The sequence below is a fragment of the Streptomyces sp. JHA26 genome (genome assembly GCF_002005565.1).
GTDB lineage: Bacteria > Actinomycetota > Actinomycetes > Streptomycetales > Streptomycetaceae > Streptomyces.
The window spans coordinates 57,672-114,795 of sequence record NZ_BDJC01000015.1; the positions used below are offsets into that span (position 1 = coordinate 57,672).

The following is a 57,124-nucleotide window of genomic DNA, read 5'->3' on the forward strand; positions in this document are numbered from 1 at the left end:
TCAGCTTCCTGCTGTTGAACTTCTTCATCCTGCCCGCCATCCTTCAGGGCTCGAACCCCCTGCTCGTGGCGGTGATCGGCTCCAGCGCGATCATGCTGATCGCGCTGTACCTGTGCCACGGACTGTCTGCGCGGACCTCCGTCGCGGTGCTCGGAACCCTGGTCTCGCTGCTGCTGATCGGCGTCCTGGGATCGCTGTTCATCGGCTGGGCCGCGCTCACCGGCAACACCGACGACAACACCGGCCTGATCCACGGGCTGTATCCGTCGATCGACATGAGCGGTCTGCTGCTCGCCGGGGTCATCATCGGTTCGCTCGGTGTCCTCGACGACGTGACGGTCACCCAGACCTCCGCGGTGTGGGAGTTGCACGAGGCCAATCCGGCGATGGGCTGGCGCGGCCTGTACCGCGCGGGCATCCGTATCGGGCGCGACCACATCGCCTCCGTCGTCAACACGCTCGTCCTCGCGTACGCGGGCGCCGCGCTGCCGCTGCTGCTGCTGTTCTCGATCGCGCAGAGCAGCGTGGGGACGGTCGCCAACAGCGAGCTGGTCGCGGAGGAGATCGTGCGCACGCTGGTGGGCTCGATCGGCCTGGTGGCGTCCGTGCCGGTCACCACCGCTCTCGCGGCCCTGGTCGTCTCGGCCGACCGGCCGGCAGGGCGCACGGCCGCGCAGGGTGCCGTGGCGGCGCCGGGTTCCGGACCGGCGCCGGGGCGTGGCGGACGCGGCCGCCGCCGCAAGCGCTGACTCATCCCAGGGGGTGCTTTCGGCACCGCGTTCTCTGAAGAAGCGTTCCTGCAAAGTGGGCGAACCGGTGACGGCATCGCGCCACCGCCCGCGGCCGTCGCAACGGTTCAGCCCGCGCTCTGCTCCTCCGCCAGGATGCGGTCCAGTGCCTCGTCTAGGTGCGCGTCGAAGTCCGCGAGGGCCCCCTCCTGCCCCAGGGGCACCAGCTTGTCGGTCCGGTCGAGGAACGCCACGAGCGGCGCGGCCGAAGAACGGAACAGCGCCTGGTCGCTGCCGACCTGAAGCCGGATCAGCACCTCGGTCGGCGGCCCGGGATCAACGGGCGCGATGCGCACGTCACCGTCACCGCACGGCGTGCCCACCCCGTCGACCAGCAGCTCCCGGCCGAAGGCCCAGGTCACCGGGGCATCGCCAGGCAGGTGGAAGGTCAGCCGCACCGCATACGGATCACACGTCTGGTAACGCAGCTCCACCGGGATGCGGAAAGAGAGCTCCTCGGACACGAGAAAGCTCATCATGACCTCTGCCTGTACGGACTCACCCATCGCCTACCCCGTCATTCGCCGTCGACTGGCCGGGAATCAAACCTCTTACACTGGTGGCATCTTGCTCAACGTACACACCAGATCACAAGGAGTAAGTTTTCAGATACTGATAGAGATCGCGAGTGACCCCAGGAGCCGTCCCATTTCGTGCTGCAGTCGCTGTGCGGCGGGCAGGAGCCGATCGGCCTGCTGGGCGGGCAGAGAGAGGGCCGCCGTCGCGACCGTGGTGCCGACGGTGATCGGAATCGCCGCGCAGACCGTTCCCAGGGCGTACTCCTGGCGCTCGGTCACCGGCGCCGTCCGCTGTGTGCGTTCCAGCCGTCTCATCAGACTGTCCTCGTCACGCACCGTGTACGGCGTCACGGGGCTCACCGGATACCGGTCGAGGTGATCACGGCGGGCGTCCGCGTCCAGCTGCGACAGCAGGCACTGTCCGACGGCGTGCGCGTGCCCGGTCTCGCGGAAGTCCGCCGATTCCTCCACCGCGGGATTGCCCGGGGTGTCGGAGACGCACATGATCTCGATCTCGCCGTCGCGGTACATGGCGTAGTAGACGGGAGCGCCGATCGCATCGCGCCAGCGCGCCAGCACGTCGACGACCGTGCTGCGACGTTTCTGCTCGGCCCCGCTGCTGCTCAGCCGCTCGGCCGCCTCCCCCAGGAAGAACAGGCCCTTGTCGCGGCGCAGGTATCCCTCGTGCACGAGGGTGCGCAGCAGGTGGTACGCCGTGGGCAGCGCCAGCCTCGCCTCACGGGCCAGCTGCTTGGCGGGAGCTCCGTACTGGTGCCGCGCGACGCACTCCAGGAGGCGCATCGCACGCTGCACCGAGCCGATGAGGGTCACCGCGGGCGGGTCGGCGGGCGACGGCCCGACGGGGGTGGGGGGTGTCCGGGGTGTCGAACGAGGCTGCACGGGCAGTGCGTGCGGCGGTCCGAATGCGGTGTCAGCCGTGGCCAAGGGTCACTCCCGGAACGCGAGGGGGGCAGCCCGTGCGGGGAAACACGGACGGGGTGTACGCCGCCCGCGGGGTCGCCCCCGCGTGGAGTTCCGGACTCTAACCGCCGGTCACCGCGTGCCGGCGGTCCGTCCGGGAAACTTCCCTCGCGCGAGGGAACCGGTGATTCCCGTCACCGCCACCGGCGCCCCGCGGCTCTCACCAGTCGCTGCGTGACGAGGAGCTCGACATGAACTTGCGGACGACGTAGATCAACCCGCCGATGAGGGCCACGAAGACCAGCAACTTGAACAGCAGCCCGATCACGAAGCCGACCACACTGGCGATCAGCCCGCCGAACACGACCAGGGCGATGACCGGCACCGCGATCCACTTCACCCACCACGGCAGTCCCGTGAAGATCTCTCGCATCGCCCTCGTCCTTACCTTTCCGCCCGCCCGAGCGCCGGTTCCCCGGGTGGCCCGGGATCCCGCTGGGAATCTCCTGACGTCCTGCACTCGATGCTAGGGCCGCGAGGGCCCCGGCAGGGCCCTCACACCCCTTGTCTCCCCCTGACCGATCCCCTAGGGAACCCGGGGATCGCGGCTCAGCTCTCGGGCGGAGAGAACACCACGAGCACCCTCAGGTCCTCGCTGATGTGGTGGAACTTGTGGGCGACCCCGGCCGGCACGTAGACCACGCTGCCGCGGGCGACCTGGGTGGTCTCCAGGCCCACGGTGATCGAGGCGCGGCCACTGACCACGAAGTACACCTCGTCCTGCTCGTGCGGCTTCTGCGGATCAGCCGTGCCCGCGTCGAGCGCGTACAGACCGACCGACATGTTCCGCTCGCGCAGGAACTGCAGGTAGGCACCGTCATTGGCGGCGCGCTCCGCCTCCAGTTCGTCCAGCCGGAATGCCTTCATCGCCTCGTCCGCCCCTGTCTCGCCGTTCGCTCCCGATCGCGTCTGCCACGATCAGACACATGAAGAATTTCCTAGTCAAGACGGTCGCCAACGCGGGTGCCCTGGCGGTCGCCGTGTGGCTGCTCGACAAGATCACCCTGACCGGGGGCAGCACCGGCGAGAAGGCCGCCACGCTGATCGTGGTCGCCCTGGTGTTCGGCCTGGTGAACATGCTGGTGAAGCCGATCGTGCAGGTGCTGACCTTTCCGCTGTTCATCCTCACGCTCGGCCTGTTCACGCTGGTGGTCAACGCGCTCATGCTGTTGCTCACGTCGTGGCTGGCCGACAAGCTCGACCTGAGCTTCCACGTCGAAGGCTTCTGGACCGCGGTCCTGGGCGGCCTGATCGTCTCGGTCGTGTCCTGGGCCCTCAACGCCTTCCTGCCCGACAAGGACTGAGCCCCATGACCTACCGCGTCTGTTTCGTGTGCACGGGGAACATCTGCCGTTCCCCGATGGCCGAGGCCGTCTTCCGCGCGCGCGTGGCCGAGGCCGGCCTCGAGGGCCTCGTCGAGGCCGACAGCGCCGGCACCGACGGATGGCACGAGGGCGAGGGCGCCGACCCGCGCACCCTCGCCGTCCTGGAGGAGAACGGCTACGTCCTCGATCACGTGGCCCGCCGGTTCCAGCCGTCCTGGTTCGCACGCCTCGACCTCGTCCTCGCCCTCGACGCGGGCCACCTCAGGACACTGCGGCGGCTCGCACCCACGGAGCAGGACGCGGCCAAGGTGCGGCTGCTGCGGTCGTACGACTCCGGTGCCGACAGCGGGGACCTCGACGTACCGGACCCCTACTACGGGGGCGTGGACGGCTTCGAGGAATGCCTTGAGATGGTGGAGGCGGCGAGCGACGGACTGCTCGCCGCGGTACGCGAACACATGGAGGGACGGGCGGCATGAACGATTCCGCTGACAACGGGGAATCTCCGGACACGGGCGGCTCCGCCGGTGACGGCACGCGCGCGGTGCGGGCCGGACTGCCCGAACCGGTCAAGCACGAGCCGACCCTGCCCGGCCCCGTGTTCGCCGCGCACTTCCACCTGCCGGGCGATCCCACCGGCCCGTACACCTACGGCCGCGACGAGAATCCCACCTGGACCCACCTCGAGCGCGCCATCGGCGAGCTGGAGGCTCCCGGGCGGGACGACGCCGAGACGCTCGTGTTCGCCTCGGGCATGGCCGCGATCTCCTCGGTGCTCTTCTCCCAGCTGCGCGCCGGGGACGTGGCCGTGCTGCCCGACGACGGCTACCAGGCACTGCCGCTGGTCCGCGCCCAGCTGGAGACGTACGGCATCGAGGTGCGCACCGCGCCGACCGGCGGGGACGCCCAGCTCGGCCTCCTGGACGGGGCGAAGCTGCTGTGGATCGAGACGCCCTCGAACCCGGGCCTCGACGTGTGCGACGTCCGGCGGCTCGTCGAGGCGGCACACGCGCGCGGCGCCCTGGTCGCCGTCGACAACACGCTCGCCACACCGCTCGGGCAGCGCCCGCTGGAGCTCGGCGCCGACTTCTCCGTGGCCAGTGGGACCAAGCAGCTGACCGGCCACGGTGACATCCTGCTGGGGTACGTCACCGGTCGCGACGCCGAGGCCATGGCCGCCGTACGGCGCTGGCGCAAGATCGTCGGTGCCGTTCCCGGTCCCATGGAGGCCTGGCTCGCGCACCGTTCGATCGCCACCCTCCAGCTGCGCGTCGACCGGCAGAACGCCACCGCGCTGAAGGTGGCCGAAGCCCTGCGGGAGCGGCCCGAGGTGACGGACCTGCGGTATCCGGGCCTGCGCGACGACCCCTCGCACCAGGTCGCCTCTCGACAGATGCGGCGCTACGGGTGCGTCGTCTCCTTCACGCTGCCCTCGCGCGCGCGTGCCGATCGTTTCCTCGAGGCCCTGCGGCTCGTGGACGACGCGACGAGCTTCGGCGGGGTGCGGTCCACGGCCGAGCGGCGCGGGCGCTGGGGCGGTGACGCGGTACCGGAGGGCTTCATCCGCCTCTCGGTCGGTGCGGAGGATCCCGAGGACCTGGTGGCGGACCTGCTGCGCGCGCTGGAGCGGTCGGCGGACTGAGCTCCTCCGTACGACCGTTCGCCGTGTCCGGCCGGACACGGCGAACGGTCCGAGCCTCCCCCCTCGTGGCTCGGACCGTTCTTTCGGTTCTGCGCGCGAAGAACCGCGCGACCAAGGCTAGTTGACTCTGTGTCAGTGTCCAATCACAGTAGCGACAGCGACCTATCGACATATTTATAGTTGAGCGCGGCCGGGGCCGGGAACGGCACCGGGAATGGCGGAGAAGGGGGGAGGCCTTCCGTGGATCTGGCCTTACTGCGCACGTTCGTGACCGTGCACCGGGCCGGTTCCTTCACCCGCGCCGCCGCCCTGCTCGGCCTCTCCCAGCCTGCCGTCACCTCGCAGATCCGCACCCTGGAGAGGCAGCTCGGCCGTCCCCTGTTCCTGCGGCAGGCCCGTGGCGTGACCCCGACGACCATCGGCGACGAACTCGCCCACAAGGCCGCCCCGCATCTCGACGCCCTGGTGGAGATCGCCGAGACCGGGACCGACGACGGCTCCTCGGCACGCACCCTGCATCTCGCCGGGCCACCCGAGTTCACCACCGAGCGGGCGCTGCCCGCGCTCGTGGAGCTCACCGACAAGGACGGGCAGGGCTTCGCGCTGCGCGCCACCTTCGGGAACGCCGAGGAGGTGCTGGAGGGGCTGGCCGCCGGACATCACGATCTGGCCATCGGCACCGCCCGGCCGCGTGGCGCCCTGCTCACGGCGACTCCGCTCTGCGACGAGGAGCACGTCCTGGTCGCCGCGCCCCGATGGGCCGCGCAGACCGGCGCCGAGGAGCCCCGCAGCACTTCGGCTGCGGACCTGGTGCACGTGCCCGTGGTCGAGGTGCACGAGTCACTGCCCTTCGTCACCCGGTACTGGGCATCCGTCTTCGACACCTGCCCCACCGCCCCGGGAACCGTCGTCGTCCCCGACCTGCGCGCGGTGCTCACCTGCGTGATCGCGGGCGCCGGACTGGCCGTGCTGCCCCGCTACCTGTGCGCCGACGCTCTGTCACACGGGGACGTCGTCGCCCTGCACGATCCTGCGGTGCCACCGCTGCGGACGTACTTCCTGATGGTGCGCGCCGGCACACTGGCGATGCCGCACATCGCCAGGGCCCACGAATGGCTGCTGCACGCGGCGGGGGACTGGAACTGAGGCGGGCCCGATGCGATGTTTCACGTGGAACCAGCCGGGCCACATTTCTCCCATGACCGTCCGACCCGTGGTCAAGCGCACCGCCCGCGCCGTCCTCCTGGACGGCGACGATCTGATCCTGATCAAGCGCACCAAGCCCGGTGTCGATCCCTACTGGGTCACCCCCGGCGGCGGGGTCGAACCGGAGGACACGACTGTCGTCGACGCCCTGCACCGCGAGGTCTACGAGGAGCTGGGCGCCAAGATCACCGATGTGGTTCCCTGCTTCGTGGACACCGTGGAGCACATCGGCGAGGACGGTGGCGCGACCGGTGTGAAGGTGCAGCACTTCTTCGTCTGCCGTCTGGAATCCATGGACCCGGCGCTGCGGCACGGCCCCGAGATCGACGAGCCCACAGGCGAGTACGAGATCGTCCGGGTGCCGTTCACCCGGGTCGGAATCGCCTCCGTCCACCTCGTGCCGCTGTCGTTGCGGCACTATCTGGACGGCAACATCGAGGGTGTGCGCGCGATGCACGCCCCCGACCTCGGCTGACACCCACGGATCCGGCCCGCCGGAGCGGGACGCCCACCAGGTGCCGGGGCACTGCACGCACTGCCATGACATGGCCAAAAGATCACACGTCCCCTCGCAAAGAGGTGGACGCGGACGGTTCCCGTCGGCCAGCCTGACCTGCGTGGTGACTCCTTCCCTTCTCTCTCTGCCGATCCGCCGTCTGACGCTCCGCGATCTCACCGCCTGCGCCGACTTGTCCGAGGATCGGGGGTGGTCGCGTGAGGAACACAAATGGGGCTTCCTCCTCACCGCCGGGAAGGGCTACGGCACCGACGACCCCGGGGGCGGCCTCGTCAGTGCCTGCACCGTCACCACGTACGGCCCCGTCGAGCGGCCGTCCCTCGCGGCCATCGGCATGGTGCTGGTCGCCGAGCGGTACGCCCGCCAGGGCGTGGGACGCCGGCTGATGCGCCACGTCCTCTCGGCTCAAGGCACCACCCCGCTGACGCTGCACGCGACCTCGAACGGCCGCCCGCTCTACGAGGAGCTCGGCTTCAAGTGCACCGGCGGGGCGGAGATGGTGCGGGGGCGCTTCATCCCGGGTGGGCCCGAGCCGCGGATCGCCACCCGGGCGGCCACCGCGGAGGACCTCACCGCCATCCTCCGGCTCGACGAGGAGGTCTTCGGCGCCGACCGCACCCACATCATCACGCGCCTGCCCGCCTTCGCCGACCAGCTGCGCGTGGCCGAGGAGGCGGGCCGGCTCATCGGTTACGCCGCCGCCTGGCCCAACATGGACACCCATGTCGTGGGCCCGCTGATCGCCCGCGACACCGAGACGGCCAAGGCGCTCATCGCCTCTCTCGCCGCCCGGACCGACCGGCCGCTGCGCACCGACATCGACGTACGGCACGAGGAACTGCTGGCGTGGGTGAAGGAGCGCGGCCTCGCTACGCTCTCCACGAGCGCGGTCATGACGTACGGGATCACGGAGCTGCCCGGGGACTGGACCCGGCGGTTCGCTCCCCTGACCGTGGCGGCGGGCTGACGTCTGCGCCGAACGGCGGTGCGCGCCGTCAGGCGAGGGTGTCCACTGCGGCCGTGGCGAAGGCGTGGTCCTGCTCCGGTGCTCCGCCGCCGACCCCGATCGCCCCGATCAGACGGCCGCCCCGGCGCACCGGCACGCCGCCCGCGATGAACAGCAGCGGTCGGTCGAGTGCGGTGGGCAGGGTGTGGAACAGACCCCCGGGCTGTACGGCGTCGACGAGGTCGGCGGTGGGGGCGTCCAGCTGGAGCGCCGTGTAGGCCTTGCGTGTGCTGGTCTCCCCGGAGATCAGCACGGCGCGGTCGTCCCGCCGGAAGGCGAGCAGGTGACCACCGGCGTCGAGGACGGTGACGCTGACGGTGACCCCGGCGGCCTCGGCGGCGCGGTGGGCCGCTGCGACGAGGCTCTCGGCGTCCTGGATGGACAGCGGGGCGACGGCGGTGCTGGTGGTCGTGGTCATGGGGGTTCTCCTTGGTTGTCACTGGTGGCGCTGCACCTCGTTCGGAACGAGGTGGTGTGAGGCCGCTGATCGCGGGGACGGCCCTGGCCCCGCGTCGCGGCGTCCCGGTCGCCCGGGTGGTTCAGTGGGTCACGGCGGTCCGCTGTTCGTCGGCCACGGAGCCCGCGACGACGGCGCTGGGCGTGTCGTCGTGCCGCTCGAGCACGGCCGAGACGACGGCGAGGGCCAGGGCCGCGGCGGCGAGGCCGGCGCCGACCCAGTTGGGCGCGGTGTAGCCGAAGCCCGCGGCGATGACGACACCGCCGAGCCAGGCGGACAGCGCGTTGCCGAGGTTGAAGGCGCCGATGTTCACGGCCGAGGCCAGCGTCGGGGCGCCGTGCGCGTGGTCGAGGACGCGCTTCTGCAGCGGCGGCACGGTGGCGAAGCCCAGGGCACCGATCAGGACGATCGTCACCGCCGCCGTGACCTTGTTGTGCGCGGTGAGCGTGAAGAGGGCGAGAACGACGGCCAGGGCGCCCAGCGAGACGTACAGCATGGGCATCAGGGCGCGGTCGGCGAACCGGCCTCCGACGAGGTTGCCACCGACCATGCCCAGTCCGAAGAGGACCAGCAGCCAGGTGACCGAACCGTCGGCGAAGCCCGTGACGTGCGTCATCATCGGCGCGATGTACGTGATGGCCGCGAAGACGCCACCGAAACCGAGGACGGTCATCGCCATCGCGAGGAGGACCTGGACGTTCTTGAAGGCGGCGAGCTCGTGCCGCAGCCGCACGCCCTCCGGCTTGGGCATGTCGGGGACCAGTTTGGCGACACCGGCCAGGCCGATGACACCGAGCGCGGCGACGAGGGCGAAGGTGACGCGCCAACCGACCGACTGCCCGACCAGCGTGCCCAGGGGAACTCCCACGACGTTGGCGACGGTCAGCCCGGTGAACATCATCGCGATCGCCCCGGCCTTCTTGTGCGGGGCGACCAGATCGGCCGCGACGACCGAGCCGATGCCGAAGAAGGCGCCGTGGGCGAGGGAGGCGACCACGCGCCCGATCAGCATGACGGAGAACGCGGGAGCCAGGGCGGAGAGCAGGTTGCCGACGATGAACAGACCCATCAGCAGCATCAGCATCCGCTTGCGCGGAACCCTGGTGCCGAGCACGGTCATCAGCGGGGCGCCGAACATCACGCCGAGCGCGTAGCCGGTCACCAGGAAGCCGGCGGTGGGGATGGAGACCCCGTAGTCGCTCGCGACCTCGGGCAACAAACCCATGATCACGAACTCGGTCGTTCCGATCCCGAAGGCCCCGATCGCGAGGGCCAGAAGCGCGAGAGGCATGGGGTGAACCTTCCCAGGAGATTGCAGGAGCGCTTTGCGTGCGTTCACAATAGTTGCACACGCGGGTTATGTGCAACCGCCGTAAATTGCGGCTCTGGTCTACCCTTGTCTCAGCCGCTCCGGGACGGAGGAACCACATGACAGCGACGGACCCCGCGCTCACCGCCCTCTCCCAGGGCTGGTGCGCCCTCTCCCTGCTGCACGGGAGGATCGAGGCCCACATCGAGCGCGCCCTGCAGGCCGGACACGACCTGAGCGTGCGTGAGTACTCCCTGCTCGACGTGCTCAGCCGGCAGCACGACGGTGACGGAGGCCATCTGCAGATGAAGCAGGTCGCCGACGCCGTCGTCCTCAGCCAGAGCGCCACCACCCGTCTGGTCACCCGACTCGAGGACCGCGGGCTGCTCGAGCGCTACCTGTGCCCCACCGACCGTCGCGGCATCTACACCAACGTCACCGCCGAGGGTCTGGAGCTGCTGGACGCGGCACGGCCCACCAATGACGCCGCCCTGCGCGAGGCTCTCGACGAGGCGGCCAAGAACCCCGACCTGGCTCCGCTGGTCCGGGCGGTGGAGACGCTCAAGGCACCGGTGCCCGCATGACCGAAGCGGCGCGGACCGTGTCCGCGCCGCTTCTGCCCGCATAGGGTGCGGTCATGGGAGATCTTGAAATACGGCGCATCGCCGAGGACGACATCCCCGCGGTCGTCGCGATGCTCGCCGACGACCCGCTGGGCGCCCGGCGCGAGTCACCGGATGACCTGAGTCCCTACTTCGCCGCCTTCGAACGGCTCAGTACCGACCCTCACCAGCACCTGGTCGTCGCCGTCCGCGAGGGCCGCGTCGTCGGCACGCTCCAGCTGACCGTCGTGCCCGGCCTCTCCCGGCGCGGTGCGACACGAGCGATCATCGAAGGCGTGCGCATCCACGCCGACGAACGGGGCGGCGGCCTGGGGACCCGGCTCATCGAGTGGGCCGTCGCCGAGTCGCGTCGACAGGGATGCCACCTGGTCCAGCTCACCTCCGACAAGACCCGTACGGACGCCCACCGCTTCTACGAACGCCTCGGTTTCTCGGCCTCGCACACGGGCTTCAAGCTCGAGCTCTGACGGGTGCCCCGGGGCCCGTGCGCTGTTTCACGTGAAACAGCGCACATCCCGATCACCGACGACGCCTATCCGACGCCTCGCCACCCCTCCGGGTCCACCCCTCCCGGCACACAGGCCCCTTCGTCATAGGGCCGGCGGGTGAAGACGAACGACCCGAGGTCCAGGTGGCTCACCGCCCCGTCCGGACGCCGCACGGCCCGCAGCAGCTCACCGGCGTAGTAACCCTCCAGCCCCGTCCAGGTACCGTCACCGTTGCCCCGGAAGCGCGAGCGGCGGCCCTGACCCGACAGCGGCTCCAGCGAGACTCCCCCCTCGGGTGTCAGCCGCAGCACGAAGGCATGCGTTCCCCAGTACCACTGCCCGGTCAGCTCCAGCACGGAGGCGTCGACGTCCGGCAGCGGTCGCCACGGCTCCGGGATCCGCGGTTCGGCCTCGGCGACGATCCGTACGAGATCGGCTCCCACCCCGGCCGTCAGCGGGCCGGAGGTGCAGTTGGTCAGGACGACCGCCGCCACGTCGTCCTCGACGCCGATGGTGAGGTTGGCCAGGAACCCCGGCAGGGAGCCGGAGTGACCCACCAGCAGCCGCCCGTTCCGGTGCTGGATCTGCAGACCCAGCCCGTACGTCACACCGTCCGCCACATCCGCGGCCTCGGCCGGTGCCGCGGGCGTCCGCATCTCCCGCACCGTCTCGGCGCTCAGCACCTTGTCGTCGCCCCGCGTCAGGAAGGCGGCGAACCGTGCCAGGTCTCCGGTGGTGGACCAGAGCTGCCCGGCCGGAGCCATCCGCCCGAGGTCCTCGACAGGTTCCGCCAGCATCACGTCGGCCCACGGATGGACCGCCCAACCTCCGGCGTGGGGTGCCTGCGGACGCGTGGTCGTACGGTCCAGGCCCAGCGGCTCCAGCACCTCCCGCCGCAGCACCTCCTCCCACGGAGCGCCACGCAGTCGCTCGACCAGCGCGCCGAGCAGGGTGTAACCGGGGTTCGAGTAGTGGTGCCGACGGCCCACCGGGTGCAGAAGGGGCCGTTCACCCAGCACATCGGCCAGCTCGGGGCGCAGAGAGCCGGGGGTCCGTTCCCACCACGGCCCGGGAGATTCGGCGGCCAGGCCCCCGGTGTGGGCGAGGAGTCCGGCGATCGTCGCCTCCCCCGCTCCCGTGCCCGGCAGGTGCTTCTCCAGCCGGTCCCCGAGGTCGAGCATGCCCTCGTCGCGCAGCCGCAGGACGAGAACGGCGGTGAAGGTCTTGGTGATCGAGCCGATCCTGTACTGCACGTTCTCGTCCGGTCCGTGCCCGTCCACCGACGTCCGCGCCCCGTGCCACACGGTCCGCCCGTCCCGCACCACCGCGGCGACGAGCGACGGCGCGCGTCCTTCGGCCTGGGCGACGGCGATCCTGTGCAACAGCGCCCGGCGGGTGGCGGGGAGCAGCTCTTCCTGAGGTGTCGTCATGCCCCCAGTCCACCGGGCCATACATCGTGCGTCGAACTGTTTTCCCCTGACCGGCCGCAGGATCTCGCATCGCGCGACGTGCTGGTCTCAGCCGACGGACGGTACCGACCCGGCTCTTCGAGCTCGCGTCACCTGGTGATGCGGGCTTCGATGCCGTCGAGCAGGAAGTCGAGGCCCGTCCGGAAGGTCTGGTCGGCGTCCAGGTGAGTGGCGTCGCGCACCACCGTGGCCAGCGCCGGGAACCGGCCGGTGGCCAGGGTCCGCGTCAGATAGGGCCCGAGTGAGGCCTGCCAGCGTTTCTCGTCCATTCCGGTGGCCCGCTCGGCGCGACGCTCGGCGATCTCCCGGCGCACCGCGCCGATCACGTACGCGTTGACCGCGGCGACCACCGGCATGACGGCGTCCACGTCGACGCCGTCCAGTGCGGCCATCACGGTCTCCCCGGTGGCCAGCGCGTGCGGCCCGAGCTGGGGCCGGCCCCCCAGGAGGTCGGCGAGCCATTCGTGCTCGTGAACGGCGTGCCGCGTGGCTTCGGCGAGCGAGCGGAGCACCTGCCGCCAGCCGTCGCCGACCGGCCGGATCTCGGCGTGGACGGCGTCGACCATCAGGTCGAGCAGCTCCTGCTTGCCGGTGATGTAGCTGTAGAGCCGCATCGGCCCGACATCCAGCGCGGAGGCGACCTTGCGCAGCGACACCGCGTCCAGGCCGCCCGCGTCGGCGAGCCGGATCGCCGCTCGTACGATCCGCTCCCGGCTCAACGGGGCCGGAACCGGTCGGTCCGGCGGCTCCGGTCGCTCCCACACCAACATGCCGATCACCCTACACAGCATCTACCTATACGCTGTATCGGCACGTACACTGTATCGAAAGGGAGGAAGGCCATCATGACGATCGCCATCGTCGGCGCCGGTCTCGGCGGTCTGGCCCTCGCCCGCGTCCTGCACGTGAAAGGCATCGACGCGGTCGTGTACGAACGGGAACCGTCACGCGCCTCGCGCGGGCAGGGCGGCATGCTCGACATCCACTCCGGGCAGCGTGCGCTGCGTGAGGCCGGCCTGATCGACCGGTTCGCCACTATCGCCCGTGCCGAGGGTCAGGACATGCGTCTCCTCGAGCCGGACGGCACCCTCCTGTTCCAGGAGGACGCGCCCGACGACGCCCCGCTCGACCGGCCCGAGGTCGACCGTGCCGATCTGCGCGACCTGCTGCTGGATTCCCTCCCCGAGGACACGGTGCGCTGGGGGCACGCGGTCGCATCCGCCGGCGACGGCGTGCTGCGCTTCGCCGACGGCAGCAGTGCGGCGTACGGCCTGCTGGTCGGCGCCGACGGCGCGAACTCCCGGGTCCGCGCGCTGCTCACCGACGCCCGCCCGGCGCACATAGGCCAGAACGTCGTCGAACTCGGCATCCCCGACGTCGACCGCACCCACCCCGACCTCGCGGCGATGCTCGGACGGGGCAACTACTGGGTGCTCGGCAACGGCGTGTCCCTGGCGGCGCAGCGCAACGGCGACGGACGTGTCCGCATCGGCATCAGCTTCTACGACACCGCGGAGGGCTGGTTCGCCACCAGCGGGATCCCGTTCGACGACCCCGCCGCCGCCCGGAAGCGGCTGATCGACCTGCTCCCCGGCTGGCACCCACGGTTCACCGCACTGATCGCCGCCTGCGACGACACGATCGTGCCGCGGTCGATCACCGCTCTCCCGGTCGGCCTGACCTGGCCGCCGACGCCGGGCGTCACACTGCTCGGCGATGCCGCGCACCTGATGCCTCCGGTGGGACAGGGCGCCAACATGGCACTGCTCGACGGCGCACTGCTCGGCCTCGCGCTCGCCGCGCACCCGGACGACTTTCCCACCGCCGTCGACGCATACGAACGCGAGATGTTCGACCGCGCCGGCGCCGCCGCCCGGATGTCCGCGGACATGCAGGAACTGCTGTCGTCGCCGGACGCCGCCCAGAAGATGCTCGCCTTCTTCCAGCCCGGCTGAACGCGGCACCACGCCTGCCCGCCCTGGCCGGAAGGTCAGATCTGCGCCATGTCCACGAACCGCGAGTAGTGGCCCTGGAAGGCGACCGTGATGGTCGCCGTCGGACCGTTTCGGTGCTTGGCCACGATCAGGTCGGCCTCGCCCGCGCGCGGCGACTCCTTCTCGTAGGCGTCCTCACGGTGCAGCAGGATCACCATGTCGGCGTCCTGCTCGATGGAGCCGGACTCACGCAGGTCGGACACCATCGGCTTCTTGTCGGTGCGCTGCTCGGGACCACGGTTCAGCTGGGAGAGCGCGATGACGGGGATCTCCAGCTCCTTGGCGAGGAGCTTGAGGTTACGGGACATGTCCGAGACCTCCTGCTGACGGCTCTCGGCGCGCTTGGACCCGCCGGACTGCATCAGCTGGAGATAGTCGATGACCACCAGCTTGAGATCGTTGCGCTGCTTGAGCCGGCGGCACTTGGCGCGGATCTCCATCATCGACAGATTCGGGGAGTCGTCGATGTAGAGCGGCGCGGCCGAGACGTCCGGCATCCGGCGGGCCAGACGCGTCCAGTCGTCGTCCGTCATCGTGCCCGACCGCATGTGGTGCAGCGCGACACGGGCCTCGGCGGACAGCAGGCGCATCGCGATCTCGTTGCGCCCCATTTCGAGCGAGAAGATGACGCTCGGCAGATTGTTCTTGATCGAGGCCGCCCGCGCGAAGTCCAGCGCAAGCGTCGACTTTCCCATGGCGGGACGCGCGGCGATGACGATCATCTGGCCCGGGTGCAGACCGTTGGTGAGCGAGTCGAAGTCGGTGAATCCGGTGGGCACGCCGGTCATCTCGCCGCTGCGCGACCCGATCGCCTCGATCTCGTCGAGCGCGCCCTCCATGATGTCGCCGAGCGGCAGGTAGTCCTCGCTGGTGCGCTGCTCGGTGACGGCGTAGATCTCGGCCTGGGCACGGTTGACGATCTCGTCCACGTCGTCGTCGGCCGCGTATCCCATCTGCGTGATCCGCGTGCCGGCCTCCACCAGGCGGCGCAGGACGGCACGCTCGTGCACGATCTCCGCGTAGTAGGCGGCGTTCGCGGCCGTGGGCACGGTCTGGACGAGCGTGTGCAGATACGAGGCGCCGCCGACCTTGTTGATCTCACCGCGCTTGGTGAGCTCGGCGGCGATCGTGATGGGGTCGGCCGGCTCCCCCTTGGCGTAGATGTCGAGGATCGCCTGGTAGATCGTCTCGTGGGCCGGCTTGTAGAAGTCGTGGCCCTTGAGGATCTCGACGACGTCCGCGATGGCGTCCTTGGACAGCAGCATGCCGCCGAGGACGGACTGCTCGGCCTCCAGGTCCTGCGGCGGTACCCGCTCGAACGCGGACGGTCCGGCGCCGTCCCACGCGCCGCTGTCCCGGCCGCGCTCGTGCTGGTCGTCACGGCTTCCGGCGCTGTCACCACGACGCCGGGAAGCGGGCAGACGATCACTGGGACCGCTGTCGGCCCACGGGTCGTCCAAGGGCTCGGAAATGCTCACCGAGCCACCTCCTCCCGTCCGCCGCGCGGACCTCGCCGTGCTCCACATTCCTACGGCACGGCACTGACACATAAGACGCCCGACTCCGGTTCTGACGCGTCGGTTTTGTGAGGGTTCACCGACCGTCGGACGGAGCAGGCGCCGGACCACCGTAGGCCCGCGGACACCGACAGCCAATCTGGTTATCCACAGGCCGTGTGGACGACTGGCCAGATGCTGTGGACAACTCCTCGAAAGCTGTGCACGACTCGGTGGACAGCCCTGTGAACAAGCCCTCTCTGCAGTCATGAGCACGCACGTGACCTGCGATTTCGCCATCCACGGGCTGTGCAGAAGAAAAACTTTCCCCATCGAGTCAAGATCACTTCGAACCGTGCACAAGAGCACACCGGACGCGAGGACGAGTAAGGGTTTCTCACGCATTGCATCCCTTACCTGTGGACGATTAGATTGGTGCTCATGACACAGGCCCCCGCGCGCTCCCGCACCGTCCGACGCCGGCACGACCGAGAGATCGTCGCGCTGGCCGTCCCAGCCTTCGGGGCGCTCGTCGCCGAACCCCTCTTCGTCATGGCCGACAGCGCCATCGTCGGCCATCTCGGTACCGCACAACTCGCCGGACTCGGCATCGCCTCGGCCCTGCTGACCACAGCCGTCAGCGTCTTCGTCTTCCTCGCCTACGCCACCACGGCGGCCGTCGCCCGGCGCGTCGGGGCGGGCGATCTGCAGTCCGCCATCCGACAGGGCATGGACGGCATCTGGCTGGCACTGCTGCTCGGCGCCGCTGTCATAGCCGTCGTCCTGCCCACGGCTCCGTCACTGGTGGACCTCTTCGGCGCCTCCGACACCGCCGCCCCGTACGCCGTCACCTATCTGCGGATCTCCTCGCTCGGCATTCCGGCCATGCTCGTCGTGCTCGCCTCGACCGGTGTCCTGCGAGGCCTGCAGGACACCCGGACCCCGCTCTACGTGGCCGTCGCGGGATTCGTCGCCAACGGCGTTCTCAACCTCGGGCTCGTCTACGGCGCCGGCCTCGGCATCGCGGGCTCCGCCTGGGGAACCGTCGTCGCCCAGCTCGGCATGGCCGCGGTGTACCTCGGGGTGGTCGTCCGCGGGGCACGCAGACACGGCGCGTCCCTGCGTCCGGACGCCGTCGGCATCAGGGCCTCCGCCCAGGCCGGCGTGCCGTTGCTCGTACGCACTCTCTCTCTGCGGGCGATCCTCATGATCGCCACGGCCGTGGCGGCTCGGCTCGGGGACGCCGACATCGCGGCCCACCAGATCATCCTGTCCTTGTGGAGCCTGCTCGCCTTCGCCCTCGACGCGATCGCCATCGCCGGGCAGGCCATCATCGGGCGCTACCTGGGAGCCGGTGACACCCAGGGCGCCCGGGACGCCTGTCGCAGGATGGTCGAGTGGGGCATCGCGGTCGGGATCCTCCTGGGTCTGCTCGTGGTGCTGACCCGGCCGGCGTTCTTGCCCTTGTTCACCGGTGACTCCTCCGTCAAGGACGCCGCACTGCCCGCTCTGGTGATCGTGGCCCTCTCCCAGCCGATCTGCGGTGTGGTCTTCGTCCTGGACGGCGTTCTGATGGGCGCGGGAGACGGTCCGTACCTCGCCTGGGCGATGCTGCTCACCCTGGCGGTCTTCACTCCCGCCGCGCTTCTCGTCCCGACGCTCGGCGGTGGGCTCACCGCACTGTGGGGGGCCATGACGTTGATGATGACGATGCGCATGCTGACGCTGTGGTGGCGCACGCGCTCGGGCCACTGGATCGTCACCGGCGCGACACGTTGACCGTTCCACGTGAAACACGCTGGTCCACGGCAATCCCCGGCCTCGACCAGCCCGGCGCCCCGCCCCACACGACAATGGGGCCGCACCCCCGACCGGGAGTGCGGCCCCATCTCATCGCTTCAGCGAGAGCCAGGCTCAGGCGGAAACAACCTCGATGTTGACCGTGGCGGCAACCTCGGGGTGCAGACGCACGGACGTCTCGTGGGCGCCCAGGGTCTTGATCGGCGAGCCCAGTTCGATGCGGCGCTTGTCGACCTCGGGGCCACCGGCAGCCTTGATCGCCGAGGCGACGTCGGCCGGGGTGACGGAACCGAAGAGACGACCAGCGTCGCCGGAGCGGACGGCCAGACGGACCTTCACACCTTCCAGCTGGGCCTTCACCTGGTTGGCCTGCTCGATGGTCTGGATCTCGTGGATCTTGCGAGCACGACGGATCTGCTCGACGTCCTTCTCGCCACCCTTGGTCCAGCGGATAGCGAACTTCCGCGGGATCAGGTAGTTGCGAGCGTAGCCGTCCTTGACGTCGACGACGTCGCCCGCGGCGCCGAGGCCGGAGACCTCGTGGGTGAGGATGATCTTCATGAGTCGGTCACCCTTCCCTTATCGCGCGGTGGACGTGTAGGGCAGCAGCGCCATCTCACGGCTGTTCTTGACGGCCGTGGCGACGTCACGCTGGTGCTGCGTGCAGTTGCCGGTCACGCGACGGGCACGGATCTTGCCGCGGTCGGAAATGAACTTCCGCAGCATGTTCGTGTCCTTGTAGTCCACGTACGTGACCTTGTCCTTGCAGAATGCGCAGACCTTCTTCTTCGGCTTGCGCACAGGCGGCTTAGCATGATGTTTCTCCTGTGTGATCAAGAAGTGTGGGTGGAGCCCGCCTAGAAGGGGGGCTCGTCCGAGTAGCCGCCGCCGCTGCCGGAGCCACCGCCCCAGCCACCGCCGCCGCCCTGGTTGCCACCGGCGGGAGCGCCCGTGGCCCACGGGTCGTCGGCGGGAGCGCCGCCGCCCTGCTGGCCGCCGCCGGGGCCGCCGCCCCAGCCGCCGCCACCCTGGCCGCCACCGCCGCCGTAACCGCCCTGACCGCCGCGGCCCTGGCCGGAGGTCTTGGTGACCTTGGCCGTGGCGTTGCGCAGGCTGGCACCGACCTCGTCGACGTCCAGCTCGTAGACCGTGCGCTTGACGCCCTCACGGTCCTCGTAGGACCGCTGCTTCAGCCGGCCCTGCACGATGACGCGCATGCCTCGCTGGAGCGACTCGGCGACGTTCTCCGCCGCCTGACGCCAGACCGAGCAGGTCAGGAAGAGGCTCTCGCCGTCCTTCCACTCGTTCGTCTGGCGGTCGAAGGTGCGGGGGGTCGACGCGACACGGAACTTCGCGACGGCCGCACCGGACGGGGTGAAGCGCAGCTCGGGGTCGTCGACAAGATTGCCGACGACCGTGATGACGGTCTCGCCTGCCATGGGGGAACCTCTCGGCGGGTTTGCTGCTGGCTGCTTGTGCTGCTACTCGAATCCCGGGATTCGACTGAGCGAAATCGCTCAGTGCATCTCGGGACGGAGGACCTTGGTCCGGAGGACCGACTCGTTCAGGTTCATCTGGCGGTCGAGCTCCTTGACGACCGCAGGCTCGGCCTGCAGGTCGATGACCGAGTAGATGCCCTCGGGCTTCTTCTTGATCTCGTACGAGAGACGACGACGGCCCCAGGTGTCGACCTTCTCGACCTTTCCGCCGCCGTCACGGACGACAGAGAGGAAGTTCTCGATCAGCGGGGAGACAGCGCGCTCCTCGAGATCGGGGTCGAGGATGACCATCACCTCGTAGTGACGCATGTGGAACCCACCTCCTTTGGACTCAGCGGCCACGGTCGTTCCGTGGCAGGAGGGTTGCGATGCGTTGTGCACCGGCATCAGCGAGTAAAGCAGGACCCACTGACAATCGGGCCTCCTCCGAGGAGGTGACCCGGCCGGGCCGACAGCAGACACCAGTGCAGAAGGTACAGAGTACCCGGCCGTCGGCTTGCGGTTGAAATCAGGCCGCAGGGGGACGCAATCTGTACACAACGGACGCGCAGGGCGAAGACAGACTGCCTTCGGCTGGAGGTTTCCCCATGGCACAGATCATGCGACCCGCCAAACCCAGGACCGGCCTGCTGGCCACCGATGGCAAACCGCACCCGCTCCAGGACACGCTGATGGCCGTGACCCTGGTGCTCGGAGTGATCTCCCTCGTGACCGCGGGCTTTCCAGGACTCCACCTCCTGGCGTCCTGGGCCGGACTGATCGGTGTCCTGATCGGTGGATACGGCCAGTTCATCTCCGAGACGACGCGTGAGCGCTTCGGCCTGGTGCTGGGTATAGGAGCCTCCGCGATCGGCCTCTACTTCGGCATGGCCCACGGCGGGCTGTTCAGCACCTTCGGTGGATTCGTCGGCGGCTGACCCACGGACCGCGCCGGCCCTCGGGACGGCGCGGTCCCCCGTACGCCGGACGGGGCGCTCACGGGGCGCAGTAGGCTTCGCGCGAGAGCCGGAGCCCCTGAACCCATGGGGACACACCAGCCCGAGGAGCGCCCCGAATGAGCCTGACCCTGAGGACCATCAGCCGCGAGCAGCATCTGGCATTCATCCAGAGCCTGCCGGCGGCGAGTCACATGCAGGTGCCGGCCTGGGCGGACGTCAAAGCGGAATGGCGCTCGGAGAACCTCGGATGGTTCGACGACCGGACCGGTCACCTGGTCGGTGTGGGCCTCGTGCTGTACCGGCAGCTGCCCAAGATCAAGCGTTACCTCGCCTACCTCCCCGAGGGCCCGGTCATCAACTGGTTCGCGCCGAACCTCCAGGACTGGATCGAGCCCATGCTGGCGCACCTGAAGCAGCAGGGCGCCTTCTCGGTGAAGATGGGCCCGCCGGTGATCATCCGGCGCTGGGACGCCGCGTCGATCAAGAAGGGCATCCAGGACCCCGACGTCAAGCGGCTGCGCGACATAGAGGCCGACCACATCGAGCCGCGCGCCTTCGAGGTGGCCGACAAGCTGCGCCGCATGGGCTGGCAGCAGGGCGAGGACGGCGGCGCCGGCTTCGGTGACGTGCAGCCCCGCTACGTCTTCCAGGTACCGCTGGCCAACCGGTCCCTGGAGGAGGTCCACAAGAACTTCAACCAGCTGTGGCGCCGCAACATCAAGAAGGCCGAGAAGGCCGGCGTCGAGGTCGTCCAGGGCGGCTACCACGACCTCGAGGAGTGGCAGCGCCTGTACGAGATCACCGCCGTGCGCGACCACTTCCGGCCGCGGCCGCTGTCGTACTTCCAGCGCATGTGGGCGGCCCTCAACAACGAGGACCCCAACCGCATGCGCCTGTACTTCGCCCGGCACAACGGGGTGAACCTGTCGGCGGCGACGATGCTGGTCGTCGGCGGGCACGTCTGGTACTCCTACGGCGCCTCCGACAACATCGGCCGCGAGGTCCGGCCCTCGAACGCGATGCAGTGGGCGATGCTGCGCGACGCCTACGCCCTCGGGGCCACCGTCTACGACCTGCGCGGCATCTCCGACTCCCTGGACGAGAGCGACCACCTCTTCGGTCTGATCCAGTTCAAGGTCGGCACGGGCGGGCAGGCGGCCGAGTACCTCGGGGAGTGGGACTTCCCGCTGAACAAACTGCTGCACAAGGCGCTCGACATCTACATGTCGCGCCGCTGACCCACGTCCCCCGCTCCAGTAGCGTCGGGGAGGGCTTCCCCGGCTCCGACGAGTTTCCCCACCTCTGACACACCGCAGCCACGAGAAAGGTTCCAGGTCCGGCCATGGCGCTCACGCTCTACGTCGACACCGCGCGCTGGCGGGCGCACCACAAGCACGTGCAGGAGCAGTTCCCCGGGCTGGTCCCGGTCTGCAAGGGCAACGGCTACGGCTTCGGACACGAGCGGCTGGCGGAGGAGGCCACGCGCCTGGGTTCCGACATCCTCGCCGTGGGCACGACGTACGAGGCCGCTCGGATCAAGGACTTCTTCGGCGGTGACCTGCTGGTGTTGACGCCGTACCGGCGCGGCGAGGAGCCGGTGCCGCTGCCCGACCGGGTCGTGCGCTCCGTGTCCTCCATCGACGGCGTGTACGGCCTGGTGGGCGCGCGCGTGGTCATCGAGGTGATGTCCTCGATGAAGCGGCACGGCATCGGCGAGCAGGACCTGCCGCAGCTGCACGCCGCCATAGAGAACGTCCGGCTGGAAGGCTTCGCCATCCATCTGCCGCTGGACCGCGCCGACGGCTCGGACGCCGTCGAGGAGGTCATCGGGTGGATGGACCGGCTGCGTGCGGCCCGTCTGCCGCTGCACACGATGTTCGTCAGCCACCTCAAGGCTGACGAACTCGCCCGCCTCCAGCAGCAGTTCCCGCAGACCCGGTTCCGCGCGCGCATCGGGACGCGGCTGTGGCTGGGGGACCACGAGGCCACCGAGTACCGCGGCGCCGTGCTGGACGTCACCCGCGTGGCCAAGGGGGAGCGCTTCGGCTACCGGCAGCAGAAGGCGGCCTCCGACGGTTTCCTGGTGGTCGTGGCGGGCGGTACCTCCCACGGCGTGGGCCTGGAGGCGCCGAAGGCGCTGCACGGTGTCATGCCGCGCGCCAAGGGCGTCGCCCGGGCGGGCCTGGCCACGGTCAACCGGAACCTGTCGCCGTTCGTCTGGGGCGGCAAGCAGCGTTGGTTCGCGGAACCTCCGCACATGCAGGTGTCGATCCTGTTCGTGCCCTCCGACGCGCCGGAGCCGAAGGTCGGTGACGAGCTGGTGGCACATCTGCGGCACACCACCACGCAGTTCGACCGCATCGTCGACCGCTGAGGTTCACGTCCGCGGCCGACGGCCCCGGAACCGGCGAAAGGGCCGTACACGGTTGCCCGTGTACGGCCCTTTCCGCGGTCCGGCGCCCGGAGGGCCGTCCGCGGTGTGCCCGCCGGTGCCGGTTCGCTCAGAGCGAACCGCCGGGCTGCCGACCGACACCCCATTCCACCCGGGGTCCTTCGAGACGGGCCGCGTGGAGCGTGGGACGAGCGGCGGGACCGAGGACGAAGACGTCCTCGGCGCCGTCGAGCACACCGCCCGAGGGGTCGTCGTCGCCGGTCCGCCGGACCGGGTCACGGTCCGGCATGAGGATGTCGCGGACGACCATGACACACAGGTACAGCGTGCCCAGCAGGTGAACGCCGATGGCCCAGTGATAGCCGTCCGTGGGCAGGCCCTTGTGGGCGTCTCCGCTGGTGGTGTAGGCGAGGTACATCCAGATGCCCAGGAAGTAGGTCACCTCGCACACCTGCCAGATCAGGAAGTCCCGCCACTTCGGCCGGGCCAGTACGGCCAGCGGCACCAGCCAGAGGACGTATTGCGGCGAGTAGACCTTGTTGGTGAGGATGAACGCCGCGACGATGAGGAAGGCGAGCTGGACGAACCGCGGACGTCGCGGGGCGGTCAGCGTGAGCGCCGCGATGGCACCGCAGCACAGCAGCATCAGGAGCATCGCGAGCGTGTTGACGGTCTCGGTGCTGGGCGGCGCGTCGGAGTTCTGGACGATGATCAGCCAGAAGGACCCGAAGTCGACGCCGCGTTCCTGGCTGAACGTGTAGAACTTCGACCAGCCGTCGAAGGCGAAGAGCATCACCGGCAGGTTCACCACGAGCCAGGCGCCGACCGCGCCCCCCAGCGCCTTGCCGAACTCCCGCCACGTGCCCGCACGCCAGCACAGCAGGAGCAACGGGCCGAGGATGAGGAAGGGGTAGAGTTTGGCGGCCGTGGCCAGCCCCAGCAGCACACCGAAGGCGAGCGCACGCCCCCGCGACCACATCAGGATCGCCGCGGCCGTCAGGGCGACCGCCAGCAGGTCCCAGTTGACGGTCGCGGTCAACGCGAAGGCCGGCGCCAGCGCGACCAGCAGGCCGTCCCAGGGGCGCCGGGTGTGCACACGGGTGACGCAGACGGTGATGACGACCGCGCACACCATGAGCATCCCGGCATTCACCATCCAGTACCACTGCTCCTGGTCCTGGATGGTGCCGCTTCCCGGGGTGAGCCAGGACGCCACCTCCATGAACACACCGGTCAGCACCGGGTACTCGAGGTACTCCATGTCGCCGGGGAGCTTGTCGAAGTAGGGCACGAGCCCGTCGACGAACCCACGGCCCTGATAGAGGTGCGGGATGTCCGAGTAGCAGGCATGCGTGTACTGGGAGCTGGCGCCGAAGAACCACGCCCCGTTGTAACAGGGCGCCTTCTGGACCAGGCCGAGCACGAACACGCCGATCGCCACGAGCGCGATCACCCGCACCGGGGTCCACCAGGAGGTCCCGAGCAGGGCACGACGGCCGAGGGGACCGCCGATCAGCTCGCTGCCTGCCGCTGCGACCGCGTCCTCCCTGGTCGGCGGTACCCGCTCCGGTTCGTGCACGCGCGCTGGCGTCGATTCTGCACTGGGCATGGGGCACATCCTGCCGTACGCGCCCGGAAACGCGGCGGGGCCGCCGCGCCCTGACGGGTGCGGCGGCCCCTGTTTCACGTGAAACAAGCGGGTGTTTCACGTGAAACACGCACGCCGGGCATGCGGGTGACTACCCGCTCGAACCCCAGATGGTGCCTCCTGGCCCGTTTCCGTTGCCGTTCCCGTTGCCGTTGCCGTCACCCTCGTCGTCCGTCGCGCTGTCCGAGGGCGAGGGCGACGGACTGCCGTCACCGCCGACGGTGTCATTGTCGCCGCCCTCGTTGCCGTTGTTGTCCCCGTTGTTGCACTCCCAGTCGAAGACACCGCAGGTCTCGGTCGGTGTGGGCGACGGACTGGTCGAGGTCTGGCTGGGCGTTGGACTCGGTGACGGGCTCGACTCCTCCGTCCGGGAAGGTGTGGGAGACGGGCTCGGCGGCGGGGTGTCGTTGAGGACCTCCCCGATGGGTTCCGGCTTCGGGAACTTCTTCGCCGGCTCGCCCTTCAGGGCCTGCTCCATGTAGTCGTGCCAGATCTCCGACGGGAACGACGCACCGTGGATCTTGTCCTGGTTGCCCGTGCCGTACATCTCCAGGAACCTACGGTTCTTGATGGACTCGTCGTCCGGGTAGCGGAACATGCTGATCGCGGTCGACAACTGCGGGGTGTACCCGACGAACCAGGCGGACTTGTTGCCGTCCGTGGTACCGGTCTTGCCCGCCACCTCGCGTCCCGGCAGCTTGGCGTTGGAACCCGTGCCGTCCTCGACGACGGTCTTCAGGACGTCCGTGACGTTGTCCGCGACCTTCGCGGTGAATGCCTGGTCGGGTTCCTGGTCCTTGTGCGTGTGGATCGTCCTGCCCTCGCGCACCACCTTCGTGACGGAGAAGGGATCACGCTGCTTGCCGCTGGCCGCGAAGGTGGCGTACGAGCTCGCCATGCGGATCGCACTGGGATCCGAGACGCCGATGGAGAACGACGGGTAGCTGGTGCCCGCCAGGCTGCTCTCCAGGAGGCCCGCGTCCACTGCGGCCTCCTTCACCTTGTCCAGACCGACGTCCATGCCGAGTTGCACGTAGGCGGAGTTCACCGACTCCCGCATGGCCTCGCGCAGGTCGATCTTGTAGTCCGGCGGATCACCGACCGAGTCCTTGCCGTCGTTCTCCTGCCGCCACTGCTCGCCCTCCTCGTTCGTCCAGACCGACCCGTCGTAATTCTTGATCTTGAGGTTGTTCTGGCCGCTGTAGAGACTCTTCGGGGAGACCACGGTGCGCGCGTCCTGGGGCTGGTCCTCGGGGCCGTCGGGATCGCGCACGCCCCACTTCATCGCCGCCGCGAGCACGAACGGCTTGAACGTCGAACCGACCTGGGCACCGGTCACATCGGCGTTGTTGGTGAAGTGCTTGGTCGCGTCGGCACCGCCGTAGATGGCTTCGATGGCACCCGTCTCAGGGTTCACGGACGCCCCGCCGAACTGGACGTGGGTGTCGGTCTTGGGACGTTTCTCGGGCTTGATGTTCGCCTTGTAGACCTTCGTGACCGAGGCTTCGAGCTCTTGGACCTTCTTCTTGTCGAAGGTCGTGTGGATCTCGTACCCCCCCTGGTCCAGCTGGTCCTGTGTCGCGATGCCGTCCTTGATCAGGGACGCCTTGGCGAGATCGACGAGGTAACCGATCTGGCCGCCCAACTGGGTGTTCGACCGCGGGTTCTGCACCGTGGGGAGCTCGGTGTACTTGGCCCGCTCCGCCTGGTCCAAGTGCCCGTACTCGACCATCTTGTCGAGCGTGTCCTGCATCTGGCGGAGCGCGCGCCTCTTGTTGTCCGCCGGGGTGGCAGCCGGGTCGATCGACGTGGCACCCGCGGGGTCGTAGTAGGTGGCGCCCTTGAGAACGGCCGAGAGGAGGGCGCACTCGCCCGGGTTGAGCTTCTCGGCGTCCTTGTTGAAGTACGCCCGCGCCGCGGCCTGGATGCCGTAGGCCCCGCGGCCGTAGTACGCGGAGTTCAGGTAACCCTCGAGGATCTTGTCCTTGTCGACCTCGGTACCCACCTTGACCGAGACGAGGATCTCCTTGGCCTTGCGGGAGATCGTCTGCGACTGGTCCTCCAGCATCGCGTTCTTGACGTACTGCTGGGTGATGGTCGAGCCACCCTGCGTCTCGCCGCCCCGGGCCATGTTGAACACGGCGCGGGCGATGCCCATGGGGTCGATGCCGCTGTCGGAGTAGAAGGTTTTGTTCTCCTGGGAGATGACGGCGTTCTGCATCGCCTTGGGGATCTGGGGGAGTTTGATCACCTGACGGTTGCGCTCACCACCCGTGGCGACCATCACCTCGCCGTCGGACCAGTAGTACACGTTGTTCTGCGCGGTCGCCGTCTTGGCGATGTCGGGGATGCCGACCATGGCGTACGCGATGCCGACGGCGGCCACCAGGCCGCCGAAGAAGGTGATGCAGAGACCCGAGACGAGCTTCCAGGAGGGCACCCAGCGTCGCCATCCGTCCCGGTCGCACCGCGGGTAGTCGATCAGCCGCTTCTTGCCGGAAGCCACCACTCGGCCTCGCCCGGGACCGCTCGCGGCGCCACCCGCCCGCCGACCGCCACGGGCCGGCTCGGCCGCTCTGCGACGACCGCCTCCACTCCGTTGTGCCGCGCGCCGGGCTTCGGCACGCCCCCCGTAGGGGCGCTCCTCGTCCTCCGGACCGTACGAGCCGGACGGAGACCCTGTGGCGCCTCGCGGTGCCGCACGGCGGCCGGAGGACGAGCCGGACTGACCGCGTCGGGCCGCGGCACGTCCGCCTCCCTGCGGCTGCGGCGGTTTGCGACGGTGCTCGCTCATCGAACGACTACTCCTCGGGCAGGCGCACCTTTGCGCGCCTGGAAAAGGCGGCTGGTTTCAGGTCCCCCCGAAGTACGGATGCGGCCCCTACCGCATTCACCCGTACTGCACCGGGGACGAGGACGCCCCCACGCGTCACTCGGTTCCCGGCAGTCTGCATGGCGCACAGACTACGCATCGCCGAAACCCCCGAGTCTCGAAGTTCACCTCAAATCAGGCAACTTGCTCACGGGGAATCGCTGATGTGATCCCGTTCACCCATGCACCTCTTGTCGCACACGGAAGGTCGTTCTATCGTCGTGATGTATCGAGTCGATACATCAACGCGGCATAAGGACGAGAGGAGGCGACGATGAGCCGGCGTTCCGGAATCCTCGAGTTCGCCGTACTCGGCCTGCTCCGCGAATCCCCGATGCACGGCTACGAGCTGCGCAAGCGGCTCAACACGTCACTCGGTGTGTTCCGTGCGTTCAGCTACGGGACGCTGTACCCCTGCCTCAAGACGCTGGTCGCCAACGGCTGGTTGATCGAGGAACCGGGGAACGTCGGCGAGGCCGCCGCCTCCCTCACCGGGCGTCGCGCCAAGATCGTCTACCGGTTGACGGCCGACGGTAAGGATCACTTCGAGCAGCTCCTCTCACAGACCGGACCCGACGCGTACGAGGACGAGACCTTCGCCGCTCGCTTCGCGTTCTTCGGGCAGACGTCGCGTGACGTGCGCATGCGCGTGCTCGAGGGCCGACGCAGCCGGCTGGAGGAGCGCCTGGAGAAGATGCGGGCCTCCCTGGCCCGCACCCGGGAACGCCTCGACGACTACACGCTCGAGCTCCAGCGCCACGGAATGGAGTCCGTGGAGCGCGAAGTGCGCTGGTTGAACGAGCTCATCGAGAGCGAGCGGGCGGGGCGGGACCTGCGGGGTTCCGCCGCCGAGGGGACCGCTCGACAGGACACGACATCTGGAACGACGGGCGGCCTGCCCCGGCCCGGGGACGAGCCCCGGCCGGATACGCCCGGCGACACCGCCACGTGAGAGCCCAGTCAGGGCCTCACTCGTACACACAGGGAGCAACCGGAATGGGTTCGGTTCGCGTAGCCATCGTCGGCGTGGGCAACTGCGCCGCATCGCTGGTGCAGGGCGTCGAGTACTACAAGGACGCCGATCCGGCGGCCAAGGTCCCGGGCCTGATGCACGTCCAGTTCGGCGACTACCACGTCCGTGACATCGAGTTCGTCGCCGCCTTCGACGTGGACGCCAAGAAGGTCGGCCTCGACCTCGCGGACGCCATCGGCGCCTCCGAGAACAACACCATCAAGATCTGCGACGTGCCGAACAGCGGCGTCCAGGTCCAGCGCGGCCACACCCTCGACGGTCTCGGCAAGTACTACCGCGAGACCATCGAGGAGTCCACCGAGGCCCCGGTCGACGTCGTCCAGGTCCTCAAGGACAAGCAGGTCGACGTCCTCGTCTGCTACCTGCCCGTCGGCTCCGAGGACGCGGCGAAGTTCTACGCCCAGTGCGCCATCGACGCCAAGGTCGCCTTCGTCAACGCCCTCCCGGTCTTCATCGCCGGCACCAAGGAGTGGGCGGACAAGTTCACCGAGGCCGGTGTCCCGATCGTCGGTGACGACATCAAGTCGCAGGTCGGCGCCACCATCACGCACCGCGTCATGGCGAAGCTGTTCGAGGACCGCGGTGTCATCCTGGACCGCACCATGCAGCTGAACGTCGGCGGCAACATGGACTTCAAGAACATGCTCGAGCGCGACCGCCTCGAGTCCAAGAAGATCTCCAAGACGCAGGCCGTCACCTCCCAGATCCCCGACCGGGACCTCGGCGAGAAGAACGTCCACATCGGCCCGTCCGACTACGTGGCCTGGCTGGACGACCGCAAGTGGGCCTACGTCCGCCTCGAGGGCCGTGCGTTCGGCGACGTCCCGCTGAACCTGGAGTACAAGCTCGAGGTCTGGGACTCCCCGAACTCGGCCGGCGTCATCATCGACGCCCTGCGCGCCGCGAAGATCGCCAAGGACCGCGGCATCGGCGGCCCCGTCCTGTCGGCGTCGAGCTACTTCATGAAGTCCCCGCCGGTCCAGTACTTCGACGACGAGGCCCGCGAGAACGTCGAGAAGTTCATCAAGGGCGAGGTCGAGCGCTGAGCACGCCCGACTGAAGTCCGCTGAAGGTCCCTGGGTCGCACGACCCGGGGACCTTCGCGTATGTGAGGCTGTGCCCCATGGCCGTCGTCCGTGACCTGCGCGTCCTGCTGCGCCTGAAGGGGTTCCGGCGCCTGCTCGCCGTACGTCTGCTCTCCCAGGGCGCCGACGGCGTCTACCAGATCGCGCTCGCCACCTACGTGGTCTTCTCGCCGGAGAAGCAGACCTCGGCCGCCGCGATCGCCTCCGCGATGGCGGTCCTGCTGCTCCCGTACTCGCTGGTGGGGCCCTTCGCCGGCGTCCTGCTGGACCGCTGGCGCCGCCGCCAGGTCTTTCTGTACGGCAACCTGCTGCGCGCCCTGCTCGCCTCCGTGACCGCGGTGCTGATGGTCGCCTCCGTCCCGGACTGGCTCTTCTACGTCTCCGCCCTGTGCGTCACCGCCGTCAACCGTTTCGTCCTCGCGGGCCTGTCCGCCGCGCTGCCGCGCGTGGTCGACGCGGAGCGTCTGGTGGTCGCGAACTCCGTCTCCCCGACGGCGGGCACCCTGGCGGCGACGGCCGGTGGCGGTCTGGCCTTCGTCGTGCGCCTCGTGGTCGCGGACTCCGACGCCGCCGTGGTGCTGCTCGGGGCGGTCCTGTACCTGTGCGGCGCGCTGGCATCGCTGCGCATGGCGGTGGGATCACTGGGCCCCGACCGCACACCGGCCCGGCCGCGTCTCGCGTCGGCGCTCGCGGACACGGCCCGGGACCTGGTGGCCGGAGTACGCCATCTCCTCGCGCCGGAACGCCGGGGCGCCGCCTGGGCGCTCGCCGCCATGACGCTGATGCGCTTCTGCTACGGCGCCCTGCTCGTCCTCCTGTTGATGCTGTGCCGGTACGCCCTGACGTCGGAGGCGGACAAGGGGCTCGCGCTGCTGGGGCTGGCCCTGGGGGTCTCCGGCGCCGGTTTCTTCGCCGCGGCGGTGATCACGCCCTGGGCGGCCGGGCGCTTCGGTCCCGGCCGCTGGATGGCCGTGTGCGCGGGCGCCGCCGCGGTTCTGGTCCCTGCCCTCGGACTGCCGTTCGCCACCGTGCCCCTGCTCGCCGCGGCGTTCGTCCTGGGGATCGTGACCCAGAGCTCGAAGATCGCGACCGACACGATCGTGCAGTCCTCGGTCGACGACGCCTTCCGTGGCCGGATCTTCTCCGTCTACGACGTGCTCTTCAACATGGCCTTCGTCGCCGCCGCAGCGGTGGCGGCGCTGATGCTGCCACCGGACGGCCGGTCGGTACCGCTGGTCGTCACCGTCGCCGCCGTCTATGGAGCAGTTGCCCTCACTATGGTCCGTTTTGGCAGCCAGTAAGTGTCACATCAGTGACACAGAGCCCCACTGGGTTACAGAGATGTCGGTGGGGGCCGGTAACTTACGTGCGTCTCATTCGCGCCATGCACGCGTCATGCACCCATATCTAGGGGGACCCCCAGTGACTACTCCGCCGCCCCAGGGCAACCCGTTCGCGCAGGGCCAGCCGCAGGCCCCGCAGCAGCCCCAGGGGCAGAACCCCTACGCGCAGGGCCAGCCGGGCTTCCCTCAGCAGCCCGGCCAGCCCGGCTTCCCCCAGCAGGGTGTCCCGTACGCTCCGGTCCCCCCGCAGCAGCCGCAGCGCAAGGTCAGCTTCAAGCTGATCAAGAACATCGTCATCGTCGTGGCCGTCCTCGGCGCGGTCGTCGGCGGCTACATAGCCAGCCGCGACGACGCCAACACGGCGTCGGTCGGCGACTGCATGCACCGCGGCAGCACCGACGACAACGACCCGGACCTCGAGGTCGTCGACTGCTCGGACGCGAAGGCCCAGTACGAGGTGCTGGCGAAGGTCGAGGGTTCGTTCCTCACCGACACGATGGCCCAGAGCAAGTGTGCGGCCGAGGCCAAGGACTTCCAGTACGTCTACACCGAGAGCGGCGACGGCAAGGACTTCCTGCTCTGCCTGAAGGACTACAAGAAGTAAGGCGGACGCCTCATATGCCGCAAGGGGCGGTGTTTCACGTGAAACACCGCCCCTTCGTCTGCCCGGGTCGTGTTTCACGTGAAACACGACCCGGTCCCACGGCTCATGCCTCCCGGTCGGCCCACCACGTCTTGAGTGCCGCCACCGCGGCGTCGTGACCCATCGGCCCGTTCTCCAGCCGAAGCTCCAGCAGGTACTTGTACGCCTGACCGACAACAGGCCCCGGCTTCACACCCAGGATCTCCATGACCTGGTTGCCGTCCAGGTCCGGGCGGATGGCGTCCAGTTCCTCCTGCTCCTGGAGCTTCGCGATCCGCTCCTCCAGGCCGTCGTACGCCCGCGAGAGAGCGGCAGCCTTGCGCTTGTTGCGGGTCGTGCAGTCCGAGCGTGTCAGCTTGTGGAGACGGTCGAGCAGCGGGCCGGCGTCCCGGACGTAGCGGCGGACCGCCGAGTCCGTCCACTCGCCCGTGCCGTATCCGTGGAAGCGCAGGTGCAGCTCGACCAGGCGCGAGACGTCCTTCACCAGGTCGTTGGAGTACTTGAGCGCGGCCATGCGCTTCTTCGTCATCTTGGCCCCGACCACTTCGTGGTGGTGGAACGAGACCCGACCGTCCTTCTCGAACCGGCGCGTGCGCGGCTTGCCGATGTCGTGCAGCAGGGCGGCCAGCCGGAGAACCAGATCGGGGCCCTCGGTCTCCAGGGCCATCGCCTGCTCCAGGACGATGAGCGTGTGGTCGTAGACGTCCTTGTGCCGGTGGTGCTCGTCCCGCTCCAGACGCAGAGCGGGCAGCTCGGGCAGGACATGCTCGGCGAGGCCGGTGTCCACGAGCAGCGTCAGCCCCTTGCGCGGGTGAGCGGAGAGGATGAGTTTGTTCAGCTCGTCCCGGACCCGCTCGGCGGAGACGATCTCGATCCGTCCGGCCATGTCCTTCATGGCCGTGACGACCTCGGGAGCCACCGAGAAGTCGAGCTGGGCGGCGAAGCGCGCGGCCCGCATCATCCGGAGCGGGTCGTCGGAGAACGAATCCTCCGGAGTGCCGGGAGTGCGCAGCACACGGGCCGCGAGGTCGTCGAGTCCGCCGTGCGGGTCGATGAACTCCTTCTCCGGGAGCGCGACGGCCATGGCGTTCACGGTGAAGTCCCGCCGGACGAGATCCTCCTCGATGGAGTCCCCGTACGACACCTCCGGCTTGCGCGACGTGCGGTCGTACGCCTCCGACCGGTAGGTGGTCACCTCGATCTGGTAACCGTCCTTCTGCGCCCCGACCGTGCCGAACGCGATCCCGACCTCCCAGACGGCGTCCGCCCACGGCCGCACGATCTTCAGCACGTCCTGCGGGCGGGCATCGGTCGTGAAGTCCAGGTCGTTGCCGAGCCTGCCGAGCAACGCGTCCCGGACCGAGCCACCGACCAGGGCGAGAGAGAACCCGGCCTCCTGGAAACGGCGGGCGAGGTCGTCGGCGACAGGCGCTACCCGCAGCAGTTCGCTCACCGCGCGAGGCTGCGCCTGACTCATGGCACTGGGATTGACTTCGTTGGCGTTCGGCACAACAGAACAGGGTACGTGGCCCGGACGAAGCCGGTCTCCTCCCTTTGTCCGCGCACCGGACCTCTCCCCTTGCCGGAGCACTCCTCTCTATAGAGGCACATACGGGACAGCCCGCTGCGCGGCGGATCTCGGGGCGCACTCCGCGGCACTTCCCCTCGACGCGCATCGTTACCATGCGTGGACGCACATTCCGACGACCACTGACACGACGAGGGACGGGCGAGCGCGTGGCCGAGGCGGCAGACTTCCAGGGGACCAGTCCCTCACCTGCCCGCCGGTGGCTTCGGCACACCGCGGCACTGCTCGCCGGTGCGCCTCTGCTGGCCGGCCTGGTCCAGCTGCCCGCCGGTTCCGCTTACGCCGGCGGAACGGCGATCGCCAAGGCCGACTCGGACCCCGGCACGGTGGCCGTCGCCGTCGACTCGCTCACCCCGTCCGCCCCGACCGAGGGGGACACGGTGACCGTGTCCGGCACCGTGACCAACAACGGCAAACAGACGGTCACCAAGGCCCATGTCGGACTGCGTGTGGGACCCGAGGTCAACACCCGCTCGTCCGTCGACGCGATCGCCGAGGACGGCACCGACCTGTCGGGATCCATCCCTCCGGAGATCGACGACAAGTACACGGCGAAGTTCTCCGCGCTCGCCCCCGGTGTCGCCGAGCACTTCAACATCTCCGTCCCGGCCGACGAGCTGGACCTCGGCGATGACGGCGTCTACGAGTTCGCCGTCTCGCTCTCCGGGCAGACCTCCACGCAGCCGTGGGAGCGGATCCTCGGCATCCAGCGCACCTTCCTGCCCTGGAAGCCCGACGCGGCCCGCCCGAAGACGAAGACGACGTACCTCTGGCCCCTCGTCTCCACCACCCACATGGCCGCCGAGACGGGCCCGAACGAAGAACAGACTCCGGTCTTCCTCAACGAGGATCTGGCCAAGGAGATCTCTCCCGGAGGTCGCCTGAACCAGATGGTCGCGCTGGGCAAGGACCTCGACGTCACCTGGGTGGTCGACCCCGATCTGCTCGCCTCCGTCGACGCGATGACGGGCAGCTACCAGGTCCGCAGCGGGGACGACACCGTTCGCGGCACCCACCAGGACGTCGCCAAGCAGTGGCTCGCCGACCTGCAGGAGGCGGTGGCCGACAAGGAAGTCGTCGCCCTGCCCTTCGCCGATCCCGACCTGGCCTCCCTCGCCCACAACGGCACGGACATCGCCGGGTCGCTGAGTCAGTTGAAGGAAGCCACGGACGTCGTCGGCAACACGGTCCCGCCGATCCTCCACGTGAAACCGAGCACGGACTTCGCCTGGCCCGTGGAGGGCGCGGTCGACCGGTCGATCGTCAAGGTCGCCACCTCGGCGGGCGCCGACAAGGTGATCGCCCGCAGCGACAGCCTCCGGGAGACCAGCGGCCTGCCGTACACCCCTTCGGCCGCGCGTCCCATCGGCGGCGGGACCACCGCCGTCGTCGCGGACGCCCGGCTGTCCACGGCGTTCGAGGGCGACCTCGTGAAGGCGTCCGCGTCCACGCTCGCGGTGCAGCGGTTCCTCGCCCAGAGCCTGGCTCTGAACCTTCAGACAGGCAAGCAGCGCAGCATCGTCGTCGCCCCTCAGCGCATGCCCTCCGGCAGCCAGGCCCGTGCGATGGCCGAGGCGCTGAGAGCACTCCAGGACGGCACCTGGTCCGAGTCCCAGAAGCTGGCGGAGGCCGCCGCGGCCAAGCCCGACCCCGACGCCACCACCAAGGTGCCGGGCTCCTCCTCCTACCCCTCGGCGCTGCGCAAGAAGGAGCTGCCCCGATCGGCGTTCACGCAGATCGCGCAGACACAGGGCAAGCTCGACAACTTCAAGGTCGTCCTGTCGGACCCGTCCCGGGTGGTGACGCCCTTCGGCCGATCCCTGAACCGGGAGATGTCCGCGTCCTGGCGGGGCCGGGCCGCGGAGGCGGAGTCGTTCCGCACCGGTGTGAGGTCGTACCTCGACGGGCTGACCGGCCGGGTCAGGCTGATCGACAAGTCGGAGACGAAGCTGTCCGGCCGTAGTGCCACGATTCCCGTGACGGTGCAGAACAACCTGGTGCAGGACGTCGGCCCCCTGGTGCTGCGGCTCACCTCGACGAATCCGACACGTCTCGAGATCGACGGCGCGGCCTACCAGGAGCAGCCGGTTTCCGTCTCCGGTGGCCACAGTCAGTCGGTGAAGTTCACCACGTCCGCCAATGCCAACGGCCGGGCCACGGTGATCGCCCAGCTGTACACCATGGACGGACGGCCGTACGGCAAGGCCGTCACGTTCGACGTGAAAGTCACCGAGATCACGGCCACGGTGATGCTGGTCATCGGCGGCGGCGTCCTGCTCCTCGTCCTCGCCGGCTTCCGTATGTACACCCAGCGCAAGCGGGCCGCCGCCCGTGCGGCCGACAAGAGCGATCCCGGTGAGGACCGGGAAGCCGGGAGCGACGAGGAAAGCACCCAGAGCCCCGATGACCCCGAGGCGCGTCCCAAGGAGTCCGGGACACGCTCCCGGGCAGATGCCCCGGAGCAGCCGAGTGACCCGGCACCGGACACCGCGACGGAAAACGGTGACCCGTCCGGCACGGGTGAGAGAGTGGACCGTTGAGGATGTCGTGGCCGGTCGGCCCGGGACGATGAGGTGGGGTAACCATGAACGCGCCGTACGACGGTGACCGCGGTCAGGCCGTGGACGGCTCGGGCCACCCCGAGGGTCCGGTGCCCGACCACGGCCAGACGCCGCAGCCGCCCGCGGACATGTACCTCCAGGACGCCTACGACCAGGATCCCTACCGGGCGCAGGACCTCTCCGCCCAGGACCCGGTCTCCGAGGCGCTCTACGACCGCGCCGCGCACCCCCCGCCGCCCCCGGGCACCTACCCGCAGCAGCCGCTGTACGGCCGGCCGCCCCAGTCCCCGTACGCGCCCGACCCGCGTGTCTGGGCCCAGACCCCGGCCCCCGAGCCGGAGGGCCCCACCCAGTACCTGCCGTACGGCGACGATCCGCGCACCACCCAGTTCGTCGGTGTGGACGACCTGGTCACCCAGGCCGGCGAGCAGCGCCACGAGCCCGACGCCTTCGCCCATCTGTTCCGGGACCAGCAGCAGGGCGGCGGTCACCCCTCCTACGACGACCAGGGACCGGTTCCCTCCCCCGCACCCGCTCCCGGTGGGTACGGCGCGGCACCGGGCCCGTACGGCGGCGCCCAGGGGCCCGGCCCCTACGGGGACACCCCGTCCTCCGGCCCGTACGGGAACGCCCCGTCCTCCGGCCAGTACGGGGGCACCGCTCCGGCACCGGGTCCGTACGCGGCGCCCTCGCCGGGCCAGTACGCGGTGGCTCCCACCCCGGAAGCGGCCGAGGCGCCCGTTCAGGAAGCCGAGCCCGTCGCCGCGCCGACCGTCACCGCCCCCAAGAAGGGCGGCCGTGCCGGGGGACTGCTGAAGTCCAGCGCCGTGATGGCGGCGGGCACGATGGTCTCCCGGCTGACCGGATTCATCCGCTCGGCACTGATCGTCTCGGCGCTCGGCGTGGGCCTGCTCGGCGACACGTTCCAGGTCGCCTACCAGCTGCCGACCATGATCTACATCCTGACCGTCGGCGGCGGCCTCAACTCGGTCTTCGTGCCGCAGCTGGTGCGGGCCATGAAGAACGACGACGACGGCGGCGAGGCCTTCGCCAACCGCCTGCTGACGCTGGTCATGGTGGCGCTCGGCGTACTCACCGCGATCACCGTCTTCGCCGCTCCCCTCCTGATCCGGACCCTGTCCAATTCCGTCGCCGGCGACCCGGCCGCGAACGAGGTCGGCATCACCTTCGTCCGCTACTTCCTGCCCTCGATCTTCTTCATGGGCCTGCACGTGGTGATGGGGCAGATCCTCAACGCCCGCGGCCGGTTCGGCGCGATGATGTGGACCCCGGTCCTGAACAACATCGTCATCATCGTCACGCTGGGCATGTTCATCTGGGTCTACGGGACCGCGGAGACCTCCGGCATGAAGGTCACCAGCATCCCGCCGGAGGGCCAGCGCCTGCTCGGCGTCGGCGTGCTGCTGGGTCTCGTCGTGCAGTCCCTGGCGATGATCCCGTACCTGCGCGAGACGGGCTTCCGACTGCGGCTGCGCTTCGACTGGCGGGGCCACGGACTCGGCAAGGCCGTCACCCTCGCCAAGTGGACGGTCCTGTTCGTCCTCGCCAACCAGGCGGGCGCCATGATCGTCATCCAGCTCTCCACGGCCGCCGGCACGGCCTCCCCCGTGGACGGCACCGGCTTCGCCGCCTATGCCAACGCCCAGTTGATCTGGGGCCTGCCGCAGGCCATCATCACGGTCTCCCTGATGGCCGCCCTGCTGCCGCGCATCTCGCGCTCGGCGTCCGAGGACGACGCCGGGGCGGTCCGCGACGACATCTCCCAGGGCCTGCGCACCACGGCCGTGGCCATCGTGCCCGTCGCCTTCGGGTTCGTCTCGCTCGGCATCCCGATGTGCACGCTGATGTTCGGCTCCTCGGGCACCGGCGAAGCCACCAACATGGGTTACATGCTGATGGCCTTCGGCCTCGGCCTCATCCCCTACTCCGTGCAGTACGTCGTCCTGCGCGCCTTCTACGCCTACGAGGACACCCGGACGCCCTTCTACAACACGGTCATCGTGGCCGCGTTCAACGCCGCCGCGTCCGCCCTGTGTTACTTCCTGCTGCCCGCCCGCTGGGCCGTGGTCGGCATGGCCGTCGCCTACGGTCTGGCCTACGCCATCGGCGTCGGCGTCGCCTGGCGCAGGCTGCGCAAGCGGCTCGGGGGGGACCTGGACGGCGCCCGGGTGATGCGGACGTACGCCCGGCTGTGCATCGCGTCCGTCCCGGCCGCCCTGCTCAGCGGCGCCGCCTGTTACGGGATCAGCCACGCCCTCGGCCAGGGTCTCGTGGGGTCCCTCGCCGCCCTGCTGGCCGGCGCGGCGGTCCTGTTCGGTGTCTTCTTCGTCGCCGCCCGCCGGATGCGCATCGAGGAAGTCAACTCACTGGTCGGTATGGTGCGCGGACGCCTGGGACGCTGAGACCTGGGGTAGGCGCACAACCATCGTCCGCCGCCGTGTGTCGTGCACAGTGGCGGACTGTGGGCACAATTGGGTTCGGCGTCGGGCTGCGCGCATCGGGAGTCGGTCGGCGTGCATCGAATGGGGAGGCAGGAACGACGGTGGCGGAACGGAGCACAGCTGCCGTCGACGTGGCAGACAACAGCGGTGAGAAGCCGCTGACCGCTCAGGCGGACCAGTCCACGGCCGACGGGGTGGCCAACAACCGGGAGCGGGACACGGACAGCGACGAGGCACAGGGGAGCCCCACGAGCGAGGACACCGGCAAGGCCTCGCCTCCCGAACTGCACAGCGGGCACAAGCTCGCCAGACGCTACCGCCTCGAGGAGTGCGTCACCCGTCTGGACGGCTTCAGCAGTTGGCGGGCCGTGGACGAGAAGCTCCGCCGTGCCGTCGGGGTCCACGTGCTGCCCGCGAACCACACGCGGGCCCGTTCCGTGCTGGCCGCCGCGCGCTCCGCCGCACTCCTCGGCGATCCGCGCTTCGTCCAGGTCCTGGACGCCGTCGAGGACAACGACCTCGTCTACGTCGTCCACGAATGGCTCCCCGACGCGACCGAACTGACCGCGCTCCTCGCCGCCGGCCCGCTCGACGCCTACGACGCCTACCAGATGGCCAGTCAGGTCGCCTCCGCGATGGCCGCCGCCCACCGCGAGGGCCTCGCCCATCTGCGTCTGAACCCCAACGCCGTGCTGCGTACCTCGACGGGCCAGTGGAGGATCCGCGGGCTGGCCGTCAGCGCCGCCCTGCGCGGCATCAGTTCCGACACCCCGCAACGCACCGACACCGAGGCCATCGGTGCCCTGCTGTACGCCACGCTCACCCAGCGCTGGCCGTACGAGAGCGACGCCTACGGACTTGCGGGCCTGCCCAAGGACCTCGGCCTGATCCCTCCGGACCAGGTACGCGCCGGTGTCCACCTGGGCCTGTCCGAGCTCGCCATGCGGGCACTCGCCAACGACGGCGCCACCGCTTCGCGCCACGAGTCCCCGTGCACCACGCCGGAGGAACTGGTCAAGGCGATCGGCGAGATGCCCCGCATCCGGCCGCCGGAGCCGGCGTTCACCGCCCCGCCGACGTATCAGCGCACGTCGTACCAGAAGGGCACGCACGGCCGTCCGGCACCGCACCCCGGGATCGCCCAGCCGGTGTCCGCCCCGCCACCCCCGCTGCAGAGCCGCACCGGCAAAGCACTGAAGTGGACCGTCTCCGCCCTGCTGATCGCCGCCCTCGGCCTGGGGAGCTGGCAGCTGGCGGACGCGCTCATGGAGCGGGGCGGCAAGGCCGACGACCAGAACCAGACCCAGACGACGGACGGGAACGACAAGAACAGCGTCGTGCCGAAACCCACCAAGCCGATAGCGGTGCAGCGCGCCCAGGAGTTCGTCACCAAGGGCTCCGAACAGCACCCCGCCGATGTCGGCAAGACGTACGACGGCGACAAGAGCACGACCTGGCGGACCGCCAGCTTCTACGACGGGCCCGTCATCGGACCGTTCAAACCGGGCGTCGGCATCGTCTACGACTTCGGTTCCGCCCAGGAGGTCTCCACCGTGGACGTGGGGCTGTACTACGGTGGTGACCACACGACGGCGGAACTGTACGCCGCGGATTCCCTGCAGCCGTCGTCACTCGAAGCGATGCAGAAGATCGGCACCGTCACCACCACCGGGACCACTGCGACGATCAAGGTCGCCAAGCCGGTCAAGTCGCAGTACGTACTCGTGTGGCTCACCGCGCTGCCCCACGCACCCGGTGACGAGTTCAGCGACCCCGGCTACAAGCAGGCCATCACCGACGTGACGTTCAAGGGCTGAGCCACCGACGGGGGGAGGGGTCCGATGGCAGATGGCACCGCCTACGGCGACATCGGCGATCAGGACCTCCTCGCACGCCACGTCGAGGGCGACCCGGACGCCTTCGGTGAACTCGTCCGCCGTCACCGCGATCGGCTCTGGGCCGTCGCCCTGCGCACCCTGGGAGACCGCGAGGAAGCCGCTGACGCCGTCCAGGACGCGCTCGTCTCCGCCTACCGGGCCGCGCACACCTTCCGGGGGCAGGCGGCCGTCACGACATGGCTCCACAGGATCACCGTGAACGCCTGCCTGGACCGTGCCCGCAAGGCCGCCTCCCGCAAGACCGCTCCCGTCGACGACGCCGAACGTCTGGAGCAACTACTGGAGCCGCACGAGTCGGCATCGGCCCCCGCCGAGCGCAACGACCTGCACCGCCAGCTCGTCGAAGCGCTGGGGACCCTGCCGGCCGACCAGCGGGCGGCTCTCGTCCTCGTCGACATGCAGGGCTACCCCGTCGCCGAGGCAGCGCGGATCCTCGACGTGCCGGTCGGTACGGTCAAGAGTCGGTGTGCCCGTGGCAGAGCCAGGCTGCTGCCGCTGCTCACCCACCTGCGTCCGGACGGCGACGACGAGAAGCCCGGCCCCGAGCGGAACCGGACGCAGGGCGCGTCCGTCCCATCCGCAGCGGGACCGCACCGGACGGACCCGCCGGACACAGGCCAGAGCGATTCAGCCGCAGCGAAGGGCGGAGGTGGACGAGCGTGACGTCGTCGACGACAGACATGGCCGGGCACCCGGACGTCGCCGAGATCTCCGACCTCGCCGAAGGCCTGCTCCCGCCCTCGCGGACCACGGACGTACGACGGCACCTGGACTCCTGTGAGCTCTGTGCGGACGTCTACGCGTCACTGGAGGAGATCCAGGGACTGCTCGGCACGCTGCCCGGCCCGCAGCGGATGCCCGACGACGTGGCCGATCGCATCGACACGGCCCTCGCCGCCGAAGCACTGCCGGGTGCGACAGCACCGGAAGTGCCGGCAACCGGCGAGGACGAGAGCCGCGACAGCACGCATGTTTCACGTGAAACTTCGGCGGACCGTCCCTCCGGACGAGCCCGCACCTCCACCACGGGACCGGGCCGCAAGGATCGCAGGCGAGGCGGACGGCGCAGGGTCGCCGTCCTGGGTGCCGTGGCCGCGGCGGCCGCTCTGGGAATCGGCTCCGTGATCGTGTCGTCCGTCACGGGAGGCAGCCCTTCCGACGACACGGCCCACGGGCAGCAGACCGCGCCCGTGGACACCTTCTCCGAGACCGGGCTGCAGAAGCAGGTCACCGAGCTCATCGGTGACGGACAGAGCACACGAAGCGGCTCCCGGACCCCACACAGCTTCGGCACGGAGTCCGAGACCGAGAATCACGTCCTCACCCAGCCGACGGTCGTTCCCGAGTGCGTCCAGAAGGCCATCGGCCGCGACGACACGGCACTCGCCATGGAAGAGGGTGTCTACAAGGGCAAGGAAGCACTGCTCGTGGTGCTGCCCGACACCCTCAACGATGACCGGGTCACCGCCTACATCGTCGGCTCGGCCTGTGTGGATCAGCCCGCCGTCGGCAAGGCCACGGTGCTTCTGAAGCACTCCTACGCACGGTCCTGAGCCGCGCGTCCTCCTCGTCCTCCGTGTGCCCGGACACAGCGGGAATGCGCGCCCCTTAGGATCCGTTGGGTGGGGTGAGAGCTCCGACAGAAGCTCCACCCGGACCTGAAGACGCAGTCCAGAGACGAGGAATGAAGCCGTGAGCGACGTCCGAAACGTGATCATCATCGGCTCCGGGCCCGCCGGCTACACGGCGGCGCTCTACACCGCGCGCGCGTCGCTGAAGCCGCTGGTGTTCGAGGGCGCCGTCACCGCGGGTGGTGCGCTGATGAACACCACCGAGGTGGAGAACTTCCCGGGCTTCCAGGACGGCATCATGGGCCCCGAGCTCATGGACAACATGCGCGCCCAGGCCGAGCGCTTCGGTGCCGAGCTCGTCCCGGACGATGTCGTCGCCGTCGACCTCACCGGTGAGATCAAGACCGTCACCGACACCGCGGGCACGGTCCACCGGGCGAAGGCCGTCATCGTCACCACCGGTTCCCAGCACCGCAAGCTCGGCCTGCCGAACGAGGACGCCCTGTCCGGCCGTGGCGTCTCCTGGTGCGCGACCTGCGACGGCTTCTTCTTCAAGGACCAGGACATCGCCGTGATCGGCGGCGGTGACACCGCGATGGAGGAGGCCACGTTCCTCTCCCGGTTCGCCAAGTCCGTGACGATCGTCCACCGCCGCGACACCCTGCGCGCCTCCAAGGCGATGCAGGAGCGTGCCTTCGCCGACCCGAAGATCTCGTTCGTCTGGGACAGCGAGGTCGCCGAGATCCAGGGCGACCAGAAGCTGTCGGGACTGAAGCTGCGCAACATCAAGACCGGCGAGCTCTCGGACCTGGCGGTGACCGGCCTGTTCATCGCCATCGGTCACGACCCGCGCACCGAGCTCTTCAAGGGCCAGCTCGACCTGGACCCGGAGGGCTACCTGCAGGTCGAGGCCCCCTCGACCCGTACCAACCTGTCCGGTGTCTTCGGCGCCGGTGACGTGGTCGACCACACCTACCGGCAGGCGATCACCGCCGCCGGCACCGGCTGCTCCGCCGCCCTCGACGCCGAGCGCTTCCTCGCGGCGCTCACCGACGAGGACAAGGCCGAGCCTGAAAAGACCGCTGCCTGATCCCCTTTCGCCCCCCGCACCAACCAGTTAAGGAGCCCGCCGTGGCCGGCACCCTGAAGCAAGTGACTGACGACTCCTTCGAGCAGGACGTCCTCAAGAGCGACAAGCCCGTCCTGGTGGACTTCTGGGCCGCCTGGTGCGGACCGTGCCGCCAGATCGCGCCGTCCCTCGAGGCGATCGCCGCCGAGTACGGCGACAAGATCGAGGTCGTCAAGCTGAACATCGACGAGAACCCGGGTACGGCCGCCAAGTACGGCGTCATGTCCATCCCGACGCTGAACGTCTACCAGGGTGGCGAGGTCGCCAAGACCATCGTCGGCGCCAAGCCCAAGGCTGCGATCGTTCGCGACCTCGAGGACTTCATCGCCGACTGACGTTTCACGTGAAACACGAAGGGGCCGGCCCTGAGGGGCCGGCCCCTTCGTTGTGCGGACCCTCAGGGACCTCGGCGATGTCACAGCGGCCGGAGCGCCGGCTCCTTCTGAACAGCCCCGAGCAGCCGGTCCAGGGCCATCTCCACGTCTTCCTTCCACGACAGGGTGGAGCGCAGCTCCAGCCTCAGCCGCGGGTGGTAGGGATGTGGCCGGACCGTCTTGAAGCCCACGGCCAGCAGGTGATCCGCCGGCAGTATGCAGGCGGGTTCCTTCCAGCGGGCATCCCCGAAGGCCTCGATCGCCTTGAAGCCCCGTCGCAGCAGGTCCTTGGCGACCGTCTGCACCATCACCCGCCCCAGTCCCTGTCCCTGGTAGCCGGGCATCACGAAGGCCGTCATCAACTGCACCGCATCGGGAGAGACGGGACTGGTGGGAAACGCCGTCGAGCGCGGCACGTAGGCGGGAGGGGCGTACAGCATGAAGCCCACCGGTACGTCGTCGACGTAGACGACCCGCCCGCAGGATCCCCAGTCCAGCAGGACGGAGGAGATCCAGGCTTCCTTCTCCGTGGCGGACGTTCCCGCTGTCACCGCGGCTTCGCCGCTGACGGGGTCCAGCTCCCAGAAGACGCACGAGCGACAGCGCTGGGGAAGGTCCTGAAGATTGTCCAGCGTGAGCGGTACGAGCCGACGCCCCATGAAAGCTGTTCCTCGCTTCCTTCGCCCGTCGCATCGCGGGCGGCTGTGAGAGCACTCCGTTCCCTGAGCAGGCTGCCGATGAATCCACCGACCGCGCCCAATCCCAATCCCGCGCTCACCAGACCGGTGCGGCTCATCGTTCGCATGTCCCCTGCCTGCCTCTCAGAGGTGCTGCCGGGTGGTTGCGCCGTCTCAAACGCATCGTATCCACGATGAGAGGTGCGAGCACTGACGAAAGGCAAAGGGCGGACCGTGTTCCGGTAAGTACCGGCCACAGCCCGCCCCCATCGACGAACAGAGCACCGTCGAGTGATCAGTCCTCCCGAGGATCAGGAGTCGGTTTCCTCGGCGTCGTCGGCCGCGAGGCCCTTCTGGAGCACGGGGCCCTCACCGGGAGCGAGGCTCCCAAGGATTCGTTCGAGATCCTCCATGGAAGCGAACTCCACGGTGATCTTCCCCTTCTTCTGCCCCAGATCCACCTTCACCCGCGTCTCGAAGCGGTCCGAGAGCCGGGTCGCCAGCTCGGACAGTGCCGGAGAGACGAGAGCACCGGCCCGCGGCCCCTTGGCACGCTGCGACTTCTGCGGCCTGGAGCCCATCAGGGTCACGATCTCCTCGACCGCCCGTACCGAGAGTCCCTCGGCCACGATCCGGTGAGCCAGCCGCTCCTGCTCCTCCGAGTCCTCGACGGAGAGCAGCGCCCGAGCATGCCCGGCAGAGAGCACTCCGGCGGCCACGCGGTTCTGGACCTTCGGGGAGAGCTTCAGCAGGCGCAGTGTGTTGGACACCTGCGGACGGGACCGGCCGATACGGTCCGCCAGCTGGTCGTGCGTGCAGTTGAAGTCCTTCAGCAGCTGGTCGTAGGCGAAGGCCTCCTCCAGCGGATTCAGCTGGGCGCGGTGCAGGTTCTCCAGCAGCGCGTCCAGGAGGAGCTGCTCGTCCTCCGTGGCCCGCACGATCGCCGGGATGGCCTCCAGCCCCGCTTCTCGACTGGCCCGGAGACGACGCTCACCCATGATGAGCTCGTAACGCCCGGGTCCCGTCTGCCGGACGACGACCGGCTGAAGGAGACCGACCTCCTTGATGGAGGTCACCAGCTCGGCGAGAGCGTCCTCGTCGAACACCTTGCGCGGCTGCCGCGGGTTCGGAGTGATCGAGTCCAGGGGCACTTCTGCGAAGTGAGCTCCCAGGGGAGGCGCGGGCATGCCCTCTGCGGCCGACTGCGCCGACTCCTCTGTTTCACGTGAAACGGAGGACAGTGTCGCCACCTTCGCCGCCGCCACCCCCCGGTCGCCGGGCAGCACGGGTACCGCCGAAGGGGAAGCGGTCGCCGCATTCCCCAGGGCGGCCGAGGCCACCGACTTCTCGGTCGGTGCTGCGGGAATCAGTGCGCCGAGACCGCGGCCCAACCCCCTTCGTCGCTCACTCACTGGATCCCCTCCACCATGCTCGGGTCATTCTGTGCGCCGATGTGTGCCTGAGCCGGGTCGTAATTGACCCCCACACCTCTCAGCGCGATCTCGCGTGCCGCCTCCAGATAGGAGAGGGCTCCACTCGATCCTGGATCGTAGGTCAGCACTGTCTGCCCATAGCTCGGGGCCTCCGAGATACGGACCGAGCGCGGGATGCTCGTCCGCAGTACCTCTTCGCCGAAGTGGCTGCGTACCTCGTCCGCGACCTGCGACGCCAGGCGCGTCCGTCCGTCGTACATGGTGAGCAGGATGGTCGACACATGCAGGGTGGGGTTGAGATGCCCCCGCACCAGATCGACGTTCCGCAGCAGCTGGCCCAGGCCCTCCAGCGCGTAGTACTCGCACTGGATCGGGATCAGTACCTCCTGGCCCGCGACGAGCGCGTTGACCGTCAGCAGACCGAGGGAGGGCGGACAGTCGATGAGGATGTAGTCCAGCGGCTGCTCGTACGCCTGGATGGCCCGCTCCAGGCGGCTCTCCCGTGCCACCAGGGAGACCAGCTCGATCTCCGCTCCGGCGAGGTCGATGGTGGCCGGCGCGCAGAAGAGGCCCTCGACGTCGGGAACCGGCTGGACGACCTCGGAGAGCGGCCGGCTCTCGACCAGCACGTCGTAGATGGACGGAACCTCGGCGTGGTGGTCGATTCCCAGCGCGGTGGACGCGTTGCCCTGCGGGTCCAGGTCGATGACCAGCACACGGGCCCCGTGCAGCGCCAGCGAGGCGGCGAGATTGACGGTCGTCGTCGTCTTGCCGACGCCGCCCTTCTGATTGGCGACCACGATCACACGAGTCTGCTCGGGTCGTGGCAGGCCCTCGCCGGCTCGCCCCAGAGCCTCCACCGCCAGCTGGGCAGCTCGACCGATCGGAGTGTCGTCCATCGGAGGCGGTGTTTCACGTGAAACGTCCGCCCCCGTCGACTCGGTACGGGGACCGGGGACCGGATCGGTCATCGGCCCCGCGATGTTGGCGTCGGACCGCAAGGATTCACTCTCCTCGACTTCAGGCTCGCAATGAACAGAGCCTCCCATGCCTTCGGGGTCGCGAACCAGTGAGGCCTGGCGTTCTGTGGAGAAATCCACCTCTGTGGACAACTCCGCGCCCCGCAGGAGATCCGAATCCCCGGGAGAGCCCGGTTCCTCGGCAAGAGAACCAAGAGGCCTCCGGTCGCGGGGGTCGGCCGCGGCGCGACCGCGACTGATGATGCCGTGCAGCAGTGAGCGACGTTTCACGTGAAACACGATGCACAGCACCCGAGGGTGAACTGCCGCGACACTCCGGCGTGCGTAGAGGGGGAGGCTTGTGTGGAGTACGTCGGGTCGTCACGACGGCGCCGTCAGGACCGACCGGCGCCGTCGCACGCTCATCCGCGCCGTCGGCGTGCCCGACCCGTCCGGGCGGCCTTGGCCCGCTTGGCGGCAAACCGCACACCACCGGGGCTCTCCCCGACCTCGACGCGGACCACCGTGGACTGAGGGTCCACGATGCCTTCACCCACATGCAGGATCGACGTCTCCACCGCACCCAGCTTGCTCAGCGCCGTCGCCGCGGCCTTGAGCTCCTCCTCGGCCGCATCGCCCTTGAGGGCGAGCATCTCGCCGTACGGGCGCAGCAACGGAATGCCCCAGGTGGCCAGGCGGTCCAGCGGCGCGACGGCACGGGCCGTCACCACGTGTACCGGCGGGACCTTGCCCATGACCTCCTCGGCCCGGCCACGCACGACGGTCACATGGTCCAGGCCCAGCAGCTCCACCACCTCGGTCAGGAAGTTGGTGCGCCGCAGCAGCGGCTCCAGAAGCGTGATCTTCAGGTCCTCCCGGACCAGCGCCAGCGGAATCCCGGGCAGGCCGGCACCCGAGCCGACATCGCACACCGTCACCCCCTCCGGCACGACCTCCGAGAGCACCGCACAGTTCAGCAGGTGCCGCTCCCACAGGCGCGGGACCTCACGGGGACCGATCAGGCCACGCTGTACTCCCGCCTCGGCGAGCAGCTCGGCGTAGCGGACTGCATCCGCATAGCGTTCACCGAACACCTCACGTGCCTGCTCGGGCACAGGGGGAAGCTCCGCTGCCTCCGTCACGGGGGGACCGTCCTTCCGTACCGCACCGGCGCGTCGGGCGCCGATGCCAGAACCACCAGAACTATCAGGCTGACAAAATTCGGCCCCGCCTGCGCAACAGACGGGGCCGGAGAACGTGGGAACCGATCAGGCGGGAAGCACGACGACGAAGCGCTGCGGCTCCTCGCCCTCGGACTCGCTGCGCAGTCCTGCGGCCTTGACCGCGTCGTGCACGACCTTGCGCTCGAACGGCGTCATCGGCTTCAGCCGCACGGCCTCGCCGCTGCTCTTGGCCTCTGCCGCGGCCTTCGCCCCCAGCTCGGAGAGCTCGGCGCGCTTCCTGGCCCGGTAACCGGCGATGTCGAGCATCAGCCGGCTGCGGTCCCCGGTCTCCCGGTGCACGGCCAGGCGCGTGAGCTCCTGCAGAGCCTCCAGCACCTCGCCGTCCCGGCCGACCAGCTTCTGCAGATCGCGGCTGTTCGTGTCGCTGATGATCGAGACAGAGGCACGGTCGGCCTCGACGTCCATGTCGATGTCGCCGTCCAGGTCGGCGATGTCGAGCAGACCCTCCAGGTAGTCCGCGGCGATCTCGCCCTCCTGCTCGAGGCGAGTCAGGGTGTCTGCACCCTCGGCAGCGGCGGAGGTGGTGCCTTCCGTCACGGGATGGACTCCTTCTTACTTCTTCGACGGGGACTTGGGCCGCTGCGGGCCCTTGCGCTGTCCGGACTGGGCCTTGCTGCGGCCACCGCCGCCGGGCTTCTGAGCGGACTTCTTGGCGGCGGGCTGGGTGTCCGGCTTGGCACCCTCCGGCTCGCCGGACTTGCTGAGCGAGGTCTTCGACTCGGCCTCGCCGACCGTCTTCGTGCTCTGCCGCTGGGACTTGCTCTGCCGCTTGGGCTGCTGACGCTTCGGCGTGCCCGTCACGACGGGCGCACCGTCCTCGGTCTGTGCGGCGACAGCGGCATCGCTCTTCACCACGGTGCCGTCGGGCTGGGCCGCCAGGCCCGCCTTGTTCAGGCCGTTGATGAACTTGCGCTCGAACTCGTTGCGGTCCCGGCCCTTGGCGACGATGGCCTTCACGATGGCCTTCTCACCGCGACCACGCGTCTTGCCGTGCTCGGTGACGTGCTTGTGCAGGCGCTCCAGGTAGGCGGCCTGGGCCTTGGAACCCGGGGTCGGGTTGTTGCGGATGACGTACATCTGCTGGCCCATGGTCCACACGTTGGTGGTCAGCCAGTAGACGAGGACACCGACCGGGAAGTTGATACCGAAGACGGCGAACATGACCGGGAAGACGTACATCAGCATCTTCTGCTGCTGCATGAACGGCGTCTTCACCGTCGTGTCGACGTTCTTGGTCATCAGCTGGCGCTGGGTGAAGAACTGCGACGCCGACATCAGGACGATCATGACGGCGGTGACCACACGGACGTCGGTGATCGAGGACCCGAGGGCCTCCACCTTGGAGGCGCTGTCGGTGAACTTCGCCGCGAGCGGCGCACCGAAGATGTGGGCCTTCTGCGCGCTCTCCAGCAGGCGCTCGTTGATGACACCGATGGTGTCGCCCGTCGCGATGCCGTTGAGCACGTGGTACAGGGCGAAGAAGAACGGGGACTGCGCCAGGATGGGAAGGCACGAGGAGAGCGGGTTGGTGCCCGTCTCCTTGTACAGCTTCATCATCTCTTCGGACTGACGCTGCTTGTCGTTCTTGTAGCGCTCCTGGATCTTCTTCATCTCCGGCTGGAGCGTCTGCATCGCGCGCGTCGACTTGATCTGCTTCACGAAGAGCGGGATCAGGCAGATGCGGATCAGAATCACCAGGGACACGATGGACAGGCCCCAGGCCCATCCCGTGTCAGGGCCGAAAATGGCGCCGTACACGCTGTGGAACTGGACGATGACCCAGGAGACAGGTGTCGTGATGAAGCTGAAGAGGCTGGCAATCGTGTCCACTAATCATGCTCCTTGGGCATGGGACTGGGTCTCTGCGGCCGGGCTCGAAGGACCGGACGGACTCGTCGGAGAAGCCTGTCCTTCGATGGCCGGTTCGGCGGCGGAGGGCCCGCCCCTGCGTGCGCGCCAGGCGTCACGCAGCATTTCGTGCCACCGCGGGCGCTTGCGCGGCGGAACATGGTCCACCCCGCCCAGCGACCACGGATTGCACCGCAGAATGCGCCAGGCGGTGAGTGCCGTCCCTTTGATGGCACCGTGCCGGTCGATGGCCGTGTAGCCGTAGTGGGAACACGACGGGTAGTACTTGCACACCGGCCCCAGCAACGGACTGATCGTCCACTGGTACAGCTTGATCAGAGCCAGCAGCGGGTACTTCATCGCGCGCCCCCTCCCAGCAGCCGTTTCAGGGCGGCATCCAGGTCTCGGGCCAGCTGTGCATGGTCGGCGTCGCCCGCACCGGGCAGCGCTCGTACGACTACCAGGCTACCGGGGGGAAACAGGTCGATCCGGTCCCGCATCAGATGGCGAAGCCTGCGCTTCACCTTGTTGCGGACCACCGCACCACCCACGGCCTTGCTCACGACGAAACCCGCACGTGTCGGGGGAGCGCTCTCCCCAGGCGCGTGCGGGTCCGTGGCACCGCTTCGAAGGTGGACGACGAGAGCCGGGCGGCCGGCCCGGCGGCCTCGTCGTACCGCGGTCGCGAAGTCCTCGCGCCGCCTCAGCCGGTTCTCGGTGGGCAGCACGACGTCATGACCTGACCGGGATCAGGCGGACAGACGGGCGCGACCCTTGCTGCGGCGGGACGCGAGAATCGCGCGGCCGGCACGGGTGCGCATACGCAGCCGGAAGCCGTGGGTCTTCGCGCGACGACGGTTGTTCGGCTGGAAGGTGCGCTTGCTCACTCGGGGGCTCCAGAAAGAATCGGGGTTGGCGGGGTGCCGTCCTGGCTGTCACCGTGCGCCCACGAGTAGCTCTCGTCACGCCCGAGTGCACCGCTTTTTCGATCACCTTGGACGTGACCTGTGCCCATCGGAGGCAGGCGGCAGCAGCCATCGACAACTCGACCTGGTTACGGTACGTGAGACTGCGCCATTCGGTCAAACCAGAGGTGACCGAGGCACACTTGTCCACAGGCTGGGGACAACAACTTGAACCCTACCGGTCGCGCTGACTACCGTGGCTGGACTCCGATTCGTTCCCTTATCCCTGACCACCCGAGTTTCATCCCGACCCGTCCCCGAAGCACACCTTCGAGGGACTCGTGAGAGAGCGTGCCCTGTGGCTGACGTACCTGCCGATCTTGCCGCAGTGTGGCCACGCGTACTGGAGCAGCTCCTCGGAGAAGGCCGCGGACAAGGAGTCGAATCCAAGGACGAGCACTGGATCCGCCGCTGCCAGCCCCTGGCACTGGTCGCCGACACCGCTCTCCTCGCCGTGCCCAACGAATTCGCGAAGGGCGTCCTCGAGGGCCGTCTCGCCCCTGTCGTCAGCGAGACGCTGAGCCGGGAGTGCGGCCGCCCCATCCGCATCGCGATCACCGTCGACGACACCGCGGGCGAGTCGCCCACCCCGCCGGCGCCGCCCGCCCGCCCCCAGCCGCGTTACGAGGAGCCCGAGCTCCCGCCCCCCGGCCAGGGAGGGAACGGAGGAGGCCAGAGCGGCCAGGGAGCCCACAACCGCGACGACTACGAGACGTACGGCCGCCACCGGTCCGACCAGCTCCCCACCGCCCGTCCCGCCTACCCGCAGGAGTACCAGCGCCCCGAGCCCGGCTCCTGGCCCCGCCCGTCCCAGCAGGACGACTACGGCTGGCAGCAGCAGCGCCTCGGCTTCCCGGAGCGTGACCCGTACGCCTCGTCCCCGCAGGACTCGTACGGCCCGCCCGCCCAGGACACCTACCCCTCGCCGCCGCAGGACGGCTATCCGCAGGGCTCCTACCCGCAGGACGGCTACTCCCAGGACTCCTACCCGCAGGAGCGCCGTCCCCAGGACCGCCGCCCGCAGTCGCCGGAGCGCCCCCCGTACGACGCCCAGCGCGGCGACTACGACCAGCCCCGCGCCGACTACGACCAGCGCGGCGCGCGGCGCGAGCTCCCCGAGCCGCCGCCCGGCTCCGGCCACGTCCACCGCGGCGGACCCGTCGGCCCCGGGCCGGCCACCGGAGCCCCCGGCCCGCTGGCCGCACAGCCCGCACCGGCGGCCGGCCCCGGCGAGCCCACCGCACGCCTGAACCCGAAGTACCTCTTCGACACCTTCGTCATCGGTGCCTCCAACCGCTTCGCCCACGCGGCGGCCGTAGCCGTCGCCGAAGCGCCCGCCAAGGCCTACAACCCCCTCTTCATCTACGGGGAATCCGGCCTCGGCAAGACCCACCTGCTCCACGCGATCGGGCACTACGCGCGCAGCCTCTATCCCGGCACGCGCGTGCGGTACGTGAGCTCCGAGGAGTTCACCAACGAGTTCATCAACTCCATCCGCGACGGCAAGGGCGACAGCTTCCGCAAGCGCTACCGCGAGATGGACATCCTGCTCGTCGACGACATCCAGTTCCTGGCGGACAAGGAGTCGACGCAGGAGGAGTTCTTCCACACCTTCAACACGCTCCACAACGCCAACAAGCAGATCGTCCTGTCCTCCGACCGGCCGCCCAGGCAGCTGGTCACGCTCGAGGACCGGCTGCGGAACCGTTTCGAGTGGGGCCTGACCACCGACGTCCAGCCGCCCGAACTGGAGACGCGCATCGCGATCCTGCGCAAGAAGGCGGTACAGGAACAGCTCAACGCCCCGCCGGAGGTGCTGGAGTTCATCGCGTCCCGCATCTCGCGCAACATCCGCGAGCTGGAGGGCGCGCTGATCCGGGTGACCGCGTTCGCGTCGCTCAACCGGCAGCCGGTCGACCTGGGCCTGACCGAGATCGTCCTGAAGGACCTGATCCCCGGCGGCGAGGACTCGGCCCCCGAGATCACGTCCACGGCCATCATGGGCGCCACCGCCGACTACTTCGGCCTCACCGTCGAGGACCTGTGCGGCACCTCCCGGGGGCGCGCCCTCGTCACGGCACGCCAGATCGCCATGTACCTCTGCCGCGAGCTGACGGACCTCTCACTGCCGAAGATCGGTGCGCTGTTCGGAGGCCGGGACCACACCACGGTGATGCACGCCGACCGCAAGATCCGCAACCTGATGGCCGAGCGGCGCTCCATCTACAACCAGGTGACGGAGCTGACCAACCGCATCAAGAACGGCTGACGGCCGCCGGCACGGGCCGGCACGCGCCTGGAGGCGCCCCTGGAGAGCTCTGGGGGCGCCTTTCCCATGCCCGGACGCGGTGCGGGAAGCACCGGACGTAGCTACGAGGAGCTCCGGACGCGGCTGCAGGAGCTCCGGGCGCGGCCACGGGGAGCCCCGGACGCGACCACAGGGGTCCCCGGTCACGACCGCGGGGCCTCAGACACGACCGCGGGGCCTCAGACACGACCGCAGAGAGCCCCCGGACACGGCGCAGGGCCCGCGAACCGTGCCGGGAAGCCCTCGGCACCGACCGTGCCCCGGCCCTCCGCTGTTCGAATGCCCGCCGGGTTACGGCCTCTGTCCACAGATTCGGCGACTTCTTCCCCTCCACACCTTGGGGATCGGGAAGTTGTCCCGATCTTGTCCACAGGCTGGGGTGGTGAGGAATGATCAGGGCAGGTCAGTCCCCTGTGGATCCGTGGACAAAAGTTATCCACAAGCTGTGGACAGCAAAGAGGCCTCCGACTCGTGCGTCAAGTTGTCCACGGGCGACCCACAGACCGAAGCCGGTTGTCCCCAGTGATCACCAGCTTCTCCACACCTCTGTCCACTGTTCGGCAACTCGGCGCGGCTTCTCACTCCACCGAGTGAAAGGCGTCACATCAACGTGCAGGAGTGGGCTGTGGGAAAGGCGGGTAAACCTGGGGACTGCGCTGGGGAGAAGTCACCCTCCCCTGTGCACGGTGTGTGCAGAACTTTCTGTTCTCCACAGAGACCCCTGGTTGTCCACCGGCTCCGCCCACAGGACCCGTGGACAAAATTCCTGCTCTGACCTGTGCAAACGCGGTTATCCACCGTATCCACAGGCCCTACTACTACTCCCGACTAGAGAGAGAGCGGCATTCGTTTCGAAGCGGGGCCTGTGCACAACTCGCTCTCTCGAGCCCGACCGCCCCTCGTCACGACTTGACCCCGGAGGGCACCTACTGTCAGTGCGGTGCGTCAGACTGGTCCCCGGTGTTCTGCCCTGACCGGGGCCGGCGACACCGGGTCAGACGACGAAGGCGAAGCAGGGCGAGAAGCGCCGGCAACAGCAGGAGGCGGCAACAGTGAAGATCCGGGTGGAACGCGACGTACTCGCGGAGGCAGTGGCCTGGGCGGCACGCAGCCTCCCGGCCCGTCCGCCGGCGCCGGTCCTCGCGGGCCTGCTGCTGAAGGCCGAGGAGGGGCAGCTGAGCCTGTCCAGCTTCGACTACGAGGTGTCCGCGCGGGTGTCGGTGGAGGCCGAGGTCGAGGAGGAGGGCACGGTCCTCGTCTCCGGCCGGCTGCTCGCCGACATCTCCCGCGCCCTGCCCAACCGGCCGGTGGAGATTTCCACAGACGGTGTACGGGCGACGGTGGTCTGCGGTTCCTCGCGCTTCACCCTCCACACCCTGCCTGTGGAGGAGTACCCGGCCCTGCCGCAGATGCCGAACGCCACGGGCACCGTCCCCGGCGAGGTCTTCTCCGCGGCCGTGCAGCAGGTCGCCATCGCCGCCGGCCGTGACGACACGCTGCCCGTCCTCACCGGTGTGCGCATCGAGATCGAGGGCGACACGGTGACGCTGGCCTCCACCGACCGCTACCGCTTCGCGGTCCGCGAGTTCCTGTGGAAGCCGGAGAACCCGGAGGCCTCCGCGGTCGCCCTGGTGCCCGCCAAGACGCTGCTGGACACCGCCAAGGCGCTGACCAGCGGAGACCAGGTGATCCTGGCGCTGTCCGGCTCGGGTGCGGGCGAGGGTCTGATCGGTTTCGAGGGCGCGGGCCGCCGGACGACGACCCGTCTGCTGGAGGGCGACCTCCCGAAGTACAAGACGCTCTTCCCGACGGAGTTCAACAGCGTCGCCGTGATCGAGACCGCCCCCTTCGTGGAGGCCGTCAAGCGCGTGGCCCTGGTCGCCGAGCGCAACACTCCGGTGCGGCTCAGCTTCGAGCAGGGCGTGCTCATCCTGGAGGCCGGCTCCAGCGACGACGCACAGGCTGTGGAGAGGGTCGACGCCCAGCTGGAGGGCGACGACATCTCGATCGCCTTCAACCCGACGTTCCTGCTGGACGGTCTGAGCGCGATCGATTCCCCGGTGGCCCAGCTGTCCTTCACGACGTCCACGAAGCCGGCGTTGCTCAGCGGCAGGCCCGCGGTGGACGCCGAGGCGGACGAGGCCTACAAGTACCTGATCATGCCGGTGCGGCTGAGCGGCTGACGCCGTCCGGCTGTCCACAGGGTGAGGACGAAGTCCCGGCCGTGGGCGTACGCCTGAGCGCGTATGCCCACAGCTGTGCACGAGGGTCCGGGTTTAGGGTCGTACGCGGGTACGAAAGTGCCGCGGTACGCATCCGCCGGGTGCGGGCGTGCCGCCACGCCACCTCGCAGACCTAAGGAACGCAACTGATGGAGCTCGGTCTCGTCGGCCTCGGCAAGATGGGCGGCAACATGCGCGAGCGGATCCGCCGCGCGGGCCACACCGTCGTCGGATACGACCGCAATCCGGATCTCGCGGACGTCCACAGCCTGGAAGAGCTTGTGGGCAAGCTCAGCGCCCCCCGCGTGGTCTGGGTGATGGTCCCGGCCGGTGAGCCCACCCAGGCCACCGTCGATCGGCTGGGTGAACTGCTGGAGCCCGGCGACGTCGTCGTGGACGGCGGGAACTCCCGCTGGACGGACGACGAGAAGCACGCCGAGGAGCTGGCCGCCAAGGGCATCGGCTTCGTGGACTGCGGCGTCTCCGGCGGTGTCTGGGGACTGGAGAACGGCTACGCGCTGATGTACGGCGGCGACGCGGAGAACGTCGCCAAGGTGCAGCCGGTCTTCGACGCCCTCAAGCCGGAGGGCGACTTCGGTGCCGTGCACGCCGGCAAGGTGGGCGCGGGCCACTTCGCGAAGATGGTCCACAACGGCATCGAGTACGCGATGATGCAGGCCTACGCCGAGGGCTGGGAGCTGCTGGAGAAGGTCGACTCCGTGGAGAACGTCCGCGAGGTCTTCCGCTCCTGGCAGGAGGGCACGGTCATCCGCTCCTGGCTGCTGGACCTGGCGGTCAACGCCCTCGACGACGACGAGCACCTCGAGGGGCTGCGCGGTTACGCACAGGACTCCGGTGAGGGACGCTGGACGGTGGAGGCCGCGATCGACAACGCGGTGCCGCTGCCGGCGATCACGGCGTCGCTGTTCGCGCGGTTCGCGTCCCGGCAGGACGACTCGCCGCAGATGAAGATGATCGCCGCGCTGCGCAACCAGTTCGGCGGTCACGCGGTGGAGAAGAAGTAGGCAACACCCGAAGGTTGGGGAGGTCGGCGAACGACCATGCACGTCACGCATCTGTCGCTGGCCGACTTCCGCTCGTACGCCCGGGTCGAGGTCCCGTTGGACCCGGGCGTCACCGCCTTCGTCGGCCCCAACGGGCAGGGGAAGACGAATCTCGTCGAGGCGGTCGGCTACCTGGCCACCCTCGGCAGTCACCGGGTCTCCTCGGACGCGCCCCTGGTGCGCATGGGCGCGGACCGGGCGGTGATCCGGGCGCAGGTGCGGCAGGGCGAGCGGCAGCAACTGGTCGAGCTGGAGCTGAACCCGGGCAAGGCGAACCGGGCACGGATCAACAGGTCGTCGCAGGTCAGGCCACGTGATGTGCTGGGGATCGTGCGGACCGTGCTGTTCGCGCCCGAGGATCTCGCCCTGGTGAAGGGCGATCCGGGTGAGCGGCGCCGTTTCCTCGACGAGCTGATCACCGCCCGTTCCCCGCGCATGGCCGGGGTGCGCTCGGACTACGACCGGGTTCTCAAGCAGCGCAACACCCTGTTGAAGTCGGCCGCGCTCGCCCGCCGGCACGGTGGCCGCACGATGGACCTGTCGACGCTCGACGTGTGGGACCAGCACCTGGCGCGGGTGGGCGCCGAGCTGCTGGCGCAGCGTCTGGACCTGATCGCCGCGGTGCAGCCGCTGGCCGACAAGGCGTACGAGCAGCTGGCGCCGGGCGGAGGTCCGGTCCTGCTGGAGTACAAGCCGTCGGCGCCCGGTGAGGCGCACACGCGCGAGGACCTCTACGAGCAGCTGATGGCCGCGCTGGGCGAGGTCCGGAAGCAGGAGATCGAGCGGGGGGTCACGCTGGTCGGGCCCCACCGGGACGACCTGCTGCTGAAGCTCGGTCAGCTGCCCGCCAAGGGGTACGCCTCCCACGGCGAGTCGTGGTCGTACGCGCTGGCGTTGCGTCTGGCGTCGTTCGACCTGTTGCGGGCGGAGGGCAACGAGCCGGTGCTGGTGCTCGACGACGTCTTCGCCGAGCTGGACGCGCGTCGCCGGGAGCGGCTGGCCGAGCTGGTGGCGCCCGGGGAGCAGGTGCTGGTGACCGCCGCGGTGGACGACGACGTGCCGCACGTGCTGACGGGGGCGCGGTTCGCCGTGGCGGAGGGGACGGTGGAGCGCGTATGAGCGTGGACGGGCCGGTTCCCGGGAACTCCGGGGGCGATCGGGGCACGGGCGGCGGGACACCCGAGCCGTCCGGTGTGGACCTGGCGCGGGTGGCGTTGAGGGCCGCGCGGGAGGCGGCGCGTGCGCGGGGGGACGCGGCGCAGCAGAAGCGGCAGGCGCGTCGGGGCGGGCTGCGGTCCGGTGCGCGCGCCGACGGCCGTGATCCGATGGCGCTGGGTTCGGCGATCAACCGGCTGATCACGGAGCGCGGGTGGGAGACGCCGGCGGCGGTGGGCGGTGTGATGGGCCGCTGGCCGCAGATCGTGGGCGAGGACGTGGCCAAGCACTGTGTGCCGGAGCGGTACGACGAGGACGAGCGGGTGCTGGTCGTCCGGTGCGACTCGACGGCCTGGGCGACGAACCTGCGGCTGCTGGCCCCGACGCTGGTGGCCCGGCTCAACGAGGACCTCGGGCACGGTTCGGTGCGGGTGATCAAGGTGCTCGGTCCGGGTGGGCCGGGGAGCGGCGCGCGGCGTTACGGTCCGCTGCGTGCGCCGGGCAGCAGGGGGCCGGGGGACACCTACGGGTGACCTGTCCGCCCGCGTTGCGGGTTGGTGAGGTACATCACATTTTCGGGCTTCGGCGGGCGGT

The 57,124-nt window shown here is 69.3% G+C and carries 55 protein-coding genes (1 of these 55 running past the window's edge); 30 read left to right on the forward strand and 25 right to left on the reverse strand.

Annotated features, from left to right (window positions below; all coding sequences use genetic code 11):
• On the forward strand, positions 1–749 hold the end of the coding sequence (locus JHAT_RS12240; protein WP_077798139.1) for a YibE/F family protein. Its footprint begins 817 nt before the window's first position; the window shows 749 of its 1,566 coding nt (coding positions 818–1,566); its start codon lies off the left edge, out of view; it ends in the stop codon at positions 747–749.
• A gap of 107 nt (positions 750–856) precedes the next feature.
• On the opposite strand, the gene JHAT_RS12245 is transcribed toward JHAT_RS12240, so the two are convergent.
• The 4 genes from JHAT_RS12245 to JHAT_RS12260 form a co-directional block, all read right to left on the reverse strand.
• Positions 857–1,294 carry an SsgA family sporulation/cell division regulator gene (locus tag JHAT_RS12245; protein ID WP_077798140.1) on the reverse strand — a complete coding sequence of 146 codons (438 nt, stop codon included), beginning with the start codon at positions 1,292–1,294 and terminating at the stop codon, positions 857–859.
• A 99-nt stretch (positions 1,295–1,393) separates the two neighbouring features.
• Positions 1,394–2,119: an IclR family transcriptional regulator gene (locus tag JHAT_RS12250; RefSeq protein ID WP_077798209.1), complete on the reverse strand. Its 726-nt coding sequence runs from the start codon at positions 2,117–2,119 to the stop codon at positions 1,394–1,396.
• A 328-nt stretch (positions 2,120–2,447) separates the two neighbouring features.
• Positions 2,448–2,660, reverse strand: a complete 213-nt coding sequence (locus tag JHAT_RS12255) for a DUF5326 family protein (RefSeq protein WP_077798141.1) — start codon at positions 2,658–2,660, stop codon at positions 2,448–2,450.
• A 176-nt stretch (positions 2,661–2,836) separates the two neighbouring features.
• The gene (locus JHAT_RS12260; protein WP_077798142.1) at positions 2,837–3,154 is read right to left on the reverse strand and encodes a cupin domain-containing protein; all 318 of its coding nucleotides are present in this window, start codon (positions 3,152–3,154) and stop codon (positions 2,837–2,839) included.
• A gap of 59 nt (positions 3,155–3,213) precedes the next feature.
• On the opposite strand from JHAT_RS12260, the gene JHAT_RS12265 reads away from it, so the two are divergent.
• From JHAT_RS12265 to JHAT_RS12290, 6 genes are all read left to right on the forward strand, one after another.
• Positions 3,214–3,591, forward strand: coding sequence for a phage holin family protein (locus JHAT_RS12265; protein WP_077798143.1), 378 nt, complete (start codon positions 3,214–3,216; stop codon positions 3,589–3,591).
• Between the two features lie 5 nt (positions 3,592–3,596).
• The gene (locus JHAT_RS12270; RefSeq protein ID WP_077798144.1) at positions 3,597–4,091 is read left to right on the forward strand and encodes a low molecular weight protein-tyrosine-phosphatase; all 495 of its coding nucleotides are present in this window, start codon (positions 3,597–3,599) and stop codon (positions 4,089–4,091) included.
• A complete protein-coding gene (locus JHAT_RS12275; RefSeq protein ID WP_077798145.1) occupies positions 4,088–5,254 on the forward strand; it encodes a cystathionine gamma-lyase in 1,167 nt (388 codons plus the stop codon). Before JHAT_RS12270 ends, JHAT_RS12275 begins: the two co-directional genes overlap by 4 nt.
• Positions 5,255–5,494: 240 nt before the next feature.
• Positions 5,495–6,400 (forward strand): LysR family transcriptional regulator, encoded by a 906-nt coding sequence (locus JHAT_RS12280; RefSeq protein ID WP_077798146.1) that lies wholly within the window; start codon positions 5,495–5,497, stop codon positions 6,398–6,400.
• A 52-nt stretch (positions 6,401–6,452) separates the two neighbouring features.
• Positions 6,453–6,935 carry an NUDIX domain-containing protein gene (locus tag JHAT_RS12285; RefSeq protein WP_077798147.1) on the forward strand — a complete coding sequence of 161 codons (483 nt, stop codon included), beginning with the start codon at positions 6,453–6,455 and terminating at the stop codon, positions 6,933–6,935.
• Between the two features lie 142 nt (positions 6,936–7,077).
• The gene (locus JHAT_RS12290; RefSeq protein ID WP_077798148.1) at positions 7,078–7,944 is read left to right on the forward strand and encodes a GNAT family N-acetyltransferase; all 867 of its coding nucleotides are present in this window, start codon (positions 7,078–7,080) and stop codon (positions 7,942–7,944) included.
• Positions 7,945–7,972: 28 nt separating this feature from the next.
• Here the strand turns inward: JHAT_RS12290 and JHAT_RS12295 are convergent, their stop codons facing one another.
• Both JHAT_RS12295 and JHAT_RS12300 read right to left on the reverse strand, forming a co-directional pair.
• A complete protein-coding gene (locus JHAT_RS12295; protein ID WP_077798149.1) occupies positions 7,973–8,401 on the reverse strand; it encodes a heme-binding protein in 429 nt (142 codons plus the stop codon).
• Between the two features lie 121 nt (positions 8,402–8,522).
• Entirely contained in the window at positions 8,523–9,731 is a 1,209-nt protein-coding gene (locus JHAT_RS12300; RefSeq protein WP_077798150.1) for an MFS transporter, read from the reverse strand.
• A 137-nt stretch (positions 9,732–9,868) separates the two neighbouring features.
• On the opposite strand from JHAT_RS12300, the gene JHAT_RS12305 reads away from it, so the two are divergent.
• Together JHAT_RS12305 and JHAT_RS12310 are read left to right on the forward strand one after the other, a co-directional pair.
• Positions 9,869–10,333, forward strand: a complete 465-nt coding sequence (locus JHAT_RS12305) for a MarR family winged helix-turn-helix transcriptional regulator (RefSeq protein WP_077798151.1) — start codon at positions 9,869–9,871, stop codon at positions 10,331–10,333.
• Between the two features lie 53 nt (positions 10,334–10,386).
• Complete coding sequence (locus JHAT_RS12310; RefSeq protein WP_077798152.1) at positions 10,387–10,839, forward strand: GNAT family N-acetyltransferase; 453 nt, start codon at positions 10,387–10,389, stop codon at positions 10,837–10,839.
• A 65-nt stretch (positions 10,840–10,904) separates the two neighbouring features.
• On the opposite strand, the gene JHAT_RS12315 is transcribed toward JHAT_RS12310, so the two are convergent.
• Positions 10,905–12,290 (reverse strand): serine hydrolase, encoded by a 1,386-nt coding sequence (locus tag JHAT_RS12315; protein ID WP_077798153.1) that lies wholly within the window; start codon positions 12,288–12,290, stop codon positions 10,905–10,907.
• Positions 12,291–12,418: 128 nt separating this feature from the next.
• Positions 12,419–13,099 carry a TetR/AcrR family transcriptional regulator gene (locus JHAT_RS12320; RefSeq protein WP_077798210.1) on the reverse strand — a complete coding sequence of 227 codons (681 nt, stop codon included), beginning with the start codon at positions 13,097–13,099 and terminating at the stop codon, positions 12,419–12,421.
• A 75-nt stretch (positions 13,100–13,174) separates the two neighbouring features.
• On the opposite strand from JHAT_RS12320, the gene JHAT_RS12325 reads away from it, so the two are divergent.
• Positions 13,175–14,284, forward strand: a complete 1,110-nt coding sequence (locus tag JHAT_RS12325) for an NAD(P)/FAD-dependent oxidoreductase (RefSeq protein WP_077798154.1) — start codon at positions 13,175–13,177, stop codon at positions 14,282–14,284.
• Positions 14,285–14,319: 35 nt separating this feature from the next.
• Here the strand turns inward: JHAT_RS12325 and dnaB are convergent, their stop codons facing one another.
• Complete coding sequence (gene dnaB, locus JHAT_RS12330) at positions 14,320–15,801, reverse strand: replicative DNA helicase (protein ID WP_077798155.1); 1,482 nt, start codon at positions 15,799–15,801, stop codon at positions 14,320–14,322.
• A gap of 459 nt (positions 15,802–16,260) precedes the next feature.
• On the opposite strand from dnaB, the gene JHAT_RS12335 reads away from it, so the two are divergent.
• Positions 16,261–17,598, forward strand: coding sequence for an MATE family efflux transporter (locus JHAT_RS12335; RefSeq protein WP_077798156.1), 1,338 nt, complete (start codon positions 16,261–16,263; stop codon positions 17,596–17,598).
• 135 nt (positions 17,599–17,733) lie between these two features.
• Here JHAT_RS12335 and rplI read toward each other — a convergent pair whose 3' ends face one another.
• The 4 genes from rplI to rpsF form a co-directional block, all read right to left on the reverse strand.
• The gene (gene rplI / locus JHAT_RS12340) at positions 17,734–18,180 is read right to left on the reverse strand and encodes a 50S ribosomal protein L9 (protein ID WP_077798157.1); all 447 of its coding nucleotides are present in this window, start codon (positions 18,178–18,180) and stop codon (positions 17,734–17,736) included.
• Between the two features lie 18 nt (positions 18,181–18,198).
• Positions 18,199–18,453 carry a 30S ribosomal protein S18 gene (gene rpsR, locus JHAT_RS12345; protein WP_077798211.1) on the reverse strand — a complete coding sequence of 85 codons (255 nt, stop codon included), beginning with the start codon at positions 18,451–18,453 and terminating at the stop codon, positions 18,199–18,201.
• Between the two features lie 23 nt (positions 18,454–18,476).
• The gene (locus JHAT_RS12350) at positions 18,477–19,058 is read right to left on the reverse strand and encodes a single-stranded DNA-binding protein (RefSeq protein WP_077798158.1); all 582 of its coding nucleotides are present in this window, start codon (positions 19,056–19,058) and stop codon (positions 18,477–18,479) included.
• 78 nt (positions 19,059–19,136) lie between these two features.
• The gene (gene rpsF / locus JHAT_RS12355) at positions 19,137–19,427 is read right to left on the reverse strand and encodes a 30S ribosomal protein S6 (protein WP_077798159.1); all 291 of its coding nucleotides are present in this window, start codon (positions 19,425–19,427) and stop codon (positions 19,137–19,139) included.
• 278 nt (positions 19,428–19,705) lie between these two features.
• On the opposite strand from rpsF, the gene JHAT_RS12360 reads away from it, so the two are divergent.
• The 3 genes from JHAT_RS12360 (at position 19,706) to JHAT_RS12370 (ending at position 22,430) form a co-directional block, all read left to right on the forward strand.
• Entirely contained in the window at positions 19,706–20,035 is a 330-nt protein-coding gene (locus JHAT_RS12360) for a hypothetical protein (RefSeq protein WP_077798160.1), read from the forward strand.
• 137 nt (positions 20,036–20,172) lie between these two features.
• Positions 20,173–21,294 (forward strand): peptidoglycan bridge formation glycyltransferase FemX, encoded by a 1,122-nt coding sequence (femX, locus tag JHAT_RS12365; RefSeq protein WP_077798161.1) that lies wholly within the window; start codon positions 20,173–20,175, stop codon positions 21,292–21,294.
• Positions 21,295–21,398: 104 nt separating this feature from the next.
• Complete coding sequence (locus JHAT_RS12370; RefSeq protein ID WP_077798162.1) at positions 21,399–22,430, forward strand: alanine racemase; 1,032 nt, start codon at positions 21,399–21,401, stop codon at positions 22,428–22,430.
• Between the two features lie 127 nt (positions 22,431–22,557).
• Here the strand turns inward: JHAT_RS12370 and JHAT_RS12375 are convergent, their stop codons facing one another.
• Positions 22,558–24,066: a glycosyltransferase family 87 protein gene (locus tag JHAT_RS12375; RefSeq protein ID WP_077798163.1), complete on the reverse strand. Its 1,509-nt coding sequence runs from the start codon at positions 24,064–24,066 to the stop codon at positions 22,558–22,560.
• 121 nt (positions 24,067–24,187) lie between these two features.
• Entirely contained in the window at positions 24,188–26,890 is a 2,703-nt protein-coding gene (locus tag JHAT_RS12380) for a transglycosylase domain-containing protein (protein WP_171990856.1), read from the reverse strand.
• Between the two features lie 352 nt (positions 26,891–27,242).
• On the opposite strand from JHAT_RS12380, the gene JHAT_RS12385 reads away from it, so the two are divergent.
• The 4 genes from JHAT_RS12385 to JHAT_RS12400 all read left to right on the forward strand — a co-directional run bounded on the left by JHAT_RS12385 (position 27,243) and on the right by JHAT_RS12400 (position 31,033).
• Positions 27,243–27,920: a PadR family transcriptional regulator gene (locus tag JHAT_RS12385; protein WP_077798164.1), complete on the forward strand. Its 678-nt coding sequence runs from the start codon at positions 27,243–27,245 to the stop codon at positions 27,918–27,920.
• A gap of 44 nt (positions 27,921–27,964) precedes the next feature.
• A complete protein-coding gene (locus tag JHAT_RS12390; RefSeq protein ID WP_077798165.1) occupies positions 27,965–29,047 on the forward strand; it encodes an inositol-3-phosphate synthase in 1,083 nt (360 codons plus the stop codon).
• A gap of 77 nt (positions 29,048–29,124) precedes the next feature.
• The gene (locus tag JHAT_RS12395) at positions 29,125–30,387 is read left to right on the forward strand and encodes an MFS transporter (protein WP_077798166.1); all 1,263 of its coding nucleotides are present in this window, start codon (positions 29,125–29,127) and stop codon (positions 30,385–30,387) included.
• A gap of 121 nt (positions 30,388–30,508) precedes the next feature.
• Entirely contained in the window at positions 30,509–31,033 is a 525-nt protein-coding gene (locus tag JHAT_RS12400; RefSeq protein WP_077798167.1) for a hypothetical protein, read from the forward strand.
• A gap of 103 nt (positions 31,034–31,136) precedes the next feature.
• Here the strand turns inward: JHAT_RS12400 and JHAT_RS12405 are convergent, their stop codons facing one another.
• Positions 31,137–32,582, reverse strand: a complete 1,446-nt coding sequence (locus tag JHAT_RS12405) for a CCA tRNA nucleotidyltransferase (protein WP_077798168.1) — start codon at positions 32,580–32,582, stop codon at positions 31,137–31,139.
• 227 nt (positions 32,583–32,809) lie between these two features.
• Between JHAT_RS12405 and JHAT_RS12410 the strand changes: the two genes are divergently transcribed.
• The 7 genes from JHAT_RS12410 (at position 32,810) to trxA (ending at position 42,616) form a co-directional block, all read left to right on the forward strand.
• Entirely contained in the window at positions 32,810–35,200 is a 2,391-nt protein-coding gene (locus JHAT_RS12410; protein ID WP_077798169.1) for a DUF6049 family protein, read from the forward strand.
• A 44-nt stretch (positions 35,201–35,244) separates the two neighbouring features.
• Complete coding sequence (gene murJ, locus JHAT_RS12415; protein ID WP_077798170.1) at positions 35,245–37,644, forward strand: murein biosynthesis integral membrane protein MurJ; 2,400 nt, start codon at positions 35,245–35,247, stop codon at positions 37,642–37,644.
• A gap of 140 nt (positions 37,645–37,784) precedes the next feature.
• Positions 37,785–39,500 carry a protein kinase family protein gene (locus tag JHAT_RS12420; protein WP_077798171.1) on the forward strand — a complete coding sequence of 572 codons (1,716 nt, stop codon included), beginning with the start codon at positions 37,785–37,787 and terminating at the stop codon, positions 39,498–39,500.
• Between the two features lie 24 nt (positions 39,501–39,524).
• Entirely contained in the window at positions 39,525–40,244 is a 720-nt protein-coding gene (gene sigM, locus JHAT_RS12425) for an RNA polymerase sigma factor SigM (protein WP_077798172.1), read from the forward strand.
• A gap of 17 nt (positions 40,245–40,261) precedes the next feature.
• The gene (locus tag JHAT_RS12430; protein ID WP_077798173.1) at positions 40,262–41,134 is read left to right on the forward strand and encodes an anti-sigma factor; all 873 of its coding nucleotides are present in this window, start codon (positions 40,262–40,264) and stop codon (positions 41,132–41,134) included.
• Positions 41,135–41,273: 139 nt separating this feature from the next.
• A complete protein-coding gene (trxB, locus tag JHAT_RS12435; RefSeq protein WP_077798174.1) occupies positions 41,274–42,242 on the forward strand; it encodes a thioredoxin-disulfide reductase in 969 nt (322 codons plus the stop codon).
• Between the two features lie 41 nt (positions 42,243–42,283).
• The gene (trxA, locus tag JHAT_RS12440; protein ID WP_077798175.1) at positions 42,284–42,616 is read left to right on the forward strand and encodes a thioredoxin; all 333 of its coding nucleotides are present in this window, start codon (positions 42,284–42,286) and stop codon (positions 42,614–42,616) included.
• Between the two features lie 80 nt (positions 42,617–42,696).
• Here trxA and JHAT_RS12445 read toward each other — a convergent pair whose 3' ends face one another.
• From JHAT_RS12445 to rpmH, 9 genes are all read right to left on the reverse strand, one after another.
• Positions 42,697–43,314 (reverse strand): GNAT family N-acetyltransferase, encoded by a 618-nt coding sequence (locus tag JHAT_RS12445; protein ID WP_077798176.1) that lies wholly within the window; start codon positions 43,312–43,314, stop codon positions 42,697–42,699.
• A 329-nt stretch (positions 43,315–43,643) separates the two neighbouring features.
• Positions 43,644–44,744, reverse strand: coding sequence for a ParB/RepB/Spo0J family partition protein (locus JHAT_RS12450; protein WP_107481912.1), 1,101 nt, complete (start codon positions 44,742–44,744; stop codon positions 43,644–43,646).
• On the reverse strand, positions 44,741–45,814 hold the full coding sequence (locus JHAT_RS12455) for a ParA family protein (protein WP_107481914.1): 1,074 nt from the start codon (positions 45,812–45,814) through the stop codon (positions 44,741–44,743). The genes JHAT_RS12450 and JHAT_RS12455 overlap by 4 nt, the downstream gene beginning before the upstream one ends.
• Before the next feature lie 332 nt (positions 45,815–46,146).
• Positions 46,147–46,866: a 16S rRNA (guanine(527)-N(7))-methyltransferase RsmG gene (gene rsmG, locus JHAT_RS12460; RefSeq protein ID WP_077798177.1), complete on the reverse strand. Its 720-nt coding sequence runs from the start codon at positions 46,864–46,866 to the stop codon at positions 46,147–46,149.
• A gap of 126 nt (positions 46,867–46,992) precedes the next feature.
• Positions 46,993–47,505, reverse strand: coding sequence for a R3H domain-containing nucleic acid-binding protein (locus JHAT_RS12465; RefSeq protein WP_077798178.1), 513 nt, complete (start codon positions 47,503–47,505; stop codon positions 46,993–46,995).
• A gap of 15 nt (positions 47,506–47,520) precedes the next feature.
• The gene (gene yidC, locus JHAT_RS12470) at positions 47,521–48,798 is read right to left on the reverse strand and encodes a membrane protein insertase YidC (RefSeq protein WP_077798179.1); all 1,278 of its coding nucleotides are present in this window, start codon (positions 48,796–48,798) and stop codon (positions 47,521–47,523) included.
• Positions 48,799–48,801: 3 nt separating this feature from the next.
• Positions 48,802–49,176, reverse strand: coding sequence for a membrane protein insertion efficiency factor YidD (yidD, locus tag JHAT_RS12475; RefSeq protein ID WP_077798180.1), 375 nt, complete (start codon positions 49,174–49,176; stop codon positions 48,802–48,804).
• Positions 49,173–49,544: a ribonuclease P protein component gene (gene rnpA, locus JHAT_RS12480; protein WP_077798181.1), complete on the reverse strand. Its 372-nt coding sequence runs from the start codon at positions 49,542–49,544 to the stop codon at positions 49,173–49,175. Before rnpA ends, yidD begins: the two co-directional genes overlap by 4 nt.
• A gap of 21 nt (positions 49,545–49,565) precedes the next feature.
• Complete coding sequence (gene rpmH, locus JHAT_RS12485; RefSeq protein ID WP_003956500.1) at positions 49,566–49,703, reverse strand: 50S ribosomal protein L34; 138 nt, start codon at positions 49,701–49,703, stop codon at positions 49,566–49,568.
• 406 nt (positions 49,704–50,109) lie between these two features.
• Here rpmH and dnaA point away from each other — a divergent pair, with 406 nt between their 5' ends.
• From dnaA to JHAT_RS12515, 5 genes are all read left to right on the forward strand, one after another.
• Positions 50,110–52,050 carry a chromosomal replication initiator protein DnaA gene (gene dnaA, locus JHAT_RS12490; protein ID WP_253195474.1) on the forward strand — a complete coding sequence of 647 codons (1,941 nt, stop codon included), beginning with the start codon at positions 50,110–50,112 and terminating at the stop codon, positions 52,048–52,050.
• Between the two features lie 1,091 nt (positions 52,051–53,141).
• Positions 53,142–54,272, forward strand: a complete 1,131-nt coding sequence (gene dnaN / locus JHAT_RS12500) for a DNA polymerase III subunit beta (RefSeq protein ID WP_077798183.1) — start codon at positions 53,142–53,144, stop codon at positions 54,270–54,272.
• 188 nt (positions 54,273–54,460) lie between these two features.
• Positions 54,461–55,336: a phosphogluconate dehydrogenase (NAD(+)-dependent, decarboxylating) gene (gene gnd, locus JHAT_RS12505; protein WP_077798184.1), complete on the forward strand. Its 876-nt coding sequence runs from the start codon at positions 54,461–54,463 to the stop codon at positions 55,334–55,336.
• A 36-nt stretch (positions 55,337–55,372) separates the two neighbouring features.
• Complete coding sequence (gene recF, locus JHAT_RS12510; protein WP_077798185.1) at positions 55,373–56,494, forward strand: DNA replication/repair protein RecF; 1,122 nt, start codon at positions 55,373–55,375, stop codon at positions 56,492–56,494.
• On the forward strand, positions 56,491–57,063 hold the full coding sequence (locus tag JHAT_RS12515) for a DUF721 domain-containing protein (protein WP_077798186.1): 573 nt from the start codon (positions 56,491–56,493) through the stop codon (positions 57,061–57,063). The genes recF and JHAT_RS12515 overlap by 4 nt, the downstream gene beginning before the upstream one ends.
• The last annotated feature ends 61 nt before the right edge of the window (positions 57,064–57,124 follow it).

Coding starts and splice junctions, on each gene's coding strand:
- JHAT_RS12245 (WP_077798140.1), bottom strand. CDS start 1,294: ATGGGTGAGTCCGTACAGGCAGAGGTCATGATGAGCTTTCTCGTGTCC.
- JHAT_RS12255 (WP_077798141.1), bottom strand. CDS start 2,660: ATGCGAGAGATCTTCACGGGACTGCCGTGGTGGGTGAAGTGGATCGCG.
- JHAT_RS12260 (WP_077798142.1), bottom strand. CDS start 3,154: ATGAAGGCATTCCGGCTGGACGAACTGGAGGCGGAGCGCGCCGCCAAT.
- JHAT_RS12265 (WP_077798143.1), top strand. CDS start 3,214: ATGAAGAATTTCCTAGTCAAGACGGTCGCCAACGCGGGTGCCCTGGCG.
- JHAT_RS12270 (WP_077798144.1), top strand. CDS start 3,597: ATGACCTACCGCGTCTGTTTCGTGTGCACGGGGAACATCTGCCGTTCC.
- JHAT_RS12275 (WP_077798145.1), top strand. CDS start 4,088: ATGAACGATTCCGCTGACAACGGGGAATCTCCGGACACGGGCGGCTCC.
- JHAT_RS12285 (WP_077798147.1), top strand. CDS start 6,453: ATGACCGTCCGACCCGTGGTCAAGCGCACCGCCCGCGCCGTCCTCCTG.
- JHAT_RS12295 (WP_077798149.1), bottom strand. CDS start 8,401: ATGACCACGACCACCAGCACCGCCGTCGCCCCGCTGTCCATCCAGGAC.
- JHAT_RS12300 (WP_077798150.1), bottom strand. CDS start 9,731: ATGCCTCTCGCGCTTCTGGCCCTCGCGATCGGGGCCTTCGGGATCGGA.
- JHAT_RS12305 (WP_077798151.1), top strand. CDS start 9,869: ATGACAGCGACGGACCCCGCGCTCACCGCCCTCTCCCAGGGCTGGTGC.
- JHAT_RS12310 (WP_077798152.1), top strand. CDS start 10,387: ATGGGAGATCTTGAAATACGGCGCATCGCCGAGGACGACATCCCCGCG.
- JHAT_RS12315 (WP_077798153.1), bottom strand. CDS start 12,290: ATGACGACACCTCAGGAAGAGCTGCTCCCCGCCACCCGCCGGGCGCTG.
- JHAT_RS12320 (WP_077798210.1), bottom strand. CDS start 13,099: ATGTTGGTGTGGGAGCGACCGGAGCCGCCGGACCGACCGGTTCCGGCC.
- JHAT_RS12325 (WP_077798154.1), top strand. CDS start 13,175: ATGACGATCGCCATCGTCGGCGCCGGTCTCGGCGGTCTGGCCCTCGCC.
- JHAT_RS12335 (WP_077798156.1), top strand. CDS start 16,261: ATGACACAGGCCCCCGCGCGCTCCCGCACCGTCCGACGCCGGCACGAC.
- rplI (WP_077798157.1), bottom strand. CDS start 18,180: ATGAAGATCATCCTCACCCACGAGGTCTCCGGCCTCGGCGCCGCGGGC.
- JHAT_RS12350 (WP_077798158.1), bottom strand. CDS start 19,058: ATGGCAGGCGAGACCGTCATCACGGTCGTCGGCAATCTTGTCGACGAC.
- rpsF (WP_077798159.1), bottom strand. CDS start 19,427: ATGCGTCACTACGAGGTGATGGTCATCCTCGACCCCGATCTCGAGGAG.
- JHAT_RS12360 (WP_077798160.1), top strand. CDS start 19,706: ATGGCACAGATCATGCGACCCGCCAAACCCAGGACCGGCCTGCTGGCC.
- femX (WP_077798161.1), top strand. CDS start 20,173: ATGAGCCTGACCCTGAGGACCATCAGCCGCGAGCAGCATCTGGCATTC.
- JHAT_RS12370 (WP_077798162.1), top strand. CDS start 21,399: ATGGCGCTCACGCTCTACGTCGACACCGCGCGCTGGCGGGCGCACCAC.
- JHAT_RS12375 (WP_077798163.1), bottom strand. CDS start 24,066: ATGTGCCCCATGCCCAGTGCAGAATCGACGCCAGCGCGCGTGCACGAA.
- JHAT_RS12380 (WP_171990856.1), bottom strand. CDS start 26,890: ATGAGCGAGCACCGTCGCAAACCGCCGCAGCCGCAGGGAGGCGGACGT.
- JHAT_RS12385 (WP_077798164.1), top strand. CDS start 27,243: ATGAGCCGGCGTTCCGGAATCCTCGAGTTCGCCGTACTCGGCCTGCTC.
- JHAT_RS12390 (WP_077798165.1), top strand. CDS start 27,965: ATGGGTTCGGTTCGCGTAGCCATCGTCGGCGTGGGCAACTGCGCCGCA.
- JHAT_RS12395 (WP_077798166.1), top strand. CDS start 29,125: ATGGCCGTCGTCCGTGACCTGCGCGTCCTGCTGCGCCTGAAGGGGTTC.
- murJ (WP_077798170.1), top strand. CDS start 35,245: ATGAACGCGCCGTACGACGGTGACCGCGGTCAGGCCGTGGACGGCTCG.
- sigM (WP_077798172.1), top strand. CDS start 39,525: ATGGCAGATGGCACCGCCTACGGCGACATCGGCGATCAGGACCTCCTC.
- JHAT_RS12430 (WP_077798173.1), top strand. CDS start 40,262: ATGGCCGGGCACCCGGACGTCGCCGAGATCTCCGACCTCGCCGAAGGC.
- JHAT_RS12445 (WP_077798176.1), bottom strand. CDS start 43,314: ATGGGGCGTCGGCTCGTACCGCTCACGCTGGACAATCTTCAGGACCTT.
- JHAT_RS12455 (WP_107481914.1), bottom strand. CDS start 45,814: ATGGGAGGCTCTGTTCATTGCGAGCCTGAAGTCGAGGAGAGTGAATCC.
- yidD (WP_077798180.1), bottom strand. CDS start 49,176: ATGAAGTACCCGCTGCTGGCTCTGATCAAGCTGTACCAGTGGACGATC.
- gnd (WP_077798184.1), top strand. CDS start 54,461: ATGGAGCTCGGTCTCGTCGGCCTCGGCAAGATGGGCGGCAACATGCGC.
- recF (WP_077798185.1), top strand. CDS start 55,373: ATGCACGTCACGCATCTGTCGCTGGCCGACTTCCGCTCGTACGCCCGG.
- JHAT_RS12515 (WP_077798186.1), top strand. CDS start 56,491: ATGAGCGTGGACGGGCCGGTTCCCGGGAACTCCGGGGGCGATCGGGGC.